Source organism: Streptomyces sp. NPDC088785 (assembly GCF_044750685.1).
GTDB lineage: Bacteria > Actinomycetota > Actinomycetes > Streptomycetales > Streptomycetaceae > Streptomyces.
Genome location: NZ_JBIVKH010000012.1, coordinates 111,859 through 166,764 on the forward strand (window position 1 = coordinate 111,859; position 54,906 = coordinate 166,764).

General features: G+C 75.0%; 55 protein-coding genes and 2 pseudogenes (2 of these 57 cut by a window edge). 31 read left to right on the forward strand and 26 right to left on the reverse strand.

Annotated features, from left to right (window positions below):
- Window positions 1-593 carry the 5' portion of a DJ-1/PfpI family protein gene (locus tag ACIP5K_RS27405; protein WP_401413678.1) on the reverse strand. 79 nt of this gene lie to the left of the window's left edge, so only the first 593 of its 672 coding nucleotides appear in the window; it begins with the start codon at window positions 591-593; the stop codon falls past the left edge of the window.
- Between the two features lie 210 nt (window positions 594-803).
- Here ACIP5K_RS27405 and ACIP5K_RS27410 point away from each other — a divergent pair, with 210 nt between their 5' ends.
- Window positions 804-1,742: a GlxA family transcriptional regulator gene (locus ACIP5K_RS27410; RefSeq protein ID WP_401413680.1), complete on the forward strand. Its 939-nt coding sequence runs from the start codon at window positions 804-806 to the stop codon at window positions 1,740-1,742.
- Here the strand turns inward: ACIP5K_RS27410 and ACIP5K_RS27415 are convergent.
- On the reverse strand, window positions 1,735-2,373 hold the full coding sequence (locus ACIP5K_RS27415; RefSeq protein ID WP_401413682.1) for a DUF6629 family protein: 639 nt from the start codon (window positions 2,371-2,373) through the stop codon (window positions 1,735-1,737). The genes ACIP5K_RS27410 and ACIP5K_RS27415 overlap by 8 nt on opposite strands.
- Before the next feature lie 89 nt (window positions 2,374-2,462).
- On the opposite strand from ACIP5K_RS27415, the gene ACIP5K_RS27420 reads away from it, so the two are divergent.
- Both ACIP5K_RS27420 and ACIP5K_RS27425 read left to right on the forward strand, forming a co-directional pair.
- On the forward strand, window positions 2,463-3,005 hold the full coding sequence (locus ACIP5K_RS27420; protein WP_401413684.1) for a MarR family winged helix-turn-helix transcriptional regulator: 543 nt from the start codon (window positions 2,463-2,465) through the stop codon (window positions 3,003-3,005).
- The gene (locus ACIP5K_RS27425) at window positions 3,002-5,632 is read left to right on the forward strand and encodes an FUSC family protein (RefSeq protein ID WP_401413686.1); all 2,631 of its coding nucleotides are present in this window, start codon (window positions 3,002-3,004) and stop codon (window positions 5,630-5,632) included. Before ACIP5K_RS27420 ends, ACIP5K_RS27425 begins: the two co-directional genes overlap by 4 nt.
- A 27-nt stretch (window positions 5,633-5,659) precedes the next feature.
- Here the strand turns inward: ACIP5K_RS27425 and ACIP5K_RS27430 are convergent, their stop codons facing one another.
- Window positions 5,660-6,064, reverse strand: coding sequence for a hypothetical protein (locus tag ACIP5K_RS27430; protein WP_401413688.1), 405 nt, complete (start codon window positions 6,062-6,064; stop codon window positions 5,660-5,662).
- A gap of 307 nt (window positions 6,065-6,371) precedes the next feature.
- Here ACIP5K_RS27430 and ACIP5K_RS27435 point away from each other — a divergent pair, with 307 nt between their 5' ends.
- Window positions 6,372-6,881, forward strand: coding sequence for a DUF5709 domain-containing protein (locus ACIP5K_RS27435; protein WP_401413689.1), 510 nt, complete (start codon window positions 6,372-6,374; stop codon window positions 6,879-6,881).
- A 13-nt stretch (window positions 6,882-6,894) separates the two neighbouring features.
- Here the strand turns inward: ACIP5K_RS27435 and ACIP5K_RS27440 are convergent, their stop codons facing one another.
- Entirely contained in the window at window positions 6,895-7,065 is a 171-nt protein-coding gene (locus ACIP5K_RS27440; RefSeq protein WP_401413691.1) for a hypothetical protein, read from the reverse strand.
- Between the two features lie 97 nt (window positions 7,066-7,162).
- Between ACIP5K_RS27440 and ACIP5K_RS27445 the strand changes: the two genes are divergently transcribed.
- The 3 genes and pseudogenes from ACIP5K_RS27445 (at window position 7,163) to ACIP5K_RS27455 (ending at window position 10,211) form a co-directional block, all read left to right on the forward strand.
- The gene (locus ACIP5K_RS27445) at window positions 7,163-7,453 is read left to right on the forward strand and encodes a YkvA family protein (protein ID WP_401413693.1); all 291 of its coding nucleotides are present in this window, start codon (window positions 7,163-7,165) and stop codon (window positions 7,451-7,453) included.
- 151 nt (window positions 7,454-7,604) lie between these two features.
- Window positions 7,605-8,665, forward strand: a pseudogene (locus ACIP5K_RS27450) (PP2C family protein-serine/threonine phosphatase).
- A gap of 43 nt (window positions 8,666-8,708) precedes the next feature.
- Window positions 8,709-10,211 carry an FGGY-family carbohydrate kinase gene (locus ACIP5K_RS27455; protein WP_401413694.1) on the forward strand — a complete coding sequence of 501 codons (1,503 nt, stop codon included), beginning with the start codon at window positions 8,709-8,711 and terminating at the stop codon, window positions 10,209-10,211.
- Between the two features lie 3 nt (window positions 10,212-10,214).
- Here the strand turns inward: ACIP5K_RS27455 and wrbA are convergent, their stop codons facing one another.
- Complete coding sequence (gene wrbA / locus ACIP5K_RS27460; RefSeq protein ID WP_401413695.1) at window positions 10,215-10,817, reverse strand: NAD(P)H:quinone oxidoreductase; 603 nt, start codon at window positions 10,815-10,817, stop codon at window positions 10,215-10,217.
- A gap of 117 nt (window positions 10,818-10,934) precedes the next feature.
- A pseudogene (locus ACIP5K_RS27465) lies at window positions 10,935-11,466 on the reverse strand (DUF664 domain-containing protein).
- Window positions 11,467-11,518: 52 nt separating this feature from the next.
- On the opposite strand from ACIP5K_RS27465, the gene glsA reads away from it, so the two are divergent.
- Window positions 11,519-13,321, forward strand: a complete 1,803-nt coding sequence (gene glsA, locus ACIP5K_RS27470) for a glutaminase A (protein ID WP_401413697.1) — start codon at window positions 11,519-11,521, stop codon at window positions 13,319-13,321.
- Between the two features lie 9 nt (window positions 13,322-13,330).
- On the opposite strand, the gene ACIP5K_RS27475 is transcribed toward glsA, so the two are convergent.
- Entirely contained in the window at window positions 13,331-14,050 is a 720-nt protein-coding gene (locus ACIP5K_RS27475; protein ID WP_401413698.1) for a GntR family transcriptional regulator, read from the reverse strand.
- A 168-nt stretch (window positions 14,051-14,218) separates the two neighbouring features.
- On the opposite strand from ACIP5K_RS27475, the gene ACIP5K_RS27480 reads away from it, so the two are divergent.
- The 6 genes from ACIP5K_RS27480 to ACIP5K_RS27505 all read left to right on the forward strand — a co-directional run bounded on the left by ACIP5K_RS27480 (window position 14,219) and on the right by ACIP5K_RS27505 (window position 22,296).
- On the forward strand, window positions 14,219-15,250 hold the full coding sequence (locus tag ACIP5K_RS27480; protein WP_401413699.1) for a BMP family ABC transporter substrate-binding protein: 1,032 nt from the start codon (window positions 14,219-14,221) through the stop codon (window positions 15,248-15,250).
- Entirely contained in the window at window positions 15,247-16,848 is a 1,602-nt protein-coding gene (locus ACIP5K_RS27485; protein WP_401413701.1) for an ABC transporter ATP-binding protein, read from the forward strand. The genes ACIP5K_RS27480 and ACIP5K_RS27485 overlap by 4 nt, the downstream gene beginning before the upstream one ends.
- A gap of 109 nt (window positions 16,849-16,957) precedes the next feature.
- Window positions 16,958-18,061: an ABC transporter permease gene (locus tag ACIP5K_RS27490; protein ID WP_401413703.1), complete on the forward strand. Its 1,104-nt coding sequence runs from the start codon at window positions 16,958-16,960 to the stop codon at window positions 18,059-18,061.
- Window positions 18,058-18,984, forward strand: a complete 927-nt coding sequence (locus ACIP5K_RS27495) for an ABC transporter permease (RefSeq protein WP_401413705.1) — start codon at window positions 18,058-18,060, stop codon at window positions 18,982-18,984. The genes ACIP5K_RS27490 and ACIP5K_RS27495 overlap by 4 nt, the downstream gene beginning before the upstream one ends.
- Window positions 18,985-19,046: 62 nt before the next feature.
- Window positions 19,047-20,042, forward strand: coding sequence for an ornithine cyclodeaminase family protein (locus ACIP5K_RS27500; RefSeq protein ID WP_401413707.1), 996 nt, complete (start codon window positions 19,047-19,049; stop codon window positions 20,040-20,042).
- 208 nt (window positions 20,043-20,250) lie between these two features.
- Window positions 20,251-22,296 carry a SpoIIE family protein phosphatase gene (locus ACIP5K_RS27505; RefSeq protein WP_401413709.1) on the forward strand — a complete coding sequence of 682 codons (2,046 nt, stop codon included), beginning with the start codon at window positions 20,251-20,253 and terminating at the stop codon, window positions 22,294-22,296.
- A gap of 29 nt (window positions 22,297-22,325) precedes the next feature.
- On the opposite strand, the gene ACIP5K_RS27510 is transcribed toward ACIP5K_RS27505, so the two are convergent.
- The 3 genes from ACIP5K_RS27510 to ACIP5K_RS27520 all read right to left on the reverse strand — a co-directional run bounded on the left by ACIP5K_RS27510 (window position 22,326) and on the right by ACIP5K_RS27520 (window position 26,305).
- On the reverse strand, window positions 22,326-22,931 hold the full coding sequence (locus tag ACIP5K_RS27510) for a hypothetical protein (protein WP_401413710.1): 606 nt from the start codon (window positions 22,929-22,931) through the stop codon (window positions 22,326-22,328).
- A gap of 161 nt (window positions 22,932-23,092) precedes the next feature.
- A complete protein-coding gene (locus ACIP5K_RS27515) occupies window positions 23,093-24,475 on the reverse strand; it encodes a diaminopimelate decarboxylase (protein ID WP_401413712.1) in 1,383 nt (460 codons plus the stop codon).
- Window positions 24,476-24,652: 177 nt separating this feature from the next.
- Window positions 24,653-26,305: a helix-turn-helix domain-containing protein gene (locus ACIP5K_RS27520; RefSeq protein ID WP_401413714.1), complete on the reverse strand. Its 1,653-nt coding sequence runs from the start codon at window positions 26,303-26,305 to the stop codon at window positions 24,653-24,655.
- A 183-nt stretch (window positions 26,306-26,488) separates the two neighbouring features.
- Between ACIP5K_RS27520 and ACIP5K_RS27525 the strand changes: the two genes are divergently transcribed.
- Window positions 26,489-28,810, forward strand: coding sequence for an MFS transporter (locus ACIP5K_RS27525; protein WP_401413716.1), 2,322 nt, complete (start codon window positions 26,489-26,491; stop codon window positions 28,808-28,810).
- A 31-nt stretch (window positions 28,811-28,841) separates the two neighbouring features.
- Window positions 28,842-30,941, forward strand: coding sequence for an NAD-dependent DNA ligase LigA (gene ligA / locus ACIP5K_RS27530; RefSeq protein ID WP_401413718.1), 2,100 nt, complete (start codon window positions 28,842-28,844; stop codon window positions 30,939-30,941).
- Window positions 30,942-30,967: 26 nt separating this feature from the next.
- Here ligA and ACIP5K_RS27535 read toward each other — a convergent pair whose 3' ends face one another.
- Window positions 30,968-31,762: an SDR family NAD(P)-dependent oxidoreductase gene (locus ACIP5K_RS27535; protein ID WP_401413721.1), complete on the reverse strand. Its 795-nt coding sequence runs from the start codon at window positions 31,760-31,762 to the stop codon at window positions 30,968-30,970.
- Window positions 31,763-31,948: 186 nt separating this feature from the next.
- Between ACIP5K_RS27535 and ACIP5K_RS27540 the strand changes: the two genes are divergently transcribed.
- Entirely contained in the window at window positions 31,949-32,575 is a 627-nt protein-coding gene (locus tag ACIP5K_RS27540) for a GNAT family N-acetyltransferase (RefSeq protein ID WP_401413723.1), read from the forward strand.
- Window positions 32,576-32,591: 16 nt separating this feature from the next.
- Here the strand turns inward: ACIP5K_RS27540 and ACIP5K_RS27545 are convergent, their stop codons facing one another.
- Window positions 32,592-32,840 carry a type B 50S ribosomal protein L31 gene (locus ACIP5K_RS27545; protein WP_401413725.1) on the reverse strand — a complete coding sequence of 83 codons (249 nt, stop codon included), beginning with the start codon at window positions 32,838-32,840 and terminating at the stop codon, window positions 32,592-32,594.
- 138 nt (window positions 32,841-32,978) lie between these two features.
- On the opposite strand from ACIP5K_RS27545, the gene ACIP5K_RS27550 reads away from it, so the two are divergent.
- A complete protein-coding gene (locus ACIP5K_RS27550) occupies window positions 32,979-33,386 on the forward strand; it encodes a hypothetical protein (protein ID WP_401413727.1) in 408 nt (135 codons plus the stop codon).
- Between the two features lie 452 nt (window positions 33,387-33,838).
- Here ACIP5K_RS27550 and ACIP5K_RS27555 read toward each other — a convergent pair whose 3' ends face one another.
- Entirely contained in the window at window positions 33,839-34,075 is a 237-nt protein-coding gene (locus ACIP5K_RS27555; RefSeq protein WP_401413729.1) for a DUF5133 domain-containing protein, read from the reverse strand.
- 116 nt (window positions 34,076-34,191) lie between these two features.
- Window positions 34,192-34,749, reverse strand: coding sequence for a Dps family protein (locus tag ACIP5K_RS27560; RefSeq protein WP_401413730.1), 558 nt, complete (start codon window positions 34,747-34,749; stop codon window positions 34,192-34,194).
- A gap of 244 nt (window positions 34,750-34,993) precedes the next feature.
- On the opposite strand from ACIP5K_RS27560, the gene ACIP5K_RS27565 reads away from it, so the two are divergent.
- The 6 genes from ACIP5K_RS27565 to ACIP5K_RS27590 all read left to right on the forward strand — a co-directional run bounded on the left by ACIP5K_RS27565 (window position 34,994) and on the right by ACIP5K_RS27590 (window position 40,144).
- Window positions 34,994-35,641, forward strand: a complete 648-nt coding sequence (locus ACIP5K_RS27565) for an HD domain-containing protein (RefSeq protein ID WP_401413732.1) — start codon at window positions 34,994-34,996, stop codon at window positions 35,639-35,641.
- Window positions 35,629-36,615 carry a GlxA family transcriptional regulator gene (locus tag ACIP5K_RS27570; protein ID WP_401413734.1) on the forward strand — a complete coding sequence of 329 codons (987 nt, stop codon included), beginning with the start codon at window positions 35,629-35,631 and terminating at the stop codon, window positions 36,613-36,615. The genes ACIP5K_RS27565 and ACIP5K_RS27570 overlap by 13 nt, the downstream gene beginning before the upstream one ends.
- A gap of 116 nt (window positions 36,616-36,731) precedes the next feature.
- On the forward strand, window positions 36,732-36,896 hold the full coding sequence (locus tag ACIP5K_RS27575; protein ID WP_401413736.1) for a hypothetical protein: 165 nt from the start codon (window positions 36,732-36,734) through the stop codon (window positions 36,894-36,896).
- 266 nt (window positions 36,897-37,162) lie between these two features.
- Window positions 37,163-38,635 carry a hypothetical protein gene (locus ACIP5K_RS27580; protein ID WP_401413738.1) on the forward strand — a complete coding sequence of 491 codons (1,473 nt, stop codon included), beginning with the start codon at window positions 37,163-37,165 and terminating at the stop codon, window positions 38,633-38,635.
- Between the two features lie 58 nt (window positions 38,636-38,693).
- Window positions 38,694-39,722: a PHP domain-containing protein gene (locus tag ACIP5K_RS27585; RefSeq protein WP_401413887.1), complete on the forward strand. Its 1,029-nt coding sequence runs from the start codon at window positions 38,694-38,696 to the stop codon at window positions 39,720-39,722.
- Window positions 39,723-39,826: 104 nt separating this feature from the next.
- Window positions 39,827-40,144: a hypothetical protein gene (locus ACIP5K_RS27590; RefSeq protein ID WP_401413739.1), complete on the forward strand. Its 318-nt coding sequence runs from the start codon at window positions 39,827-39,829 to the stop codon at window positions 40,142-40,144.
- Window positions 40,145-40,213: 69 nt separating this feature from the next.
- On the opposite strand, the gene ACIP5K_RS27595 is transcribed toward ACIP5K_RS27590, so the two are convergent.
- Entirely contained in the window at window positions 40,214-41,395 is a 1,182-nt protein-coding gene (locus ACIP5K_RS27595) for a cysteine desulfurase-like protein (RefSeq protein ID WP_401413890.1), read from the reverse strand.
- A gap of 348 nt (window positions 41,396-41,743) precedes the next feature.
- On the opposite strand from ACIP5K_RS27595, the gene ACIP5K_RS27600 reads away from it, so the two are divergent.
- On the forward strand, window positions 41,744-42,670 hold the full coding sequence (locus ACIP5K_RS27600) for an NAD-dependent protein deacetylase (RefSeq protein WP_401413741.1): 927 nt from the start codon (window positions 41,744-41,746) through the stop codon (window positions 42,668-42,670).
- A gap of 32 nt (window positions 42,671-42,702) precedes the next feature.
- On the opposite strand, the gene ACIP5K_RS27605 is transcribed toward ACIP5K_RS27600, so the two are convergent.
- From ACIP5K_RS27605 to ACIP5K_RS27625, 5 genes are all read right to left on the reverse strand, one after another.
- Window positions 42,703-43,077, reverse strand: coding sequence for a VOC family protein (locus ACIP5K_RS27605; protein ID WP_401413742.1), 375 nt, complete (start codon window positions 43,075-43,077; stop codon window positions 42,703-42,705).
- A 12-nt stretch (window positions 43,078-43,089) separates the two neighbouring features.
- Window positions 43,090-43,479, reverse strand: coding sequence for an ArsR/SmtB family transcription factor (locus tag ACIP5K_RS27610; protein WP_401413745.1), 390 nt, complete (start codon window positions 43,477-43,479; stop codon window positions 43,090-43,092).
- Window positions 43,480-43,675: 196 nt separating this feature from the next.
- Complete coding sequence (locus ACIP5K_RS27615; protein WP_401413747.1) at window positions 43,676-44,050, reverse strand: hypothetical protein; 375 nt, start codon at window positions 44,048-44,050, stop codon at window positions 43,676-43,678.
- Window positions 44,051-44,182: 132 nt separating this feature from the next.
- Window positions 44,183-44,566, reverse strand: coding sequence for a PPOX class F420-dependent oxidoreductase (locus ACIP5K_RS27620; protein WP_401413748.1), 384 nt, complete (start codon window positions 44,564-44,566; stop codon window positions 44,183-44,185).
- A gap of 37 nt (window positions 44,567-44,603) precedes the next feature.
- Window positions 44,604-45,281, reverse strand: a complete 678-nt coding sequence (locus tag ACIP5K_RS27625) for a hypothetical protein (RefSeq protein ID WP_401413749.1) — start codon at window positions 45,279-45,281, stop codon at window positions 44,604-44,606.
- Window positions 45,282-45,577: 296 nt separating this feature from the next.
- Between ACIP5K_RS27625 and ACIP5K_RS27630 the strand changes: the two genes are divergently transcribed.
- Window positions 45,578-46,420 (forward strand): prephenate dehydratase, encoded by an 843-nt coding sequence (locus ACIP5K_RS27630; RefSeq protein ID WP_401413751.1) that lies wholly within the window; start codon window positions 45,578-45,580, stop codon window positions 46,418-46,420.
- 20 nt (window positions 46,421-46,440) lie between these two features.
- On the opposite strand, the gene ACIP5K_RS27635 is transcribed toward ACIP5K_RS27630, so the two are convergent.
- Window positions 46,441-46,839, reverse strand: a complete 399-nt coding sequence (locus tag ACIP5K_RS27635) for a VOC family protein (RefSeq protein ID WP_401413753.1) — start codon at window positions 46,837-46,839, stop codon at window positions 46,441-46,443.
- Between the two features lie 92 nt (window positions 46,840-46,931).
- Between ACIP5K_RS27635 and ACIP5K_RS27640 the strand changes: the two genes are divergently transcribed.
- Window positions 46,932-47,918, forward strand: coding sequence for a helix-turn-helix transcriptional regulator (locus ACIP5K_RS27640; RefSeq protein WP_401413755.1), 987 nt, complete (start codon window positions 46,932-46,934; stop codon window positions 47,916-47,918).
- 81 nt (window positions 47,919-47,999) lie between these two features.
- Here ACIP5K_RS27640 and ACIP5K_RS27645 read toward each other — a convergent pair whose 3' ends face one another.
- Window positions 48,000-49,781, reverse strand: coding sequence for a glycoside hydrolase family 3 protein (locus ACIP5K_RS27645; RefSeq protein WP_401413757.1), 1,782 nt, complete (start codon window positions 49,779-49,781; stop codon window positions 48,000-48,002).
- Window positions 49,782-50,072: 291 nt separating this feature from the next.
- Between ACIP5K_RS27645 and ACIP5K_RS27650 the strand changes: the two genes are divergently transcribed.
- The 3 genes from ACIP5K_RS27650 to ACIP5K_RS27660 all read left to right on the forward strand — a co-directional run bounded on the left by ACIP5K_RS27650 (window position 50,073) and on the right by ACIP5K_RS27660 (window position 52,579).
- Window positions 50,073-50,618, forward strand: a complete 546-nt coding sequence (locus ACIP5K_RS27650; protein ID WP_401413758.1) for an ArsR/SmtB family transcription factor — start codon at window positions 50,073-50,075, stop codon at window positions 50,616-50,618.
- Between the two features lie 17 nt (window positions 50,619-50,635).
- Window positions 50,636-51,952 carry an MFS transporter gene (locus tag ACIP5K_RS27655; protein ID WP_401413759.1) on the forward strand — a complete coding sequence of 439 codons (1,317 nt, stop codon included), beginning with the start codon at window positions 50,636-50,638 and terminating at the stop codon, window positions 51,950-51,952.
- A gap of 72 nt (window positions 51,953-52,024) precedes the next feature.
- Entirely contained in the window at window positions 52,025-52,579 is a 555-nt protein-coding gene (locus ACIP5K_RS27660) for a CGNR zinc finger domain-containing protein (protein WP_401413761.1), read from the forward strand.
- A 5-nt stretch (window positions 52,580-52,584) separates the two neighbouring features.
- Here the strand turns inward: ACIP5K_RS27660 and ACIP5K_RS27665 are convergent, their stop codons facing one another.
- The gene (locus ACIP5K_RS27665) at window positions 52,585-53,097 is read right to left on the reverse strand and encodes a hypothetical protein (RefSeq protein ID WP_401413763.1); all 513 of its coding nucleotides are present in this window, start codon (window positions 53,095-53,097) and stop codon (window positions 52,585-52,587) included.
- A gap of 267 nt (window positions 53,098-53,364) precedes the next feature.
- On the opposite strand from ACIP5K_RS27665, the gene ACIP5K_RS27670 reads away from it, so the two are divergent.
- Window positions 53,365-54,129 (forward strand): GNAT family N-acetyltransferase, encoded by a 765-nt coding sequence (locus ACIP5K_RS27670; protein WP_401413891.1) that lies wholly within the window; start codon window positions 53,365-53,367, stop codon window positions 54,127-54,129.
- A gap of 174 nt (window positions 54,130-54,303) precedes the next feature.
- Here the strand turns inward: ACIP5K_RS27670 and ACIP5K_RS27675 are convergent, their stop codons facing one another.
- The 3 genes in view from ACIP5K_RS27675 to ACIP5K_RS27685 are tightly spaced (at most 49 nt apart) and all read right to left on the reverse strand, a layout consistent with a single transcriptional unit that may run on beyond the window.
- Window positions 54,304-54,477 (reverse strand): hypothetical protein, encoded by a 174-nt coding sequence (locus ACIP5K_RS27675; protein ID WP_401413765.1) that lies wholly within the window; start codon window positions 54,475-54,477, stop codon window positions 54,304-54,306.
- A gap of 21 nt (window positions 54,478-54,498) precedes the next feature.
- Window positions 54,499-54,840 carry a GNAT family N-acetyltransferase gene (locus ACIP5K_RS27680; RefSeq protein ID WP_401413767.1) on the reverse strand — a complete coding sequence of 114 codons (342 nt, stop codon included), beginning with the start codon at window positions 54,838-54,840 and terminating at the stop codon, window positions 54,499-54,501.
- A 49-nt stretch (window positions 54,841-54,889) separates the two neighbouring features.
- On the reverse strand, window positions 54,890-54,906 hold the 3' end of the coding sequence (locus ACIP5K_RS27685; protein ID WP_401413769.1) for a YihY/virulence factor BrkB family protein. It continues 892 nt past the right edge of the window; the window shows 17 of its 909 coding nt (coding positions 893-909); its start codon lies off the right edge, out of view — the gene reads right to left on this strand; the stop codon is at window positions 54,890-54,892.

Here is a 54,906-nt window from a genome sequence, read left to right on the forward strand (position 1 = left end):
TGGGCGATCCGCGGGCCCAGCTCGCGCTCCAGCAGGTACAGGCCGAGGTCGAGGCCCGAGGTGACGGCGGCGCCGGAGACGAGGTCCCCGTCGTCGACGACCCGGGCGCGCACGGCGTGTGCCCCGGTGGCGTCCAGCAGGTCCAGGCCCAGGTGGTGGGTGGTGACGTGGCGCCCTTCGAGGAGTCCCGCCATGGCGGGGACGAGCGCGCCGCCGCACACCGTGGCGAGCGTCGTGTCCGGGTTGTCCAGGACGGCTTTCAGGAGCGCGGGCAGCCCGGTGGTGAGCGTGCGGCCGAGGAGCACCGGGATCGTCGGCACGGCCGCCTCCGGGTCCGGCTCCGCGTCCGGCGCGCCGACTCGGCCCGCGGCGCCCGGCACCAGGACGACGCCGGGGCGTGCGGGATCGAGGGCGGCGGTGGCCCGCAGCGCGAGCCCGCCGGTCCCGCCGACCACCTCCCGGGGCCCTTCGGCCGCGACCAGCTCGACGCTCACCGCGCCGTGCGACGCGGCGCCCCCGGCGTGCAGCACCTCGAAGGGGCCGATGACGTCGAGCGGGTCGAAGCCGTCGAACAGGACGATCTGTACGTGCATGGGGGCGGGCCCTTCGTGGTGCTTCCTGGGGGACGGCGCCCGGTCCGCACCGGGCGCCGTCCCCGACGCTAACCAGCGGGTGATCGTCACCCCAGTGGCATTACCGACACCTTCCACCGGAATACCGCCAGCACCTGTGCACGGCCCCTGCCAGGCGAGTAGCGCGGGAATCGGCATGGCGTCTTCTCGGCGGCGGGGTATGTTCCCGCCATGCACACCGTCGCCCTGCTCGCCCTTGACCAGGTGATCCCCTTCGACCTGGCCACCCCCATCGAGGTGTTCGCCCGCACCCGGCTGCCCGACGGCAGGCCCGGCTACCAGGTGCGGGTCTGCGCCGAGGCGCCCGAGGTCGACGCCGGCGCCTTCCGCATCCGGGCGCCGTGGGGACTCGACGGACTGACCGGCGCCGACACGGTCATCGTGCCCGGGACCGCAACGCCGCTGGCGCCGCTCCCGCCCGCCGTGCGCGACGCGCTGCGGGCGGCCGCGGCGGACGGCACCCGGATCGCCTCGATCTGCGCGGGCACCTTCCCGCTCGCGGCGACCGGCCTGCTCGACGGGCTGCGCGCCACCACCCACTGGATCGCCGCCGACGCGCTCGCCGCCGCGCACCCCCTGATCGACGTCGACCCGGACGTGCTCTACGTCGACAACGGGCAGTTCCTCACCTCAGCGGGCGCCGCCGCCGGACTCGATCTGTGCCTGCACATGATCCGGCGCGACTACGGCTCGGCGGTCGCGGCCGACGCCGCCCGGCTGTCCGTCATGCCGCTGGAGCGCGAGGGCGGGCAGGCCCAGTTCATCGTGCACGCGCAGCCGCCCGCCCCGCAGGGCTCCTCCTTCGAGCCGCTGCTCACCTGGCTCCAGGACAACCTGAGCCGCGATCTGGCCCTCGCCGACATCGCCGACCGCGCCGGGATCAGCACCCGCACCCTGATGCGCCGGTTCCGCGAACAGACCGGCACCACACCGCTGCAATGGCTGCACCGGGCGCGCATCCGCCGCGCCCAGCACCTCCTGGAGACCACCGGGCACCCGGTCGAGCGGATCGCGGCGCAGGTCGGCTTCGGTTCCCCGACGGCCTTCCGCGACCGGTTCAAGCGCACCACCGGTGTCAGCCCGCAGGCGTACCGGCGCAGCTTCAGCTGAGCGCGGGCCGCCGGGTCCGGCCGGCGCCGCGCAGCCACCCGTAGAGGACCACCGAGCAGACGGCGGCGCAGGCGCACCACGTCGAGATGAACTCCCAGCGCCACAGCGCCGCACAGAGGGCGGCGCCCGCCCCGGCCAGCACGCCGAGCAGGACCAGACCCGGCTCACCGGACAGCAGCAGCGCCCCGATCGTCGCGAGCAGGTACCCGGCGAGCAGCCACGGGGCGTGCGGCAGTCCGATCGCGTACCCCATGGTGTGGCCGCGCACCTCGGCGGTGACCGTGCTCGTCGCCAGGAGGTGGGCGAGGACCGCCGACGTGACGACGCCCGACGCGAGCGGCAGCGCGAGCCGGCGGCGCGCGCCGCGCGGGGCGGCGCAGCACACGCCCACCGGCACCCACAGCGGCAGCAACGGGAGCGCGATCACCGCCCACGCCAGGGTGGCGGGGCCGGTGCCGCCCCCGGCGTGCCAGACCAGCGCCTCGATGAGCTGGTGCGCCCCGAGGAGCAGCGGGAGGGCGGCCAGCGGCAGGGCGCGGCGCCGGGTGCGCGCCGCGCGGGCCACACAGGCCACCCCCACCGCGGCGATCGCACCGCCCGCCACCAGATCCGCCGTCGCACTCCAGCACATGCCCGTCACGCTACGTCCCCCCGGCCCCACGCGACATCGGGATGCACCCGGCACCGAGTAAATGTAGAAGGCATGTATATTCTTTCTATATGCATCTATCTGAGGGGCCGGCCGGTACTGCCGGCGGCCCGGACGCCGATCCGGCCGACGTCGTCGGCGCGCGGCGCATCGAAGGCGCCGCCCGAGGGCTCCTGCGGGGGATCGCCCAGCTCTCCCAGATCCTCTTCAGGGCAGGGGAGTTCGGCCTCACCCGCAGCCAGATCGCCGTGCTCGACGCGCTGGAGGAGGCGCCGAGCCGGGTGACCGCGCTCGCCGCGCGCACCGGCATGGCCCAGCCCCGCGTCACCGTCCTGCTGCAACAGTTGCAGGAGGCCGGACTCGTCGAGCGGCGCCGCTGCGAGGACGACCGGCGGGCCGTGGAGACCTCGCTCAGCGCCGCCGGACGCGCCCTGCTGGAGCGGGGGCGGCAGCGGATGGCCGCCGCCCTGCTCACCGCACTCGACGGCGGGGCCGGGGACATCGAGCGGTCCGCGCGCGCGGTCGCCGCCGCCCGCACCGCGATCACCCCCCTGCTGGACGCCCTGATCGCCCAGAACGCACCCGTGAAGACCGTTGAGACGGAGGCCAGTTGACCACCCCGGGCACCCTGCCTGACCAGTCCGCCACCACCGAGCCCGGCACGGTCGCGGACCTCGCCCCGCACCGGGTCGCCGGCCCGCGCCGCTGGTGGGACTGGGTCCTCGCCGCCGACCCCGGACTCGGCCAGCTCCAGTCCGGCTGGCGATCGCTGGTCGCCATGGTCACCTCCCTCGCCGTCGGCTACTGGACGGCCGGAGCGCTCGACATCCCGGCCATGATCGGCATGATGGTCGCCGGCATGATGGGCCTGATGAGCGCCTTCGCGGTCGCCGAGAACACCTGGGACCGCCTGGCCCGCGTCATTCTGTGGATGCCGTTCCCCTACAGCGCGGTGCTCTGGGTGTGCGCGAGCCTCGACGGGCGGCGCACCGCGCAGATGTCCCTCATGGTCGCCGCGCTCGCCCTCACCTTCTTCCTCGCCAGGTTCGGCCCGTTCGCGCTGATCACCGGCATGATGCTGTTTAACGGCCTGATGGTCGGCATGCTCGCCGGGATCCCCGCCTCCCTCGTCGGCAAGGCCTTCGCCGTCGCCCTGGTCGCCGCGGCCGCCGTGCTCGCGACCCGGCTGCTGCTCTGCTTCCCGATGCCGCGCGAGGACCTGCTGCGCACCCAGCGCGCCTTCGTCGTCGAGGCCCGCCGGGTCGCCGACGCCGCCGTCGACGCCCTCGACCCCGACGCCGACCAGCAGCGGGCCGTACGCCGGATGACCCGCGCCCTGCGCCGCCTCAACATCACCACCGTCACCATCGACGGCCGGCTCGCCCAGCCCGAGGTCGCCGCCGACCCGGCCGCCGCGGAACTCCTGCACCGCCACCTCTTCGACGCCGAACTCGCACTGCGCGGCATCGGCCAGGCCGCCGCCGACCTCACCCGGCTGCCCGTGCCCGCACCCCTGCGCGAGGCCCTCGCCGTCGGTCTCGTCCTGGCCCGCGACACCCCGCTCGGCCGCGCCGAGGGACTGCGCCCCGCCGCCGCCCACATCCAGGAACGGGCCGGGGCGATCCTGCGCGACGCCACCGCGACCCCCGACGCCGTCGAGGCCGCCGTCCTCGCCCGCCGGACCGGCGACCTCCTCGACACCCTCGCGGACGCCCTCGGCGACTGGCTCGCCCTCGGCCGGCGCACCTGCGCCGACCCCGCCGACGTGCCCTTCCAGCCGACCGTCGCCCTGGAGAACGACCGCCTCCCCGGCTCCGCCGGACCGGCCCGGCGCGTCCTCGCCGCCGGTTCCGGGACCGGCTGGCGGCGCGCCGTCCCGTACATCCGCGTCCCCGCGCACGCCGCGATCGCCGCCGCCATCGTCTGCCCCATCGCCGACGCCATCGACCCGCGCCGCTTCTACTGGGGCCTGGTCGGCGTGATGATCACGCTGTTCGGCACCAACACCACGCACGAACGGCTGCGCAAGTTCGCCCACCGCATGATCGGCACGGTCGTCGGCGCCGTCCTCGGCATCGTCCTGCTCCACCTCGTCGGCCGCGACCACGTCTACGCCACGCTCGCCGTCATCGTCGCCGGGCTCTCGCTCGGCGCCTGGGGCATCCAGCGCGCGTACGCCTGCTGGGTCGTCGGCCTCGTCGTCGCCCTCACCCAGCTCTACGGCCTGACCACTCCCGACAGCGGCATGGAGCACCTGCTGGGGGAGCGGATCCTGGACAACGGCATCGGCATCCTCGTCGCCACCGCCTGCGCCGCACTGATCTTCCCGCTCTCGCGCCGCACCGTCGTCAAGGAGGCCGAACGCGGCTACGTCGACGCCCTCGCCCAGGTCGTCCAGCAGGTCGAGCGGCGCTGGGACACCCCCGACGCGCCGGTGCGGCTGCGCGGCGCGGCCCGCGCCGTGGACGCCGCCCTGCTCCAGGTGCAGGGCCTCGTCCGGCCCCTGGTGCGGATGCCGCTCGGCGTGCGCGGCCCGGCCGCCGACCACCGGGCGGCCCTGCTCGCCACCGCGACCGGGCACGCCCGCTCCCTCGCCGCGGCCGCCGACATCGACGTCGACCTGCCCCCGCGGCTGGCCGAACGCGCCCGCCTCGTGACCCAGACCCTCACCGCGTCCCTCAAGGAACTCGACCGGTTCTACGCGACCGGCGAGCCCGAGGGCGCCTGGCGCCGGGTCGGCCCCCTGGTCCGCGAACTGGAGACGGAACTCGCGCCCGCCGCGCCCGGCCCCCGCGCCGACCGACTGCGGACGGCCCTGCGTGAGATCGCCGCCCTGGACGAGGCGCTCGCCGCCTACGCCGAGCAGGCCGGCCTGCCCGTCGCGGCGCCCGGCCGCACGGCCGCCGCCAGTACGCCGATGCAGCGCACCACCCGCGCGCTGATGGCGGCCTGGGGCGAACCGCAGACGCGCCCCCGGACCACCGGCCCCGCCCGGCTCACCGGGACCGTGCGCTGCGACCGCCACCCCGAGGGCTGCCCCGCCTGGATCACCGTGATCAGCGCCCGCGGCAAGCGCCTCGCCAAGGCGCAGGTGCACCACGGCGCCTACACGGTGGAGACGCTCCCGCCCGGCACCCACACCCTGGTCGTCTCCGGCGAGCGGCACGCGCCCCGCGCCGAACTCGTCACCGTCGAGGCCGGCGCCGGGACCGTCCGGCACGACGTCGCACGGACGCCCTGACGGGTCCGGCCGGGGCCCCGGCCGGTGTCAGCGCGCCGCGCGCAGCCGCGGGGCCACCGAGAACGAGCCGCTGGCGGCGCGGGCGCCACCCGCCCGCGCCGCCAGCTCGATCGTGTAGCCGTCGCCGTTCACGACGATCGGCAGCACCGTGGTGGTCTCCCCCTCCGGCGCGTCGCTCAGCTTCGCCGCGAGCCGTATCACCCGGCCGTCGCCCCCGTGCACGAGCCACATGTCCAGCTCCTGGCCGGTGGAGTTGCGCCAGGTCACGAAGACACTGGCGCCCGCGCGGTGCACGGAGCCCGTGGCCGGGGCGGTGACGGTGAGCGCGCCGTCGCCGGCCGCCGTGCCCGCGGGGGCGACGACCAGCGCGGGAAGCGCGGCCAGGGAGGCGGCCAGGGAGAGGGACACGGACAGGAATCCGGTGCGGCGCATGCGACGACCTCGTTCCGCGAGAGGACTGACGGACGGAGCTCCCGGACCGGGCGGCCCGGAAGACGGACACCCGAGGTGTTCCCGCCCGGCAAGATCACCTAAGGGCCCGCACGGCATCCCCACCCCATGGGGTACGTGCCTGTCCCCGAACCGGCGGCTTCGACAGGACAGCCGGGCCCCGGGCACGCATCCTCGCGCCCGCGCGCCCGCAAGCCCGTTCGCGTACGGCCGGGGGGCGTGATCGGGCGCAGACTGGATAAGCGACAGGCACGGAAAGCAACGGGGACCCGGAAGGAGGACACACCGGATGACCGAGTCCAGCGATGTGACGGCCATGGGTGACGAGGTGTATCAGCCGGGTGATCCGGACGCCCATGAGGACGAGGGCATCCTCGAGGTGGAGGACACCCTCTACGACCGCGGGGTCGACCCGTACGACGAGGGCTGGTCGCCTCCCGAGCGGCCGCTGGGCGTCGAGCACAGCGGCACCACGGCGGCCGAGCGGCTGCGCGGCGAGACCCTCGACGAACGGCTGGCCGAGGAGCGCCCGGACCCCGCCGTCGAGGAGTACGAGGCACTGGAGTCCGGCGCGGAGCCCGGCGACGGCATCGGCGACCTGCCCGGCGGCACCGGGGAGCCCGTGGACGCGGAGGTCGGGGCCGCGCGGGCGGGACGCCTCGTCGCCCTCGACGAGGGTGCCCACGAGGACGCCGAGAAGGACATGGTCGCCCTGGACGTGGGCTTCGGCGGCGGCGCCGCGTCGGCCGAGGAGGCCGCCGTGCACCTGGTGGAGGAGGACGGGCGGACGGTGGACTGACCGGCCGCGGCGCTCACCGGCCGGTGTAGGCCGCGGCCAGCATCAGCCCGACCGACAGCACGGCGGTGCACAGCGCGGTGACCGGCGGCGTCAGCGCCGGCCGGTCCGTCGCGAGCCGGCGCGCGGTGAGACCCGTGCAGACCACGCTGACCGCCCCCAGGATCATCGCCACATAGATGAGCACGAACCGTCCTCCTTGTGCGGGCCGGGATCCGGGCTCCATGATCGCGTGACGGACGGCCCGGCGCACCCGGGCCGCGGGCGGGGCACGGAGGAGACGTATGGACACGAACACCTGGCTCGTGCTGGCGGCGGTCGCCGCCCTCGCGATGCTGGTGGCCGCCGCTGTGCTGCTCGTGCGGGTGTTCAAGGCCCGGCGGCTGCTCGCCGACGCGGGCGTCCCGCTGCGCGACAAGGCGCTGTTCTGGACCGCGGTGATCTACACGATCTCGCCGGTCGACCTGCTGCCCGACCCCATCTACCTGGACGACATCGGGTTCCTGCTGGTCGCCCTCAAGGCCCTGCACTCCGCGGCGCGGCGCGCGGGCCTGGAGCGGACGGAGCACGAGTAGCCGGCCCGACTCCCTCCGAGCGACGGTTCGCTGACGGAGTGTCACCGCACGTCGCGGATGTGCGGTTATCCCACCCATCACCAAGAAACCCCGCATACGCTCAAGCCGCGACATGTCCGAACGCCGATGGGCCGTCCTGACGGGGAGAGCGATGACGAAGGCGGAGTTCCCGGCCGGCCGGGCCCTCGCCGCCCTGCCGTACGCGGTGCTGGGCGTGGTGGTCCTCGCCGAACTGCTGACGCCCACCGGATTCGGGCTGCTGTCCCTGATGGCGCTCGGCCCCGCCTTCGCCGGGCTGAGCGGCGGCAAGCGGCGCACCGCGCGGATCGGCGCGTTCGCCGTCCTGCTGTGCGTCCTGCTCGCCGCATCCGACGGGACCCTCGGCAGGCGCCGCGTCTACATCGCGTCGATCAGCGTCGCCGGGGTGACCGCCGCCGCACTCGGCGCGGTCGTCATGCGCGAGCGCCGCGACGCCGAACTCGCCAGCGTCCGCTCCATCGCCGAGGTCGCGCAGGCCGTACTGCTGCGACCCGTCCCGCGCGTCGCAGGCGCCCTGCGCGTCGCCGTCTCCTACACCTCGGCCGTCGCCCAGGCGCGCATAGGCGGTGACCTGTACGAGGTCGTGGTCGTCCCCGGCGGCACCCGCGTCATCATCGGCGACGTCCAGGGCAAGGGCCTGGAGGCCGTGGAGACCGCACCCTGGTGCTCGGCGCGTTCCGCGAGGCCGCGCACGACGGGGCCGGACTGGCCGGTCTCGGCCGACGGCTGGAGCGCGCCCTGGAACGCGAACTGCTCGGCGAGCGGTTCGTCAGCGCCCTCCTCGTCGAGATCGCCGCGGGCGACCGCGAGGCGACGTTCCTCAACTTCGGCCACCCGGCGCCGCTGCTCGCCCGCGCCGACGGCACGACCGCGTTCCCCGAACCGCCCCGCTTCGCGCCGCCGCTCGGCCTCGGCGTGCAGGGCGGCGACGAACCCGTCCCGTACACCGTCCCGTTCGCCCCCGGCGACCAGCTGCTGCTCTACACCGACGGCGTGAGCGAGGCCCGCGACCGCGACGGCGCGTTCTACCCGCTGGAGGACCGGGTGACCTTCCTCAAGGACACCGACCCGCAGGCCGCCCTTGAGCGGTTGCGCACCGACCTCGTCGAGCACGCGGCGGGCCCGCTGCACGACGACGCGGCGATGCTCCTGCTGCGCCACCGCGACGCCTGAACCGCCCGCCGCGCGGGGCCCCACCCCGTACTACGGTGCCCGTATGCCTCGATCAGCGGTCATCGGCGTCGACATCGGCACCTCCAGCAGCAAGGGCGTCCTCGTCGCCCTCGACGGCACCGTCCTGCACACCGCCGTCCGCACCCACACCGTCGACCGGCCCGCGCCCGGCCGGGTGGAGATGGACGCCGACGTGTGGTGGGACGAGTTCGCCGCCCTGACCCGGGAGCTGACCTCGGACCCGGACACGGCCGTCATCGCGGTGGGCGTCAGCGGAATGGGCCCGTGCGTCCTGCTCGCCGACGCCGACGACCGGCCGGTGCGCCCCGCGATCCTGTACGGCGTGGACACCCGCGCCGGGCGCCAGATCGACCGCATCGAGCGGGAGCTGGGCGCGGCCGAGATCGTCCGCCGCTGCGGCTCGCGCCTCACCTCGCAGGCCGCGGGCCCCAAGATCGTCTGGATCGCCGAAGAGGAACCGGACCGCTACGCCCGCGCCCGCCGCCTCTACATGCCCGCCTCCTGGCTGGTCCGCCGGCTCACCGGCGCGTACGTCCTCGACCACCACTCCGCCAGCCAGTGCACCCCGCTGTACGACATCGGGGCCCACCAGTGGCACCGGCCCTGGACCGACACCCTCGCCCCCGGCCTCGCCCTCCCGGCCCTCGCCTGGTCCGGGGAGCGGGCGGGCGCCGTGACCGCCGCAGCCGCCCGGCGCACCGGACTGCCCGCCGGGATCCCCGTCGGTGTCGGCACCATCGACGCCTGGGCCGAGGCGCTGAGCGTCGGCGCGCACCGCACCGGCGACCTGATGCTCATGTACGGCACGACGATGTTCCTGGTGCACACCCTGCCGCACCCGCTGCGCGACCCGTCGCTGTGGACCACCGTCGGCGCGCTGCCCGGCACCCACAACCTGGCCGGCGGCATGGCCACCTCGGGCGCCGTCACCGACTGGCTGCGCGACCTGTTCGACACGGCCGACCACACCCGGCTGCTGGCCCTCGCCGAGGCGGCGGGGCCCGGCGCGCACGGCCTGCTGATGCTCCCCTACTTCGCCGGTGAGCGCAGTCCCGTCATGGACCCGGCGGCGCGCGGCGTCATCGCGGGCCTGACGCTGTCGCACACCCGGGGCGACCTGTACCGGGCGGCCCTGGAGGCGACGGCGTACGGCGTCCGCCACCACATCGAGGCCATCGAGGCGGCGGGCGGTGACATCCGCCGGGTCGTCGCCGTCGGCGGCGGCACCCGGGGCGGGCTGTGGACCCGGATCGTCTCGGACGTCACCGGCCGCGCCCAGGAGGTGCGGGCCACCACCGTGGGTGCGAGCTACGGAAGCGCCCTGCTCGCCGCGCGATTGGTGACCGACGCCGACATCGACGCCTGGAACCCGCTCGCCCGCACCGTCACCCCGGACCCGGCGACGGCGGACCGCTACGAGACGCTCTACGGCCTCTACCGGGACCTGTATCCGGCGTCCGCGCCCGTCGTGCACGCGCTCGCCGGTCTCCAGGGCGCCGGACGGAGCGGACCACCGGCCGGGTGACGGTCAGGACTCCAGCCGCAGCGAGATGTCCGCGAGGTGGCGGCCCTGATAGCGGGCGGCCTCCAGGACGGCCGCGTCCGGACCCTCGCCGCCGCCGCTCGGCCAGCTCACGCCGTAGGGGTTGCCGCCCGCCGCGAAGATCAGCGGGTCGGTGTAGCCGGGCGGCACGATGACACAGCCCCAGTGGTAGAAGACGTTGTTCAGGGCGAGGATCGTCGACTCCTGGCCGCCGTGCCGGTTCATCGCCGACGTGAAGCTCGTCGCGGGCTTGTTGTGGAAGACCCCCGCGTTCCACAGCCCGCCCGTCGTGTCGATGAACTGCTTCAGCTGCGCGGCCGGGGTGCCGAACCGGGTGGGCGTGCCGAAGGCGTACGCCGTCGCCCACTCCAGGTCCTCCAGCGTCGCCTCGGGCACCGCGTCCCTGGTCGCGTCGACATGCGCCCGCCAGGCCGGATTGGCGTCGATCGCGGCGTCCGGCGCCAGCTCGGGCACCCGCCGAAGCCGCACCTCCGCGTTCCGGCTCCGGGCGCCTTCGGCGACGGCCTCGGCCAGCGCGTGGACGTTTCCGGTGGCGCTGTAGTAGACGACGGCGACACGTGCTTGCATCGATCTCTCCCAGGGAAGTCGGCATCAGGTGTTACCGACATCCTGGCCCGGCCCGCCACCCGCCGAACGGGCCCCAGGGCCGTACGGGTGAGGACCTTCGGCCCGCCGCCCGCGGCCTCAGGTCCCGCTGGGCCGCCGCGGCCCGCCGGACCCGGCCTGCCGGGCGATCCGTTCGAGTCGGTCGTGGAGCCGGGACCACCACGCCGGGTCGTGCGGGGGCAGGGAGTCGTCGTCCCGCCGGTACCCGACCGCTCCGTCCGGCCCCTCCCGGAGGATGTCGGCGTGCCCCGCGTGCCGCTGGGTGTCGGACAGGGCGCGCACCGGCGCGTGGTGCAGGGTGATCGCGGCGCGCTCCGCCGGCCACCACGGCACCGTGCCGGACGTGTCGAGGGGGAGGGCGCGGACCGTCGCGTCGGCCAGGGCCCACGCCCTGCGGTGGCGCTCCACGATCAGCTCCCGGGACTCCTCGGCGCCGGCGTACGTGTCCGCGTTCGGGTCCGCGCCATCCCGGAGGTCGGGCAGCGGCTCCTCTGGGGGTGAGGGGGCGGCGCACGTCGTACTCGCTCAGCCCGTCCAGCTTCCCCACCAAGGCCTCGCGCGCGTCCTGGAGATGGCGCAGCAGGTCGTCCTTGTGATCGCTCTCGGCCACGGCGGCAGTCTGCCGGGGCGCGCGCCCGCGGGCGATGGGATTGGATGGGCGGGTGCGACACGACGAGCAGGGACTTGCGGGCGACCCGCTGAGCGGGCTCCTCGACCAGGTGCGCCGCAGCCTGCGCGACCTGGTCGGCGGCGCGCCCGCCTCGTACATCCCCGAGCTGAGCCGGGTCGACCCGGACCTGTTCGGGCTCAGCCTGTGCGCCCTCGACGGGCAGGTGTACGGCAGCGGGGACACGGACGCGCCGTTCACCGTGCAGTCCGTGTCGAAGCCGTTCGTGTTCGCCCTCGCGCTCGCCGACCGCGGTCTGGACGAGGTCCTCACCCGGGTGGGCGCCGAACCGAGCGGCGAGGCGTTCAACTCGATCCGGCTCGAACCCGGCACCGGCCGCCCGCCCAACCCGATGGTCAACGCCGGGGCCATCGTGACCACGTCGCTCGTCGCCGGGGACACCCCGGGCGCCCGCTTCGACCGCATCCTCGACGGGCTCAGCGCCTTCGCCGCCCGGCCGCTCGCCGTCGACGGGGCCGTCTACGCCTCCGAGCGCGCCACCGGTGACCGCAACCGCGCCCTCGCCTACCTCATGCACAACGCGGGCTCCCTCACCGGCGACGTCGAGGAGCAGCTCGACGTCTACTTCCGGCAGTGCTCCGTCCTCGTCACCAGCGACGATCTCGCCGTCATGCACGCCACCCTCGCCGCGGGCGGCATCAACCCCGTCTCCGGCGAACGCGTCGTCGCCCCGCGCCACGCGCAGCACGTCCTCGCCGTCATGGCGACCTGCGGCATGTACGACGCGTCGGGCCAGTGGATGCTCCAGGTCGGCATGCCCGCCAAGAGCGGCGTCTCCGGCGCCATCGGCGTCGCGCTGCCCGGCCAGTTCGGCATCGGCGTCTTCAGCCCGCCGCTGGAGGAGAAGGGCAACAGCGTGCGCGGCATCGCCGCCTGCCACCTGCTGTCCGACCAGTTCGGCCTGCACCTGATGCGGGCCAGCGTGCCCGAGCGGCGGCCGATGCCGCCCCGCTCCCTGCACCCCGCGCCGCTGCGCTCCCTGCGGCACCGCCCCCGCGCCCAGCGCGCCGCACTCGAAGCCCACCCCGACCGGATCCGGGTCCACGTCATGCAGGGCGACCTCGACTTCGCCACCGCCGAGCAGACCCTGCGCGCCGCCCGCGAACTCCCCGCCGCCGTCGGCTGGTTCGCCCTCGACCTCACGCGCGTGGGCCGCATCGAACCCGTCGCCGCCGACCTGCTGCGCGCCCTCGGCGAGAACCTGCGCGGCCGTGACGTGCGCATGGTGCTCGCCGACCCCGACCAACGGCAGGCCATGGTCCACACCGCCGACGAGTTCCCCGACCTCGGCCGCGCCCTGGAGACGTGCGAGGACGCCTTCCTCGCGGGCCTCGGCCTCGACCCCGCCGCACCGGTGCCGCTCGCCGACTGCGACCTGTTCGGCCGCGTCGACCCGGACCTGAGATTTGCGCTCGCCGACGCCTTCGACACGCTGCGCCTCGGCGCCGGGGAGAGCGTCGAACCCCCGGGGCGGCAGCTGCGCGAGCGCATCGTCCTCTGGTACGTCGAATCGGGCCGCCTCGCCGTCTGCGCCGACACCACCAAGGCCGTCCCCGCGCTGCGCACCTGGTCCGCCGGCCCCGGCGCGGCCCTCACCCCCGCCGACTTCCCGGCGCGCATCGCGCGCCGGGTGCTGGCCGAGCGCGACACCGTCTGCCGCACCCTCACCGCCTCCGGCCTGGCCCGGCTGCGCTCCCTCGTGCCCGAGGCCGTGGCCCACCTGGAACGGGCCCCGCTGGAGGGCGCCGACACCGTCGACCGCCCGGACGCCGGATAGCCCGTACGGCTACGGGCCGCGCCGGCGCCTGCGGGCGGCCACCTCCTGCGGGTCGATCTCCGGGTGCGACCACGCGGCGGCCAGCGCCAGCGACTCGGCGCGCCCGTCCGCGACATGGCCCAGCGCCAGCGCGGCCGCCCGGTCCGCGGCCCCGGCCGCGATCGCCTCGTACAGCTCTTCGTGCTCCGCGCACTGCCGGGCCGCGTCGCGTTGCGCCGTGAGCCGGAACAGCCACAGCGTCCGGGCCTCCAGCGGCCGCATCATGCTCGTCAGGAGCGGGTTGTCGGACAGTTCCACGATGTCGGTGTGGAAGCCCGCGTTCGCCGCCGCGATCGCCGCCCGGTCCCGCCGCCCGGTGGCCGTGCGCGCCGCGTCGAGCCGGCTCGCCAGCCGCGCGAGCCCCTCGGCGCCGGCCCGCTCGGCGGCCAGCCGCGCCGCCAGCGACTCCAGCGACTCCCGTACGTCGAACAGGTCGCGGACGTCGGAGGGCGTGAACGGCGACACCAGGGCCCCGCGCCGCGGCACCAGCACCACGAGCCCCTCCGCCTCCAGCCGGCGCAGCGCCTCGCGCAGGGGGATCCGGGAGACCTCCAGCTCCGCCGCGAGATCCCGCTCCACCAGCCGTTCCCCGGGCTGGAGTTGGGCCTCCACGATGCGCCGCCGCAGCGTGTCGTACGCACGGTCGCGCAGCGAACCGCGCTCCGCGCCCGCCGCCTGTACCGCTGTCACCAGGGTGTCCTCCGCTCCGTTCCGGATCTCACAGTAAGCGGACCGCGGGGGAGTGCGCGCAGTGCTAACCGGCCGCTAACACGCGGGCAACACACCGCTCCCAGACTGAGGGCGCGTAACGGTATACCACTAACGGGCCCGCGGGCCCCGCCCCCTGGAGGCACCTCAGTGGCACACACCCCTCTCCGTCGCCCGGCAGCGCTCGCGACCGGCACCTGTCTCGCCCTGACCGCCGGGCTGCTGCTCAGCGGGTGCGGCGGCGCCTCCTCCGCGCAGGACGCCGCGCCGTCCGCCGGCGGTGACCTCGCGGTCGGCGTCCTGTTCCCCGGCTCGCTCTCCGACGACGGATTCATGGAGTCCGCCCACCGCGGATACCTGCGCGCCGCGAAGCGGCACGCGGGCGAGGTCGCGTTCAGCAAGGTCGAGCAGGTGCAGGCCGCCGACTACGAACAGGCGCTCGTCCGCTTCGCCACCCACGCCGACCTGGTGATCTCGCTCGGCGGCCAGACCGACGCGGCCGTGCGCAAGGTCGCCGCCCGCTTCCCGAAGGTCAGGTTCGCGGAGATCGGCGGCCCGGCCGACGCCGAGCCCACCGCCAACCTCGCCCTGTACGACCCGCAGCAGGCGCAGGCCGCTTTCCTGGCCGGCGCCGCGGCCGCCCTGCTGTCGAAGAAGGACACCGTCGGCTTCGTCGGCGGCGCCGAACTGCCCGCCATCGTCAACGCCGCCAAGGAGTTCGAGCGCGGCGCCGAGGCCGCCGACCCCGGGGTGGAGGTCCTCGCGCCCCAGTACGTCGGCGACTTCAACGACGCCGCCCGGTCCAAGCAGTCCGCGCTCGCCGACTACGGCGCGGGCGCCGACGTCCTCGGCCAGGTCCTCAACCTCGGCCACAAGGGCATCGCCCAGGCCGCGGCGGGGCGCGGGGGCCGTCTCGTCGGCGGCCCGCTGGCCCACGACTGCGCACGCGACAGCGTCTACGCCGGTTACGTGGAGACGGACATCGGCGCCGAGCTGGAGTACGCCACCGACCAGCTGGTGAAGGGCTCCTGGAAGGCCGAGTCGGTGCACTTCGGACTCGGCTTCGCCACCCCGCACAACGACCTCGTGCTGTGCGGCACCGGCGCACCGGTGGCCGCCGCGAAGAAGAAGCTCGACGCCCTCAGGGCGAAGCTCGCGTCCGGGGAGATCACCACCCGATGACGCACCCGGCACCCGCACTGGAGATCACCGCCCTGACCAAGTCCTACGGCGGCGTACGGGCGCTGGACGGCATCGACCTCGTCGTGCGCCCCGGCACCGTGCACTGCGTGCTCGGCGAGAACGGCGCGGGCAAGTCCACCCTGTGCCACGCCGTCGGCGGCTCCCTCGTCCCGGACACGGGCACCCTCAGCCTCTACGGAACGCCGTACGCGCCGCGCCGCCCCGCCGACGCGCTCACCGCCGGAGTCGCCCTGGTCCACCAGCACTTCAGCCTCGTCCCGACGCTGACCGTCGAGCAGAACCTGCGGCTGCTGCGGCTGCCCGCCCTCGACCGGGCGCTCGCCCGGGTCCGCGACACCTACGGCCTGGAGGTGCGGCCCGACGCCCGCGTGGCGGACCTGCCGGTGGCCGCCCGCCAACAGGTCGAGATCGTCAAGGCGTTGCTGCGCGCACCGCGGCTCCTGGTCCTCGACGAGCCGACCGGCGTCCTCGGCCCGGCCGAGACCGACGCGCTGCTCGCCACCTGCCGGAGCATCGCCGACGCGGGCGGCGCCGTCGTCCTCGTCACCCACAAGCTCGGCGAGGTGCGGCGCGCCGGGGACGAGGCCACCGTCCTGCGCGGCGGGCGCGTCGCGGGCGGCGGCCCGCTCGCCGACCTCGGCACCCCGCAGCTGGTCCCCCTGATGATCGGCCGCGCCGCCGGCTCCCTCGACCCCGCCCTCGCCGGCCCGGTCGGCCTCGCCGCACCGGTGGCCGCCGCGGAACGCGGGGCACCGCGCCCGGCGGGCCCCGCCCTCACGCTGACCGGCGTCACCGTGCGCCGCCCCGACGGCACCCCCGCCCTCGACGGCGTCGACCTCGACGTCGGCCGCGGTGAGATCGTCGGCGTCGCGGGGGTCGAGGGCAACGGCCAGAGCGAACTCACGGCGCTGCTCGGCGGCTCCCTCGCCCCGGACGGCGGCCGCGTCGCGGTCGGCGGGCGGGACGTGACCGACGCCGGGCCCGCCGGCCGCACCCGCGCCGGGCTCGGCGTCGTCCCCGAGGACCGCCACCACGAGGGCTGCGTACCGCAGTTGTCGATCGCGGAGAACCTGCACCTCGGGCGGCTCGGCCGGTTCCGCCGGTGGGGCGTCGTCCTCGACCGGGCCGCGCTGGCCCGCGCCGCCGCCGACACGATCGCCGCCCACGGCATCCGCGCCCCGGGGCCGGGCGCGCCGATGTCCGCCCTGTCCGGCGGCAACCAGCAGAAGGTCGTCCTGGCCCGCGAACTCGCCCTTGACCCGCTGATCGCCCTCGCCGCCGCCCAGCCCACCCGCGGCCTCGACATCGGCGCCGTCGCCGCCGTCCACACCCGGATCCGGGAGGCGGCGGCCCGCGGCGCGGGCGTCCTCCTCGTCTCCGCCGAACTCGACGAACTCCTCACCCTCGGCGACCGGATCCTCGTCGCCTACCGGGGCCGGCTGCTCGGCCCCGTCGACCCGCGCGACCCCGCGGCCCGGGACCGGATCGGGGAGCTGATGGTGGGCGCCGCCGCACCCGGGCCGACACCGGCACGGGAGCGGACGGCGCCGCAGGAGCAGACACCGGCCGAACCCTGATCGGCGTACCCGGCGCGCGCGTGCCCCCGACGCGCGTACCCGGGCACCCACCGTCTTCGTCCCCGACCGTCCCGACCGTCCCGACCGTCCCGACCGCCCGAGGAAACCCGTGACCGTCACCACCACCGCGTCCCCACCGGGCCGCCGCACGGCACCGCGCCCCGCCGAGCTGGCCCGGCATCCCGTCTCCGTCGCCGTCCTCGCCGCGCTGCTCGCCCTCGGCGCCGGCCTGCTCCTCGTCGTCGCCGCGGGCGCCGACCCCGCCACCGCCTGGGCCGCCCTCGACGACGGCATGTTCGGCTCCGCGTACGCCGTCGGCAGCTCCTTGAACTCCGCCGCCGTCCTGGCCCTGATCGCCACCGGGTTCACGGTCGCCCACCGCGCCGGACTCGTGAACGTCGGCGGCGAGGGGCAGCTGTGCGCGGGCGGCACCGCCGCGGCCGCCACCGGGCTCGCCCTGCCCGCCGTCGTCCCCGGCGCCGTCGGCACCCCCCTCGTGCTGCTCGCCGGGTTCCTCGGCGGCGCCGCCTGGGCGGGCGTCGCGGGCTGGCTGAAGGTGCGGCGCGGCACCAGCGAGGTGATCACCACCCTGCTGCTCAACTTCATCGGGCTCGGGCTGGTCTCCGTGTCCGTCCACGAGACGGCCCTGCTGCGCCAGCCCGTCACGTCGTCGGAGACGCTGCCGCAGTCCGCACCGCTGCCCGCCGGGGCCCAGCTGCCGCTGATCGGCGGCGCCGAGTCGCCCGCGACGGCCGTCGTGATCATCGCCGCTGTCCTCGCCCTCGGCACCGGAGCCGCCCTGCGGCACACCGCGACCGGAGTGCGGCTGCGCGCGGTCGGGCACTCGCCCGCCGCCTCCGCCCGGCTCGGGGTGCCCGTCGGCCGCCTGGAGAGCGGCTCCCTCGCCCTCGCGGGCGGCCTCGCCGGGCTCGCCGGCGGCGCCCTGATCGCCACGGCCCCGTACGTCCTCGCCGAGAACTTCTCCTCCGGCTACGGCTTCTCCGGCCTGGTCGTCGGACTGCTCGCCCGCGGCTCGCTGACCGCCGTCGCCGCCGCCAGCCTGCTCTTCGGCTTCCTCACCAGCGGCGGCATCAACCTCCAGCTCGCCGCGCAGGTCCCGGCCCAGACCGTGCAGATCGTGCAGAGCCTGCTCGTGCTGTTCATCGCCGCCGCCATGCTGATCACCCGTCGCGGTCCGAGGAGCGGCTCATGAGCGCCGTCGTCGACGAACTCGCCTCCGGCGGCGTCCGCATGGCGCTGCCGCTGCTGCTCGCCTCCTCCGGTGAACTGCTCAGCGAACGCGCGGGCGTCCTGAACCTCTCCGTCGAGGGCATGATGCTCACCGGCGCGTTCGCGGGCGCCGCCGGCGCCCACGCCTCCGGCAGCGCGGGCGTCGGTGTGCTCACCGCTCTCGCCGCCGGTCTCCTCTTCGGCGCCCTCCAGGCGCTGCTGAGCGTCACCCTGCGCGCCGACCAGATCGTCACCGGCATCACCGCCAACGCCCTCGCGCTCGGCGCGACCACGTACGGCTCCCGGCTCCTGTTCGGCGACGGCGGCGGCCGGAGCGCCCTGCCCGGTTTCGACCCGCTGCCCGTGCCCGGCCTGCACGCGATCCCCGTGCTCGGCCCCGCCCTCTTCGAACAGACCCTCCTCGGCTACGGCGCGTTCGCGGTCACCGCGCTCCTCGCCGTGACCCTGAGCCGCCGCACCACCTGGGGACTCGCCGTCGACGCCGTCGGCGAGGACGCGCTCACCGCCGACCGCTGCGGGCTCCCCGTCCGGCCGATCCGGTACGCCGCCGTGCTGCTCACCGGCGCCACCTCCGCCCTCGCGGGCGCCCACCTGGCCCTGTCCGAGGTGCACGCCTTCAGCGACAACCTCACCGGCGGCGTCGGCTACCTCGCCGTCGTCGCCGTCATCGCCGGCCGCTGGCGGGCCTGGCCGACGCTGCTCGCCTGCCTCGTGTTCGGCCTCGCCCAGTCGCTCCAGTTCGCGGCCCCCGCCCTCGGCCTGCACCTGTCGGCGCCGCTGCTCGTCACCCTCCCGTACGTGTTCGCGCTGCTCGCGGTGAGCGGGCTTGCGGGCCGCAGCCGCGCCCCCTCGGCGCTCACCGTGCCCTTCCTGCGCGGCAGTTGACACCTCCCGCGCCTCCCGCGTCCCGCACCCGCCGTACGTCCTTCGTCAGGAGCACCCGCACCATGACCCTGATCCTCACCAGGTCCACCATCCGCGCGCTGCTGGCCGACCAGGTCGAGGAGGTCGAGGCGGCCGTGGCCCGCGCCCACCGCGACCTCGCCCGCGGCGCGGCCGTGCTGCCCGCCCCGCCCGCCCTGCGGCTCCCGGACACGCGGGACACCTTCCTCGCCATGGCCGCCGCCTCCGCCGCCGACGGCCTCGCCGTCGTCAAACTCCTCGCCGACCTCCCCGGTAACCGCGCGCGCGGGCTCCCCGTCCAGCGCTCCGCCGTCCTCGCCGCCGACACGGCGACCGGCGCCTGCCACGCCCTGCTCGACGGCGCCGAGCTCACCCGCGTGCGCACCGCCGCCGCGACCGCCGTCGCCACCCGCGCGCTGGCCCGCCGGGACGCCGCCACCCTCGGCCTGATCGGCACCGGACCGCTCGCCCGCGCCCACGTCAGGGCCCTGCTCCCGGGCCGCCCCTACGAGCAGGTCGTGCTGTGGGGCCGCACCCCGGCCGCCGCCCACGACCTGGCCTCCTGGATCACCGCCGAACTCGGCCTCCCCGCAAAGGTCCTGGACGGGCCACGGGCCGTCACCGAGATCAGCGACGTGCTGTGCACGCTCACGCCGTCCCGCGAACCGCTCGTCGAGGGAGCCTGGCTGACACCGGGTCAGCACCTGAACGCGGTCGGCGCCCCGCCCCGCCCCGATCACCGCGAACTCGACACGCGGGCGGTGCGGCGCTGCCGCATCGTCGTCGACGCCTTCGACACCGCCCGCACCAAGTCCGGCGAGGTCCTGATCCCGCTCGCCGAGGGCGCGTTGCGCGAGGACGACTTCAGGACCGAACTCGGCGACGTCCTCACGGGCACCGCCCCCGGCCGCACCGCCGACACCGACCTGACCCTCTTCAACTCCGTGGGGGTGGGGCTCCAGGACCTCGCCGTGACCCGGCTCCTGACCGACCTCGCCGAGCGCAAGGGACTCGGCACCCGCATCGACCTCGGCTCCTGACGGCCACCGGGACCCGTCCCCGCACGTCGATGAACGGTCCCGGCCCCGGAAGGCGTCCGTCATGGCCATGCGGCCCCGGCGCGGTCGGCCGCTATCCGGACCGTGGTCCCTCCGCGCCGCTCCGGTGACCCGCGCGGGCGCCTTTCGGCCGCCGCGCGGCCCTGTCGACATGCCGATACGGTGGCGAAGCGGTACACCGGAGAGTCCTATGGGCCCTGCACACGAGCCGGACATCGGCCTCGAAGAGCGACTGCGGCTGACCGGCATGGGCAGCTTCGACTGGGATCTGGAGGGCGGCGCTCTCCGCCTGGACGACAACTGCCTGGCCGTGCTCGACCTGCCCCGGGAGGAGTTCCGGGACACGGTGGAGTCCGTGCTGGCCCGGATCCCGCCGGAGGAGTCCGTACGCGTCAGCGCGGTCGTCAACGAAGCGCTCGCCACCGGCCGCGACGCCTACGGCGTGTTCTTCCAGATCACCACGCGGGACGGCACCGCACGCCTCACCCACGCCTCGGGGCGCATCCTGCGCGACGAGCGGGGGAGCGCCGTGCGGATCGTCGGCGTGGTGCGTGCGGCCCCCCACGAACCCGCCGAGCTGGCCGGTCTCGACGGGGTCGAGGGCAAGCGCCGCCGGGTCGCCCTCATGGTCCAGGGCACCACCGAGGCGCTGTCCAGGGCCGTGACCGTCGACGACGTCGTGGCCGTCCTGTCGGGCGCGGGCGGCCTGGACCGGTTCGCCGCCGACGGACTCGTCCTCGGCCTCGTCGAGGGCTCCGACCTGAAGCTGATCGCCCTCGTGGGCCAGTCGATGCAGGCCCTCGACGAACTCAAGCTGCACCAGATCGACGACTCCCTGCCGCTCGCCGAAGTGGTCATGAACCGCACGCCCCGGTTCGTCGGCGACCTGACGGACCTCGCCCCCCGGTTCACCCGTCTGGCCCCCTACATCGACCGGCTCAGACTGGAGGCCGCGGCCTTCCTCCCGCTGGTCGCCCAGGACCGCGCCATCGGCGGGCTCGCCCTGTTCTACCGGGGCCGCCGGGAGTTCTCCGACGCCGACCGCAATCTGTGCATCGGCCTGTCCGGCATCGTCGCCCAGTCCCTGCAACGCGCCATCCTCTTCGACGAGGAGCGCGACCTGGCCCGCAGCCTCCAGGGCACGATGCTGCCCAAGTCCGTCCCCGAGGTCCCCGACACCGAACTCGCCGTCCGCTACCACGCCGCGTGGGGCGGGCGTCAGGTCGGCGGCGACTTCTACGACGTCATCGTGCTGCCGCGCGGCCGGTTCGGCATCGTCGTCGGCGACGTCGAGGGACACGACACCCACGCGGCCGCCATCATGGGCCAGCTCCGGATCGCGCTGCGGGCGTTCGCCGGCGAGGGACACCCGCCCGCCACGGTGCTCTCCCGGGCCTCCCGGTTCCTGGCCGAACTGGACACGGACCGCTTCGCGACCTGCACGTACGCCCAGTTCGACCCGGCCACCGGCATCGTCCGCGCCGTCCGGGCCGGCCATCTGCCGCCGCTCGTGCGGCACACCGACGGCCGGGTCGGCATCCCCCGGCTGCGCGGCGGACTGCCGCTCGGCCTGGCCACCGAGTTCGAGGACGACGACTTCCACGAGACCCGGCTCGACCTCGTCCCCGGCGAGACCCTCGTGCTGTGCACGGACGGACTCGTGGAGGAGCCGGGCGTCGACCTCGACGACGGGCTGCGCGCGCTCGCCGACGCCCTGAGCGCCGGGCCGCCCACGGCCGAGGAGGTCGCCGACCACCTCTCCCGGTCCCTGTGGGAGAAGTGGGGCAGCGGGGACGACGTGGCCCTGCTCGTGCTGCGCCGGGTGCCCGACTCGGGCACCTCACAGGCCCCCCGTATGCACCGCTACGTGCACCAGGCCGATCCCGAGGGCCTGGCCGACGCGCGGGCCGCCCTGCGCGAACACCTCACGACCTGGGGCCTTGGCGCCCTGGCCGACGACGTCGAGACCGCGGCGGGCGAACTGCTCGTCAATGCGCTCCTGCACACCGAGGGCGGCGCCGTGCTGACCCTCGAAGTGCTCACCGGACCGCCGCGTGCGGTCCGGCTGTGGGTCAAGGACCGCTCCACCGCCCGCCCCCACCGGCGCACCCCGGGGGAGACGGCCACCTCCGGACGCGGCATGGTCATGGTGGAGGCGATGGCGGCGCGCTGGGGCGTCGAGCCGCGCGGCGAGGGCAAAGCGGTGTGGTGCGACTTCACCGTGCCCGACTCCTGAGCCCGCCCGGAGGCGTCGGCGCCCGCGCGTCAGCGCAGCTTGTTCACCGCCGTCACGGTCGTCTTCTTGAAGGCGGCCACCGGCGCCTGCGCGAAGCCGCCCAGCCGGCCCCACCGCACGACCGTCACGGTCGCGCCGTCGCGGCCCACCGCGAACAGGTTGATGTCGGACGCGCCCCACGACGCCTCCGTGTGCACGCCGTAGACGTAGGCGCCCTCCTCCACCGACAGCTTCCCGTAGTACTTCTGCCGGGCGGTGACCTCGGGGTCCTGCGCCGTCACGTCCGCGGCGCAGCTGTCGAGGTGACGGCGCAGCAGCGCCGCGAACTCCTTCGCGGCGGCGGCGTCCCGCTCGACGACCGTCACCTGGAGCGCACCGGTGTCCAGGTCCGTGCGGTAGACGCGGTGCACGGACGTGGACGGCAGGGCGTCGCCCACGCACAGCGGCAGCGGGTCGGGCTGCCCGGCCGTGACCGGCCCCGCGGTCCAGGCCGAGGACGGGTGCGGCGGCAGCTCGGACGGCGCCAGGAAGCGGGGCGTGCCCGCCGCCGACGCCGGTGCGGCCAGGGCGGCGACCGCGGCGACGGCCGCCGCCGCGCCGGCCGCGAACAGGACCCGGTTCTCTCGTACGTTCATGTGTGTCGTCCCCCGTGCTGGTCGAGCGGTCGGGCGGACCGTACGGCATGCACGGCCCGCGGAGCGGCGGACGCCCCGGAACCGTCACCCGCCCGGTCCCGGCGTTCTCCGCCACACCCGATACGACACGCGTCCCGCCCGGAGCGTTGCCCGCCCCTTTGTCACAGGTTCGTCCCGGCGGCTGTGGCGTCCGGGCCGAGCAGAGCCGTCAGCCGGCCGGCGTGCCGGGCACCGCTCTCGGCCGCGATCTCGTCGAGGGTCTGGGCGTCGCGCACGGCGGCGAAGCGGACACCGCCGTCGGCGTCGGTGGCGTAGCCGTGCACACCGGGCCGGGGCAGGCTGTTGTAGGCCCACGGCGTGGAGAAGTAGTAGGCGCCGGTGTCGCGCAGCACGACGAAGTCGCCCTCCGCCAGCGGCGGGAGCGGCCGGTTCTCGGCGACGACGTCCCCCGCGAAGCAGCACGGGCCGGCCACGTCCTGGGGCACGGGCGCGCCGTCCTTGGGGCGGCCCTGCGCGTCGAAGGCGCCGATCCGCAGCGGCCACGCACCCGGCATCAGCACGGTACGGGTCGCCGTCTGCGCGCCCGCGTGCGTGACCGCGATCCGCCGGCCCCCCGCCTCCTTGGCGTACTCCACGCGTGCCGCGATGAAGCCGTTCTTGGCGAGCAGCGACCGGCCGAACTCGGTGACCAGCCCGTACCGGCCGTCGAACAGGCCCGGCTCCGCGCCGCGCAGGGCGCGCGTGTACTCCTCGTAGGTGGGACTCACCGCGTCGTCGGCGAAGTTCACGGGCAGGCCGCCGCCGATGTCGAGGCTGGTGATCCGCCGCGCGCCGACCGCCGTGTTGATCTCCTCGGCGAGCCGGTACGTCTGCGCGACGCCCTCGGCGATCAGCTCCAACGGGCACCCCTGCGAGCCGACATGGGCGTGCAGCCGGGTCAGCCAGGGGCGCTCGGCGAACGCCCGCACCACGCGCTCGCGCGCGCCCGCGTCCCGCAGCGCGACGCCGAACTTCGAGGTCGCGGTGGCGGTGCTCATCGCGCCGATCGAGCCGGAGCCCACCTGCGGGTTGACCCGCAGCCCGATCACGGAGGCGCTGTGCGCGGGGCGCAGCGCGTCGACGCGCTCCAGCTCGTCGAGGTTGTCGGCGTTCAGCGCCACGCCCAGGGCGAGCGCCTCGGCGATCTCCTCGCGGGTCTTGGCGGGGGAGTCGAGGACGATCCGGCCGGGCGCGCAGCCCGCGTCGAGGGCGAGGCGCAGCTCGCCGGGGCTCGCCACCTCGCACCCCATGCCCAGCTCGGTCAGCAGCCGCAGCACGGGGACCAGCGAGGACGCCTTGACGGCGAAGGTGTGCAGCACGTCGGGGACCTCGGCGAACGCGCCGTGCAGCGCGGCGACGGACGCCCGGATCCCCTCGGTGTCGAGGAAGCCGGCCACGGGCTGCCCGGAGCCGACCAGGCCGCGGTCGACGGCCTGCCGCAGCACCGCCGCGACGCGCTCCTCGGCGGTGCGGGGGACAGGGGGAGTGGCGGAGTCCAGAGTCACGGGCACACCTTCGTCGTTCGGCACGGGCGAGTGAGATGGGGAGACAGACGTACGGGGAGACAGAGGTACGGGGAGACGCTCCGAGCCTCGCCGCCGGGGCGCGGGTCCGTCTTCGTGCGCCGGTCCAAAACAGGCGGCTTCTTTTGTGCGCCGCTCCGAGCACCGCCACGTACCGGCTCACCTCCCCGCGCGCTCCGGCCCGTCGTCCGGGGCGGCGAGCCGCACCGCGAGCGTGACGATCAGCCGGGTGTCCGGATCGTCGAGATCGAGGCCGAACCGCTCCCGCACCCGCTTGAGCCGGTACCGCAGCGTGTTGGGGTGCAGCATCAGGCGCCGCGCCGCGCGGGGGACGTCGCCCGCCGCGTCCAGGTAGGCCGTCAGCGAGCGGACCAGGTCGCCGCCGGCGGCGAGGTCGGCGGCGACCAGGTCGTGCACGGGACCGCCGTGCCGCTCCCACAGCGGCCGGACCGCGTCCAGGACCCGGAGCACCGCGACACCCTGCCGGACGTCCGCGGGGCCCGCGTGCCGCGGCGGCTCGCCGTCGGCGCGATCGGCGCGCGCCGCGCGCTCCCGCAGGGCCCGCACGACCAGCCGGGCCTCCTCGGCCGACACGGCGGCGTCCAGCGGCGAGGCCACGACCGGGCCCGCGCCGACCCGCACGACCGGGGCGTCCGGCATCGCGGCGGCCAGCGCGGCGAGGTCCCGGGCGAGCGCCGCCGGATCCCGGTCCCGGCCGTCGGGGACCGGGACCAGCACCGTGAGCCGGTGGTGCTCGCGCAGGTACCGGGTGCCGTTCCGGTGGGCCCTGGCCCGCAGCGCGAGGGCCTGGAGGACGCGCTCGGGGAAGGGCCCCGCGGATCCCTCCTGCTCGGCGACGACCACCGCGCAGGGCGTCCGCTCGCCGAACCCGAGCGACCACAGGTGGGAGCGCCGGTCGCCCTCGCCGGACAGCAGCCCGCGCACGGCGTGCTGCTCGCGGCGCGGCTCGGAGCCGGCCCGCAGCCGGTGCCGGAGCAGGTACGGCACGGCGACCTCGGCGGCGCGGCGCAGCGCCTCGGGCGCCTCGGGCGGGAAACCGCCGTCGCCGTCCGCCGCCGCCCAGATCGAGCCGAGCATCTCCCCGCCGTCGCGGACCGCGACGAGGAGCCGCTCCGGGTCCTCGCCGTGCGCGGCGCGGTGGATGACGTCGCGCGAACTCCACAGGGCGTGCAGCAGCCCGGCCCGCCGCAGCTCCGCCACCCGCCAGTCGGGGACCTTCCCGCCGAGGATCGTCGAGCGGCGCACGGAGTCGGCGCCGGGGCCGGTCGCGGAGTGCGCGAGGACCCGGAACCGGGTGTCCTCGACGGTGATCGAGGCACCGCAGTGCCGGGCGGTCTCGGCGGCCAGCACGGCGAGCCCGCCGCCCGCGATGTCCCCCACCGGCGGGTCCGCGCTGCCGAGGGCCGCGAACGCGCAGGCGGAGCGGACCAGCTCGACGGCGTCCGCCCAGTCGGCCCACCCGGCCCGGACCAGGAGGGCGAGGCCGGTCTCCCGCGCGGCCGCGACGATCTCGGCCGGGGGCGGTGCGCCGCCCGTGTCCCGCAGGACGAGAGCGGTCGCGCCCCGTCCGGCCAGCTCGCGCACCCGGCGCGCCGCGGCGGCCGGGTCCCGTGTGAGCCCCGCCGCGAGCACCACGCACCCCTCGTGCGGCGTGTCCTCGTCCTCGTCGCCGATCAGCACCCCGCGCACCGGCGCGTCGGGCTCGGACGGGGCGAGGACGAGACGCAGCAGGCCGTCCTCGTCATGGGCGAGGACCTGCCGCAACGTGGCGTCCTGGGGCGGGGTGAACACGGGGGCAGGATACGAAGCCGCCCCGGGCCCTTCGCCCGTACCGCCCATGACTTTAGCCCTCAAAACTTATTCGGGTGAATATGTCGCCATAAAGATGGGCATCCCCGATCCGTACGGCAAGAGGGACGCACGACCAGGGGACGAGCGACCGGGGAGGGCGCGAGGAGAGGAAGAGGCGATTTGGTGGCGGGCGACACGGCGCTCCCCGGAACGGTCCCGCGCGGACCCGGCAGACCGGCGCGGGACGGCCCGCCGGGCCGGGCACCGAAGCGGGTGTACGCCCTGCTCGCCGCACTGGCGGCCCTGTACGTGATCGGACCCGTCCTGCGCGCCGCCGCGAGCCCCGCGATCGTCCAGGACCTCGGCGTGAGCCGGGAGGCGATGGCCACCGGCGAGGTGCTCGGCGCCGTCGGCGGCACCGTGGCCCTCTTCGTCACGGGCCGCGCGGGCGACCGGCTGGGCCGCCGCAGGGTGCTGGTCTGGGCGACCGCCGCGTTCGGCACCGGCTGCCTGTTCGTCGCGTTCGTCGCCCAGCCCTCCGCCTACATCGCCGGCCGCGTCCTGGTGACCATGGCCGCCTCCGCGATCTTCGTGACCTGCCTGGCCTTCGTGCCGTCCCTGTCGCTGCCCGGCCGGCTGCGCCCGATCATGGGCACCTGGCTCGCGGTCATGACCCTGGTGTTCCTGGGCGCCAGCAACGTGGCCGCCCCCCTCGTCTCCACCCTGGGCTGGCGGACCGTCTCCCTCGCCTTCGCCCTGATCGCCGTCGCGGGCGTCGTCGCCGTGCTGCGGATCGTGCCCGAGACCGTCGTCTCCGGCACCTCGACCCGCCTCGACGTCCTGTTCTCCGGCTGCCTCGGCGCGGCGGTGCTGCTGATCACCGGCCTCTACCTCGCGCCCGTGCGCGGCTGGTCCGACCCCTGGGTCCTGGCGCTCCTCGTCGCGGCGCCCGCCGCGGTCGCCGTCGGCCTGCTCTGCTCCCACAGCCGCCGCTGCCTGACCGCCACCCCGCTGCGCCAGCCCGGCACGGCGCTCGCCGCCGGGGTCGTCGTCGGCTTCACCCAGGTCGTCGTCGCCATCGCCCTGCCCGCACTGGTGAGGGCGGACGGCGGCACCCTCGCCCAGGGCGTCCTCGCCGTGTCCGCGTTCGGCCTCGGCGGCGCCGCCGCCTGCCTGCTCGCCCGGCGCACCGCCTTCACCCCGCTGACCGGCTGCTCCCTCGGGCTGCCCCTCGCGGCGGTCGGCCTGGCCCTGCTGCACACCGTCCCGAGGGGCGCGGGCCCGGCGACCGTCACCTGCTCCGCCCTGGCCGCCCTGGTCGGCTTCGGCATCATGACCGCCCAGACCCCGCAGATGGCGGGCTTCCTCGCCGCCCTGCCGCACTCCCGCCTCGGCGCCTTCTCCGCCCTCCACCCGACCGCGGTGGTCCTCGGCATGGCCGCGGCCCAGGCCATGCCCGCGACCTCCGTACTGCGCACCGCGCCGACCCCCTCCGACACGAGCGAACTGCTGTGGGTCGCCGTCGTCGTCGTGGCGGCCGCCGCCCTCGTCGTCGGCCGGCCCGCCGTCGCCCTCGCCGTCGCGGGAGTGGCCGGTCTGGAGCACCTGCTCATCCGCGGCTTCGCGGGAGAAGAGGTGGCGCAGCGGCCCGGGACCGTCGTCACCGCCCTCGCCATCGGCGTCCTCGCCGGCGCCCTGACGCTCCTGCGCCGCCAGCAGACCGAACGGCACGCCCGCACCGAACAGGCGGCGGGCGCGCTCCAGCACGCCGTGCTGCACCCGATACCGTCCCGGCTCGGCGGCCTGCGCCTGGCCGGTCTGTACCGCCCGGCGACCGCCGGCACCGGGATCGGCGGCGACTTCCTCGAAGCCGTCGACACCCCCTTCGGCACCCGCATCCTGGTCGGTGACGTCCGCGGCAAGGGCATGCAGGCCGTCCAGACCGTCACCGACGTCCTCGGCGCCTTCCGGTGCCAGGCGCACGAGGTCACGGACCTCGGGGAACTCGCCGCCCGCCTCGACCGGCAACTGGTGCGCGCCGCGGGCGCCCGCGGCGACGAGGAGCTGTTCGCCACCGCCGTCCTGATCCAGCACGGCGCCACCGGCGACGAGATGGAGGTGGTCAACTGCGGCCACCTCGCGCCCCTCGCCGTGTCCGGGCGGACCGTGCGCGAGATCGCCGTCCCCGCCCTGCTGCCCCTCGGCTTCGGCGGCCTCGGCGACGACCATCCGCGGCCCGCCACGGTCGGCCTCGCCCCCGACGAGACGCTCGTGCTGCACACCGACGGACTCAGCGAGGCCCGCAACTCCTCCGGCGACTTCTACCCCCTCGCCGAGCGTCTGGAGGCGGCGCGGGGCACCGAGCCGGGTGCCCTCGTGACCCACCTCGACGAGGACGTCCACGACTGGACCCACCACCTCGCCGACGACATCGCCGTCGTCGCCCTCGTCCGCGAGACGGCGCTCGCCCCGGCCGCGCGACAGGCGGACCTGTCCCTCGCCTGACGACCCGTCATTGTCAGTGGCACCAGGCAGGATGAACCACATGACGACGACTTCCGCCGGTCCCTCCGGCCTGCCCGCGCTGCCCGATCCCGCCGCCTACGGCCGGGCCGTGGAGGACGCGCGCCGGGCCGCCGCCGCGTACTACGAGGGCGGCACCTCCGCCCTGGACGACGACGCCTACGACCGGCTGGTGCGGGCGATCACCGTCTACGAGACGGAGCATCCCGACGACGTGCTGCCCGACTCGCCCTCGGGCAAGGTCGCGGGCGGCGCGGTCGGGGGCGACGTCCCGCACACGGTACCCATGCTGAGCCTGGACAACGTGTTCTCGGGCGAGGAGTTCACCACCTGGGCGGCCTCCCTGGAGCGCCGGATCGGCCGCGAGGTGACGAGCTGGAACGTTTCGCCGAAGCTGGACGGCCTCGCCGTCGCCGCTCGCTACGAGCAGGGCCGGCTCGCCCGCCTCGTCACCCGCGGCGACGGCACGGCGGGCGAGGACGTCTCCCACGCCATCGGCACCGTCGAGGGCCTGCCGGACCGGCTCACCGAGCCCGTCACGCTGGAGGTGCGCGGCGAGATCCTCATGACCGCAGCCCAGTTCGAGTACGCCAACGACGTGCGCACCCGGCACGGCGGCGACCCGTTCGCGAACCCGCGCAACGCCGCGGCCGGCACCCTGCGCGCCAAGGACCGGGCCTACACGGTCCCGATGACCTTCTTCGGCTACGGACTGCTGCCGCTGCCCGGCACCGACGCCGCCCTCGCCATCGCACTCCAGGAGGCCGCGCACGGCGCCCTCATGGACCGGGCCGCCGCCTGGGGCGTCCACACCCCGGCGGACACCCGGGTGCCCGCCGTCGTCGTCACCGACGTGGCCGAGGTCGTGGAGCGGGTCGCGGCGATCGCGGAGCTCCGCGCCGACCTGCCGTTCGGGATCGACGGCATCGTCGTCAAGGCCGACCTCGCCGCCGACCAGCGCGCGGCGGGCTCCGGCACCCGGGCGCCGCGCTGGGCCGTCGCGTTCAAACTGCCGGCCGTCGAGAAGATCACCCGGCTGCTCGACGTCGAGTGGAACGTGGGCCGCACCGGCATCATCGCCCCGCGCGCCGTCCTGGAGCCGGTGGAGATCGACGGCTCCACCGTCACGTACGCCACCCTGCACAACCCGGCCGACATCACCCGTCGCGGGCTGCTCATCGGCGACCGGGTGATGGTCTACAAGGCGGGCGACATCATCCCCCGCGTCGAGGCGCCCGTGGCCCACCTGCGCACCGGGGAGGAGCGGGAGATCGTCTTCCCCTCCGCGTGCCCGCAGTGCGGTTCGGGCATCGACACCGGCGAGCAGCGCTGGCGGTGCGAGCGCGGCCGCGACTGCCACCTCGTCGCCTCGATCGCGTACGCGGCCGGGCGCGACCAGCTCGACATCGAGGGCCTCGGGCACACCCGGGTCGTCCAGCTCGTCGAGGCGGGCCTGGTCACCGGCCTGCCCGACCTGTTCGACCGGCTGACCCGCGCACAGCTGCTCGGCCTGGAGCGGATGGGGGAGACCAGCACCGACAACCTGATGGCGGCCCTGGAGGCGGCCCGCGCGCAGCCGCTGTCGCGGGTCCTGTGCGCCCTGGGCGTGCGCGGGACGGGCCGCTCCATGTCCCGCCGCATCGCCCGGTACTTCGCCACGATGGACGGGATCCGGGCGGCGGACGCGGAGGCGATGCAGCGGGTCGACGGCATCGGCGCCGAGAAGGCCCGGGTCATCGTCGCCGAACTCGCGGGGCTGGCCGATCAGATCGACCGGCTCGCCGCGGCCGGGCTGAGCATGACCGAGCCCGGCGCCACCCCGCCCCCCGCCGGCGACCCGGACGCAAGGGCCGCCGCCGTGGGACCGCTGGCGGGCCTGAAGGTCGTCGTCACGGGCGCGATGACCGGGCCCCTGGAGCAGCTCTCCCGCAATCAGATGAACGAGCTGATCGAGCGGGCCGGCGGCAAGGCGTCGGGCAGCGTCTCCAAGAACACCAGCCTCCTCGTGGCGGGCGAGGGCGCGGGGGCCAAGCGGGCCAAGGCCGAGAGCCTCGGCGTGCGGCTCGCCACCCCGGACGAGTTCGCGGCGATGGTCGCCGACCTCCTCGACTGACCCACGCCACGCCCCCTCCGGGGGGCCTACGGGAGGATCGAGTCCACGTAACCGCCGTCCACGCGCAGGGCGCCGCCCGTGGTGGCGCTCGCCTGGTCGGAGGCGAGGTAGACGACCATGTTCGCGATCTCCTCGGGCTCGATCAGGCGTTGCAGCAGCGACTGCGGGCGGTACTCGCGCATGAACGCGCGCTGGGCCTCGTCCCAGGGCAGGTCGCGGTCGACGAGTCCGTAGACGAAGTCCTCGACGCCGCCGGTGTGGGTGGGCCCCGCGATGACCGAGTTGACGGTCACCCCGGTCCCGGCCGCCTGCTTCGCGAAGCCCCGGCCGACCGCGAGCAGCGCCGTCTTGGACATGCCGTAATGGATCATCTCCGCGGGGATCACCACCGCCGAGTCGCTGGCGATGTTCTGCACGCGGCCCCAGCCGCGCTCGGTCATCCCCGGCAGATACCGGCGGATCATCCGGACCGCCGCCAGCACGTTCACCTCGAAGTAGCGGCGCCACTCCTCGTCGCTGATCTCCAGCGGGTCGGCCGAGTCGAAGATGCCGAGGTTGTTGACGAGGATGTCGACCCGCGGCAGGGCCTCGGCGGCCTGCCGGACGCCCTCGTCGGAGGCGACGTCGGCCACCACCGGCACCAGTTCGGCGCCGGGGGCGTCGGCGCCGATCCGGCCGATGGCCTCCTCGACCCGTTCCCGCGTACGGCCGTTGACGCCGACCCGGGCCCCGGCCCGGGCGAGTCCGGTGGCGATCGCGGCGCCGATGCCTTGGGTGGAGCCGGTGACCAGCGCGGTCCGTCCGGTCAGATCGATCTGCATGCGGGTGACTCCTCATCATCACGGGGGCGGTGCGGGTGACCCCTACCCGGTCGGGGGCCGGGCACCGCCGGGGGTGGTCCGTCGGAGTGGCGGGCGGCTCCCCCGGCGGGTCCGCGCCGCCGGGGGAGCCGGGACACCGGGAAACAGGGGTGCGGGAGCGCTCCCACCCGTGGCAGGGTGCGCGCCATGAGGAACACGCCGTTCGTCCGCCGCTACCGGCCGTCCGACCGGGAGGCCCTGGCCCGCATCTGTGTCATGACGGCCCATGAGGGAGGGGATTCGTCGGCCCTCCACCCCGACCGCGAACTGATGCCGACCCTCTTCGCCTACCCGTACGTGCATCTGGAGCCCGACTTCGCCTTCGTCCTGGACGACGGTGAGGGGGCCGCCGTCGGCTATGTGCTGGGGGTGCCGGACACCGCCGATTTCGCCGCCCGCTTCCGTGCCCAGTGGCTGCCCCGGGTGACCGGCCGCTTCCCGCCGGTGGACGGCGTGGCCCGCACCCCCAGCGAGGAGATGATCGGGCTGCTGCACACTCCGGAACGCATGGTCAGGGACGAACTCGCCGCGTTCCCCGCCCACCTGCACATCGACCTGCTGCCGCCCTGGCAGGGCAGGGGGCACGGCCGCGCGCTGATGCGGGCCCTGCTGGGCGCGCTGCACGCGCGGGGGGTTCCGGCCGTCCACCTGTGCATGGTGCGGGCGAACACGGCGGCCCGCGCGTTCTACGACCGGCTGGGCTTCCGGCAGTTGGCGGTGTCGGATCCGGGCCCGGTCTGGTACCTGGGCCGCTCCACGGCGCCGGGCGGATGAGTCCGGGGGTGGCCGGTCAGTCCTCGCCCTTGCCGTAGCGCCGCTCGAAGGCCGCGACGCGCCCCTCGGTGTCCACGGTGCGGGCCTTCCCCGTGTAGAACGGGTGGCTCTCCGCGGAGATCTCCACGTCGACCACGGGGTAGGTCTCCCCGTCGTCCCACTCGATCGTCGCGTCCGTCCGCGCCGTGGACCGGGTCAAGAACGCGTAGCCGGCGGCCTTGTCCCGGAAGACCACGGGACGGTAGTCGGGGTTGTCCTGAGCCATGCCTGCTCCTTCGCTTCGGCCTGAGCCCCATCGTCGTCCACCGGCCGGGGCCGCGCCATGCGAGCCCGATGCGGGGCCCGCGCGATTGTCGGGGCGATCCCGCTGTTTGTCCCGGCCGGATCCGGCTATTCGCACACCATGGCGAACACACAGGACAACGAAGAGACCACCGCACGGACCACGAAGACCGCCCAGCCGGCCGCGGCCAAGGCGGCGAAGAAGACCGCGGAGAAGACCGCGACCAAGGCGGAGGCGGCCGGTTCGGGTGCGGGCCGCGCGGCGCGCACGGCGGGCAGCGAGGGCGCCCGCGCCGTGACCACGGCGACCGCCGCCCTGGACAGCGCCCGCTCGACCGTCACGTCGGCGGCGGGCCAGGCGGTCTCGGCCGCCACCACCGCGTGGACCGTGATCAAGAACCGCAAGATCATCGCCGCCGGTGTCACGGCCGGAGCCACGGCCCTGGTCGCGGGTTCCTACGCGGTCGGACGCCGTGCCGAGCGTGGCAGCCAGGGGCCGTTCACGCGCCTGACCGGCGGACGCGTCTGACCGGCAGCGGGCCGCTCGACCTCCCTCCACCCGGACGGAGTCGGGCGGCCACGCCGCCACGCTGTACCCGAGCCGGCCGATGGGCCGGTTTTTTTGCGTGCGCGTGCGGAGTCCCTACGGGGCGCCGATCACGGTGGCCAGGGATGACGAAGGGGCCCGGCACGACGAGGGGGTCGGGTACGACGAGGGGGTCGGGTACGACGAGGGGGTCGGGTACGACGAGGGGGTCGGGTACGACGAGGGGGGCGGGTACGACGAGGGGGGCGGGTACGACGAAGTGGCCGGGCATGACGAAGTGGCCGGGCATGACGAAGTGGCCGGGCATGACGAAGGGGGCGCGTCCTCGTCCCAGGACGCGCCCCCGGTTCATCGGATCCCGCGGCACGGGGAGCGGGATCGCTCTCCGGATGCCCTCGCCGGCCCGGCTCAAACAGGTGGGGTGGTGCGGTCGGTCACGCGGCCTGCGGCTCGTCGGAGGCGGAGGCGCGGGCCGCGGCCTGCTCCAGGACCCGGTCGGCGGCGGCGAGTGCGTCGCGGATGGTGCGGGTCCCGGTGCAGACGCACAGCGTGTAGGTCACGTCGTCGAGCTGCCAGCGCAGCTCCTGCGAGGGGTGCTCGCAGTGCCGCATCTGCAGATCGGCGTAGCGGCTCAGCAGCGTGCGGACGAACGCGGCGTCGGGCATCAGCATGGAAGGACCTGCTCTCGCTCGGGGGGCGTACCTTCCTGTGCCCCGTTTGTCACGGTCCACGCGTTCCGGCTGCCCGACGTGACCTGTCTCACTGGCGAACGTGCCCTGCTGGAGCGCTAGTTGACGGCCTTGCGGGCGGCTTCCGCTTCCGTGTCGGCCGAACCGGTGCGCAGCGAACCGCCCGCCGTCTCCAGGTGGGCCCGCACGAACCACTGGAACTGCTCCAGCTCGCGCAGCTGCCCGATCAGCAGGTCCTCCGTGACCTTGTCGATCCCGCCGGCGATGTCGACCGCCTTGCGGAAGTCTTCGAGGACACCGGTGTAGACGACGTCGAGCGCCCCGAGGTGGGCGATGGCGTCGGCGCGGCCCACGCTGTAGTCCTGCCACGTACGGGCGGCCACCAGCGCGCCGGGCGTGCCCTGGCTGACACCGCCGAGGGCGGCGGCGCGCTCCGCGATGTCGTCGGCCATGGCGCGGACCTGGTCGACCTGGGGGTCGATCATCTCGTGTACGGCGATGAAGTGCGGACCGACGACGTTCCAGTGGACGTGCTTCAGAGTCAGATGCAGGTCGTTGAGCGCGTGCAGGCGCATCTGGAGAATCTCGATCAGCTCTCCGGCCTGGTCCACCGTGAGGCCGGGGACCGTGTACTTCGGATTGCTCTGCTGAGTCATGGGGTGTGTCTCCCTTCGTACCGGACGGGCTGTCCTGCCTCATTACCCCGCATGCGGGATTCACACCTCTTTGCCCCCTGCGGGAAGGATCACCGCAGACGACGAGCTGCCCGCGCGGCGCTGTCCGTATCTGTGGGACACCCGGCCCTCCAGCCATGGCGGACCCGGCCCGCACGGGCGGATCCTGGAGGGGTCGGCCCGGGGAGCGGGCGGCGGACCACGGAGAAAGGCCCAGGTGAGCAGGGTGAACAGCACGCGGAACACGGTCGCGGGAATCCCGGTGCCCGACACGAAGCTGGCCCGCGAGGCGGAGGAGCTGGTCCGGGACACGACCAGCGAACTGATCTACCACCACTCCCGGCGCGTGTTCTTCTTCGGAGCCCTCCAGGGCCGCCACCGCGACCTTTCCTACGATCCCGAACTCCTGTACGTGGGGTCCCTCTTCCACGACCTCGGCCTGGGCGCGCGGTTCCACGACAGCGGCCGCCGTTTCGAGGTGGACAGCGCCGACGAGGCCCGGCGCTTCCTGGAGGCGCGGCAGGTGCCGTCCGACAGCGTGCGCCGGGTGTGGACGGCGATCGCCCTGCACACGACGCCCGGGGTGCCCGCCTTCATGGAGCCGGAGATCGCCCTGGTGACTGCCGGGGTCGAGTACGACGTCCTGGGCATCGGCTACGACGACCTCGCGCCCGCCGACCGCGCCGAGGTGGTGTCCCTGCATCCGCGCCCGGACTTCAAGCGGCGCATCCTCGCGGCCTTCACCGACGGCGTCGCGCCGAAGCCGGAGACCACCTTCGGCAACGTGAAGGCCGACGTCCTCGCCCACTACGTGCCCGGCTTCGAACGCGGCGACTTCGTGCGGACGATCCTCGACTCGCCGTGGGACCAGTGACCGGCGCCGCCCGCCACGGCGTGGCCGTCGTCGCCTTCGACCAGGTGCAGCTGCTCGACGTGACGGGGCCCGCCGAGGTGTTCACCACCGCCAACGCCCACGGCGCCGGCTACGACGTCCGCGTCGTGTCGCCGGACGGCGCCGACGTCATCACCTCCTCGGGCGTCCGGATCGGCGTCGACGGCGCCGAGGACACCCTGCCGGCCCGGCTCGGCACCGTCCTCGTGCCCGGCCGCGGCGACTGGCGGCGCGCGGTCGACGACCGGCCGCTGATCGCCTTCACCTCCCGGCTGGCCGCCCGGGCCGGACGGGTCGCGTCGGTGTGCGCGGGGGCCTTCCTGCTGGCGGAGGCCGGAGTGCTCGACGGGCGGCGCGCGGCCACCCACTGGCGGCTCGCCGCCGAACTGGCCGCCGCCTATCCGGCGGTGACCGTCGCCGACGATCCCGTGTTCGTCCGCGACGGGCCGGTGATCACCTCCGCCGGCGTGACGGCCGGCATCGATCTGGCGCTCGCACTCGTCGAGGAGGACCACGGCGCCGCCCTGGCCAGGAACGTCGCCCGCGAACTCGTGGTGTTCATGGCGAGACCGGGCGGACAGTCCCAGTTCAGCGCCCGCCTCGGCCCGGTCGCCGCCCGGCATCCCGCGGTGCGCGCCGCGATGGACGCCGTGGGCGCCGACCCGGGCGCCGCGCCCGGCCTCGACACCCTGGCCCGCACCGCCGGGGTGAGCCCCCGGCACCTGACGCGGCTGTTCCGCGCCGAGACGGGCATGACGCCGGGACAGTACGTCGAATCGGTGCGCCTCGAAGCGGCCCGCGCCCTGCTGGAAGGGGGCGGCGACCCGGTGGAGAGCGTCGCGCGGGCGGCCGGGTTCGGCTCTTCGGAGTCCATGCGGCGGGCGTTCCAGCAGGCGCTGGGCGTGGCGCCGACGGAGTACCGGGCCCGGTTCCGGACGACCGGCGCGGCGGGTTGACGCGGTGGCGTCTGCCGCAGCGACGGGCTTCGATCGTGTGACCCGCAGTGCCGGTTCCCCGATGCCGCGCCCGATCCGTGCCTAGCCTGGGGGTCCGTCGACGAGGAGGTGCTCTGATGTCCGAGGATGAGCCGCAGCGCTCGGGACTGCTGGGCGTGGAGATGCGGCGCGTGCCGCTGGACGACGGCAGCGTGGTGACGATCGTGTGCGACGCGGGACTCTCCGCCCAGGAGGCACGGGCCCGCGCCCAGAGCGTCGCGCAGGACAACCGGAGCCGCTAGGGCCCGGGCGGGGCGTCGGGAACCGGCCGGGCGGGCGCCGGGGGACCACCGGCGCCGCCCGCCCCGTCCGGCGCGGCACGGCCGCCCGACGGCCCCCTCCGGGCGTCTGCCCGCGGGGCGGCATGCGTGGCGTAGAAACGCCGTACATCCACTCCGTCCGGTGCGTGCCCCGCGCCACGACGGGAAGACGGAGGGCCTCGCGGGGCGGGCACAGCGGCCCGTCCCCCGGACCCTGCCGCGACGGGCGGCGCCCTCAGGAGTGAGACATGCCGCAACCGGCCGCGTTCCACGATTTCGGAGCCCTGCGATTCGACGACGGGGCCGTGATCGAGCCCGGCTCCGTGGACCGGGTGCGGGCGGCCGTCCAGGACAGCGGCGTGCGCGATCTGTACGTGGTCGTCCACGGGGCCCACAACGACGAGTCGGTCGGCGCGTCCGTCGACGGCGCCTACCGTGACCTGCTGGCCGAGGCCTGGCGCGACGCGCCCGGGCAGGCCGGCATGCTCGCCGTGCACTGGCCGTCGCTCTGCTTCCGCGACGAGGGCCTGCCCGGCGTCGAGCAGCCGGACGACAGCGCGGAGATCGACCAGGGGACGATCGACGACCTGCTGCGCCAGCTGCCCGAACACGAGAACGAACTGACCGGGATCGTCACCCTGCTGCGGGACCGGCCCGAGAGCGAGACCGCCTTCGACGACTTCGGGACCCACCTGCGCCGCCTGGCCGAGCTTCCGTTGCAGGACCCCGTGGCCGGTTTCGCCTCCGACACCGAGGGCGAGATACTGCCGCAGTCCGACCCCCTCATGCTCTTCGAGGACACCCGGACGATGAGCGCCGAGTTCTCCGGAGCCCTCGACGACCTCCGCCGGGCCGGCGACACGCGCTCCGCCCGCCCGTCCAGGAGCGAGGACGGCATCGAGGGGCCCGACGTCTCCGAGGAGGGGACCATCGCGGAGATCCGGGTCGCCGGACCGCGCCCCGCCCGCCCGCTCAGCGAGCGGGTGGGCCGCTCCGGAACCGTCGCCTCCGGCGGGGCGCTGGGGGAGCGGGCCGACGCGGACCGGGCCGAGCTGTGGAACGGCGCCCGCGAACTCTTCCGCCAGGTCGTCCGGCACGTGCTGCGCCGCCGCGCGGGATTCATCGGCGAGGTCGGCCTCGGGCCCAGCCTGCCCGGGCTCGCCGCGGACAGCGAGGTGCGGCTGCACCTCGTCGGGCACGGCCTCGGCGCGCGCCTGGCCGGATTCGCGCTGCGCGGCCTGGAGAGCGGCGGCGCGGAGCCGGTGCTGCTGTCCTCGCTCACCCTGCTCCAGGGCGAGATGTCCCACTTCGCCTTCGCCGACAGCCTGCCGCAGCAGGTCTCCGGGCACGGCGCCCTGTGGAACCTGGAACGCCTCGTCCAGGGCCCGCTGTTCTGCACGTTCTCCCACCTCGACTTCCACCTCGGCGTGCTGTACCCGCTGTCCGCCCAGATGATCGGCGACTCCGCCGAGCTGGTCTCGCTCGCCCGCAAGTGGGGCGCGCTCGGCTTCGACGGAGTGCAGGGCGTCGAGGGGCCCGCACCGGTGTGCCTGGAGGACCTCGGCAAGGACGACCTGTCGCACTCGGCCTACCTGAACATCGACGTCTCGGAGCTGATCCACTCCGCAGACCGGCCGCTGAGCGGCCACCACGACGTCATCCGCCCCGAGATCGGAGAGCTGCTGCGCCGGGCCGCCGAGGTGCCCGACGACGTGCGCTGAGCGACGCTGGACAGGTGACGACCAGCCGACGACCGCACCGGCAGGGCCCGCGGTGACGATGCGACCCGAGCGGGCCCTGGAGCGGATCGCGTTCCTCCTGGAGCGCGACCGCGCTCCCACCTACCGTGTCCGCGCCTTCCGCACCGCGGCCCGGGTGATCGATACGCAGGGGCCCGACGAGACGGCCCGCCGCGCCGCCGCGGGCACCCTGGAAGCGCTCAAGGGCATCGGGCCCACCACGGCCGAGGTGATCCGCGAGGCGCTCGCCGGCGACGTACCGCGGTACCTCGCCCGGCTGGAGGAGCACGCGCAGGCCCCGCTCGTCCCCGACGGCGCCGGGGCCACCCTGCGGGCGCTCCTGCGCGGCGACTGCCATCTGCACTCCGACTGGTCCGACGGCGGCAGCCCCGTCGAGGAGATGGGCCGCGCCGCCCGGGACCTCGGCCACGAGTGGGCCGTGCTCACCGACCACTCGCCCCGCCTGACCGTGGCCCACGGCCTGTCCCCGCAGCGGCTGCGCGAGCAGCTCGACGTGGTCGCCGACCTCAACACCCGCTGGGCGCCGTTCCGCCTGCTGACCGGCATCGAGTGCGACATCCTCGACGACGGCTCCCTCGACCAGGAGCCCGAGCTGCTCGACCGGCTCGACGTGGTCGTCGTCTCCGTCCACTCCCACCTGCGCATGGACGCCGCCGCCATGACCCGCCGCCTCATCACCGCCGTGCGCGATCCGCACGCCGACATCCTCGGACACTGCACCGGCCGGCTCGTCACCGGACGCGGCAGACCCGAATCGCGCTTCGACGCCGACGCGGTGTTCGCGGCCTGCGCGGAGTCCGGCACCGCGGTGGAGATCAACAGCCGGCCCGAACGGCTCGACCCGCCGCGCCGGCTGCTGCGCCGCGCCGTCGACGCGGGCACCCTGTTCGCGATCGACACCGACGCGCACGCCCCGGGGCAGCTCGACTGGCAGGTGATCGGCTGCGCCCGGGCCGAGGAGTGCGGCGTCCCCGCCGACCGCGTGGTGACCACCTGGTCCGTGGAACGTCTGCTCGACTGGGCCCACGGCGGCGGACGGCGTGGCTGAGCCCGGCCGCGACACCGTACCCGGGTGGCCCGAGTGAGCGGGGCGACCCGGGGAAGCCGAACCGACACGGCAGCCGATCCACGGCACAGACAGGAGCACCGCCCATGACGACCTTCGTCATCACGATTCCCGGTACGTTCGTGCGCCCCGCGGACGCCCAGGTGAAAGCACAGGTCGAGCGGCAGCTGCGGGAGGCCGACCCGCACCGCACCGAGCTGGGCCGCGAGGAGGACCTGGACCTGCTCACCGTCAACGACGACAACACGTTCAGCGTGCGTCTCGAAGTGACCGCCGACGCCAGCGCGCAGGCCCGCGCCCGGGCCGGCGACCTGGCCGCGCAGGCGCTGCGCGCGGCGGGCTTCGACGAGGACGCCGCCCCGCTGGGGCCGCCGATCGTCACCGGGATCGACAACCCGGCCTGAGCGGGCGCGGATCCGGCCCGGGCACGTCCCCGGGCGGATCCGGACACCCGGGGTCCGGCGGCACGGGCGTCAGGCGGTGAGTTCCGCGAGCGCCGACAGGAGCCGGTCGACGTCCGTCTCGTCGGTGTACGGCGCGGGCCCCACCCGCACCCCGCCCCGGTCGCCGAGCCCGAGGCGCCGCGCGGCCTCCACGGCGTAGAACGAGCCGGCCGGGGCGGCCACCCCGCGCGCGGCGAGATGCCGCGAGACATCGGCGGGCTCACGGCCCTCGACGGTGAACAGCAGCGTCGCCGTGCGGTGCGCGGCGCGCGCGTACACCGTGATGCCCGGCAGCGCCGCGAGCCCGTCCTCCAGACGGGTGCGCAGCCGGTGCTCATGGGCCTCCAGCGCCGCGAAGGAGGCGACGACGCGCTCCCTGCGGCTGCCTCGCACCGACGGGGCGAGCCCGGCCAGCAGATCCACCGCGGCCCGGGTTCCCGCCAGCAACTCGTAGGGCAGAGTGCCCAGTTCGAAACGTTCCGGCACGGCGTCGCTCGACGGCAGCAGCTTGTCCGGGCGCAGCGACTCCAGCAGCTCGGCCCGGCCCGTGAGGACCCCCAGGTGCGGGCCGAGGAACTTGTAGGGCGAGCAGACCAGGGTGTCCGCGCCGAGCGCCGCCACGTCGACGGCGGCATGGGCCGCGTAGTGCACCGCGTCCACGTGCAGCAGCGCGCCGACGCCGTGCACGAGCGCGGCGACGGCGGGCAGGTCGGGGCGGGTGCCGATCAGGTTCGACGCCGCGGTCACCGCGACCAGCCGGGTCCGCGGCGACAGCTCGGCCTCGATGTGCTCGGGCCGCAGCTCGCCCGACTCCGGGTCGAAGTCGGCCCAGCGGACCTTCGCGCCGACGGCCTCGGCCGCCTGCACCCACGGGCGGATGTTCGAGTCGTGGTCCAGCCGGGTCACCACGACCTCGTCACCGGGCTCCCAGGTCCTGGCCAGCATCCGGGACAGGTCGTAGACGAGCTGGGTGGCGCTGCGGCCGAACACGACCGTCTCCGGCGCGGTGGCCAGCAGGTCGCCGACTGCCGCCCGTGCCTCGACGACGATCCGGTCGGCATTGCGCTCGGCCTCCGTGGCGGTGCCCCGGTTCGCCAGCGGCGCGGTCAGTGCCGCCGCGACGGCCTCCGCCACGGGCTGCGGGGTCTGCGTCCCGCCGGGTGCGTCGAAGCGGGCCGGACCCGATGCCAGAGCGGGTATGCGCGCTCGCAGCGCGGCGACGTCGAAGGGCGCGGCGGACGCGGCGGCGGTGTCGGGGGAGGCGGAGGAGGCGGGGGATGCGGGGGAAGCGGCGGGCACGGACGGCTCCAGGGGACGCGGGCGGACGAGGACAGGGCGGCGGGCGGCCGGCGCGTTCCTCGCCGCGCACGTCGCCCGGCTGGGTCGTACCCCCGGACGCACCCGTGACTCCAGCCACGGCGCGGCGGCGCCGGCCGGCTCCACGCCCGGCACCGAACGTACCCCCCGCCGCCGACCGCTCCCGAGGGGGCCCCGGCCCCTCTCCACCGCCCGCCGGCACCTGGGCGGCCTCTTCCGGCCGGGCTGCGTACGCTGGCAGGCATGCGGATCAGACCTACGCTGAAGTGGGAGCCCACCGGCGATCTGCCCGCGCCCACCACCGACCTGTCGGCCGTCGTCGGCGCCGTGCGGGCCGGTGGCGTCGTGGTGCTGAGCGGTGCGGGCCTCTCCACCGAGTCGGGCATCCCGGACTACCGCGGCGAGCACGGCTCACTGCGCCGGCACACCCCGATGACGTACCAGGACTTCCTCGGCGGGGAGGAGGCCCGGCAGCGCTACTGGGCCCGCAGCCAGCTCGGCTGGCGCGCCATGACCCGGGCCGACCCGAACGCGGGGCACCGGGCGGTCACCGCGCTGACCCGCGCCGGCCTGGTCACCGGCGTCATCACCCAGAACGTCGACGGACTCCAGCAGGCGTCCGGCGCCGAGCACGTCGTCGAACTGCACGGCAGCCTGAGCCGCGTGGTGTGCCTGCGCTGCGGGCGCACCAGCGACCGCGCCGAGCTCGACCGGCGGCTGCGGGCGGCCAATCCGGGGTTCGAGGCGGTCGCCGAGCGGCACCGGGCCGCCCGGGTCAATCCGGACGGAGACGTGGAACTGCCGGAGGCCGCGGTGCGCGAGTTCCGGATCGTGCCGTGCGCGGCCTGCGGCACCGGGGTCCTCAAGCCGGACGTCGTCTTCTTCGGGGAGAACGTCCCGCCCGAGCGCGTGGCGCGCTGCCGGGACCTGGTCGACGGCGCCGCCACGCTGCTGGTGCTGGGCTCGTCCCTGACGGTCATGTCGGGTCTGCGGTTCGTCCGCCGCGCGGCCGACGCGGGCATCCCGGTCCTGATCGTCAACCAGGGCCCGACCCGGGGCGACCGCTGGGCCACGGGCCGGGTCGACCTGCCGCTCGGCGAGGCCCTCACGACCGTCGTGGCCGAGACCGTGGCGCCCGGCCCGGCCGGCCGGGCCCGCGGGTCCGGCTGAGCGGTCCCGGAGCGGTCCCGGAGCGACGCCGCTCAGGCGCCGGGCAGGAAGAGGCAGAACAGGTGTCCGTGCGGGTCGCGCATCACCCGTACGTCCGGCTGGGGCTGATGCTCCTCGACGGTCGCCCCCAGCGCGCGGGCCCGCTCGGTCTCCGCCGCGAGGTCGTCGACCTCGATGTCGAGATGGGCCTGCATCTGCTGGGTGCCGGGGCGCGGCGGCCACACCGGTGGGGTGTGCCCGGTCTCCAGCTGGAAACTGAGTCCGGGGCGTTCGCGTTCCGGTGCGCGCAGCCTGACCCACTCCGGTCGGCGGTCCACCTCGGCCCAGCCCAGCAGGGCACGGTAGAAGTCGGCCAGCGCGGGCGGATCGGGTGTGCCGAGGACAAAGGCACCGAGCGTCGTCGTCATGCCCCCATGCTGTCAGTGGCGGACGTGCGCGGCGGGCTGCTCGGGCTGCTCGGAGTGTTCCGGACGCCCGTGCTGCTCGGAGTCCTGCAGTTCGGCCAGCAACGCGCTCTGGCCGGTGAGGAGTTCGGTGAGGATGCGGCGGGCCGCGCGCAGGAGTTCGGCGACGTCGCCACCGGCGAGGGCGTAGTTGACGGTCGCTCCCTCGCGGGTGGAGACGACGATGCCGGAACGGCGCAGGACGGCGAGTTGCTGCGAGAGGTTCGAGGGTTCGACGTCGATGTCGAGCAGCAGGTCGCGCACCGACACCGGCCCGTTCTGGAGCAGTTCCAGCACACGGATGCGAACCGGGTGCCCGAGCATGCGGAAGAACTCTGCTTTGACCTGATAGAGGGGCGCCTGCACGGGGATCGCTCACTTCCCTGGCTCGGGTGTCGGGGTGCGGGTGGGGAGGACGGGGGCGGCGGCGATGCCCGCCGCCGCGCCCGCCGTGCCGTCCCATCCTTCCCGCCCGGGGCCGCCGGATCCGAGAGTTCGACGGATGCAGAGATGGAGACGTGAAGAATTCTTCAACTGGCGAGCACAGAGAAGGAGTCGGTGCTCAGACCTCCAACTGCTCCTCGACGCGACGGAGGTGATGCCGTGCCATGGCCAGGTTCGACCGGCTCTTGTCGATGACGAGATAGATGAACAGCCCGTTCCCCGTCCGGCCGGAGACGGGGCGAATGAGGTGGTACTGGGTGCCGAGGGTGATGAGGATGTCCTCGATCTCGGCCTTCAGGCCGAGCGCCTCCATGGTGCGCATCTTGGCGCGGATGACATCGGTGTTGCCCGCCGCCGCGACGGTCAGGTCCAGGTCCTTGCCGCCGCCCAGGGTGCCCAGCGCCATACCGCTCGTGTAGTCGACGACGGCGGCCCCCAGCGCACCCTCGACCTCCGTCAGCAGGGTCTTGAGGGACACTTCCACATTGGTCACGGGTTCTCCTCCACGGGATGCGGAGACCGGTTCTCCAGCCCCCGCCCGAACCCTAGAAGGTCGACGGCAACCCGGTATGGCATATGCCTGAAACAGTGCCGGACCGCTCGGGCGGAAACCCGGGCGGAAAGCTCAAAGAGTGATCTCGATACCGATGTTGGGCTTCTTGCGCACGCGGAGGATCTTGAGGAATCCGTTGCCGATCCGCGAGGTGACGTACTTCTTCCCGAGGAGTCGCTGCGCGTCGGCGGTGCCGGCCTCGTCCAGGAGCCGCGCGGTGCCGGGCACGGCGACGGCGTCGGGTGCGGTGCGCCCGCGCACGGTGCAGACGGCCACCGTGACGGCGCTGTTGTTGCGGATCCGCTTGACCTTCCACGAGTCGGCGGGCGTCACCACGAGCACCGTCCCGTCGGCCCGTGGCACCTGCCACACGGGGGTCGCCACCGGAGTGCCGTCCTTGCGGAAGGTGGTCAGGCTGATGTAGGTGGCGCGGCGGATCGCGTCGGTGTCGGACATGCCGGGGAGTCTAACGAGGCGCGCGGCGTGTGCCCGCTCAGTCCGCGGGCCGCACGACGGTGTACGTCACGGACCGCTGCTCCTTGTGGCGCCGGATGCGGCTCTTGGCGACGAGTGCTTCGAGGGTGTTGCGCACCACCTGCGGGGTCGGCGTGCGGTCGGGATACCGGGACAGCAGTTCCTCGCGCAGCTCGGCGGCCGACCGCGGCGCGTCGTGCGCGGCGAGCAGGTCGACGAGCAGATCCCGCAGCAGCGGCCGACGGGGCGCGCCCTTCGCGGCGCTCCGTTTCACGACACCTTTCTTCGTGCCGCTCTTCTCCGCGTCACCCTTCTCCGCGTCACTCTTCTTCGGGTCACCCTTCGCCCGCGTGTTCCCCACCGCCTGCGCGGAGGGTTTCCCGGGTGCCTTCCCGCCGGGTGTCCGCTGGGCGGGTGTCCTGCCGGCGGGTGTTTTCCGGGCGGGTGGAGCCGTGCGGCCCGCAGCCTTCGCACTGTCGCCGGCCTCCTCCCGCGCCCGCTCCGCCGTTCGTGCGGCGGCGTCGAACTCCTCGTAGCGCTCGGCCAGGTCAAGGATGTCCGCCAGCAGGGCCTCCTGCTGCTTGAGGGCCGCGAGCTGGTCCGCGATCTCCTGCTGACGACGGCGGTTGTCCGCCAGGTCCGACGCGGCCTGTTCGGTGTAGCGGGACCGGAGCGTGTCGGCTGATCGGCTGCTCACAACCGGTCACCCCCTCCATGTGGATGCCAGGTGGATGTCGCTGCGCATGCTACCCATGCGGCGAGGCGCCGTGCGGGCGCCCGGAGGCGGAGGCCCGCGCACACGTATCCGGCACGTATCCGGCGACCGGGCGGGTCCGCCGTCCCGCCCCGAGCACACACCGCCCCGCGCGCCACGGGCCCCCGCCCACCCCGGATGCGGCTCCGGGTGCCCGGACCACCGATACTGGTCGGGGCGCGTGTGCGAGCGAGGGGCCGCCGTCCGGGCGACAGAACCACGTGGAAGGGCTTGAACCGGTGACCACCGTCACGTACCAGGGCGAACTCGGATCCAACTCGGCGACCGTGGCGAGCGCCCTGTTCCCGGGCGACACCCAACTGCCCTGCACGAGCTTCGAGCAGGCCCTGGACGCCGTGACGCTCGGCGCCGCCGATGTGGCGGTCATCCCGGTCGACAACTCCGCGGCGGGGCGCGTCGCCGACGTGCACCACCTGCTCCCCGAGTCGGGGTTGTTCATCAACGCCGAGTACTTCCACGCGATCCGCTTCGACCTGATGGGCGTCCCGGGCGCGACGCCGGACCGGGTGGAGTGCGTCCGCAGCCATGTGCACGCCCTCGGCCAGTGCCGCAAGGTGCTGCGGGAGGGCGGCTGGCGCACCCTGGTCTGCGACGACACCGCCGGCGCCGCGCGCGAGGTGGCCGAGCTGGGCGACCCCCGGCACGCGGCGCTCGCCCCGCCCGCCGCGGCGGCGCTGCACGGCCTGGAGGTGCTGCGCGCGGGAGTCGAGGACGACCCGGACAACACGACGCGGTTCGTCGTCCTGTCCCGCGACGCCGCTCCGGCCCCGGCCGTCGGCGAGCCGACCATGACGAGCCTGTTCTTCTGCGTGCGCAACATCCCGAGCGCGCTGTACAAGGCGCTCGGCGGGTTCGCCAGCAGCGGCGTGAACCTCACCAAGATCGAGAGCTACCAGATGGGGGCCGGCCGCAGCGCGAGCCGCTTCTACGTCGAGGTCGAGGGCCACCCGGACGACGAGCGGGTCGCCCTGGCCCTGCACGAGCTGCGCTTCTTCTCCAGCGAGGTGCGCGTCCTGGGCGTCTATGCCGCGCACCCGCACCGCCACCGCGGCGACGTCTGACCGTTACGCCCTGACGCCCGTCAGCGCGCGAACTTCGCGACGGCCGCCGCCGTCACGGGCGTGAAGAAGTTGACGAGGTTGCCGTCGGGGTCGCGGAACAGCAGGGACCGGTTGCCCCACGGCATCGTCGTGGGGCCGGCGACGACCTCGCCGAGGAACCCGCGCAGGTTCTCGTGCACCCGGTCCACGTCGTCGACACGGAACTCCGTGATCACACTGTGGTTCTCCGCCGGACGCGCCGAGCCCGCGGCGAACAGCGCGACCGTGCGGGTGCCGGCGATCGCGAGCGTGCCGCCCGTGGTGCGCAGTTCGGCGAAGTCCTCGGTGGCCCACTCCGCCCGCACCCCCGTGGCCCGCTCGTAGAAGCCGACGAGGCGTGCCACATCGCCGGTGATGATCCGGATCGAGACGAGGTCCATGGGTATCTCCTTGGCCGTACGAGAACGTGTGCGACCGAGGCTAGGAGCAATAGAGGACAGATTCGGTCCGGTATGGCGGCTAGAGTGCGCGCATGTCCCGCCCCGCTGGCCGCGTCCTCACCCTCCTGGAACTGCTGCAATCGGGCGGCACCCGGACCGTCGCCGAACTCGCCGACCGGCTCGGCGTCGACGGACGCACCGTCCGGCGGTACGTGGAGCAGCTGATCGACCTCGACGTGCCGGTGGAATCGGTGCGGGGGCGCTACGGCGGTTACCGCATCGGCCCCGGACACCGGCTGCCGCCGCTCATGCTCGGCGACGACGAGGCGCTGTCGGTGCTGCTCGGTCTGATCGCCGGCCGGCGCGCCGGGCTGACGACGGACGCCACGGCGAACGAGACGGCGGCGGCGAAGATCCGGCGCGTGCTGCCCCGGCCCCTCTCCGCCCGCCTCGACACCCTGCTGGACGCCCTGTCCTTCACCGGCGCGCCCGCCGACACGGACGTGCCCGACGCCGCGATCCTGCTCACCCTCGCCGACGCGGTACGCCACCGCCGCCCGGTGGCGCTCCACCACACCGGCAGGGACGGAAGGCGCGGCGAGCGCACCGTGCACCCGTACGGGGTCGTCGCGCACGCGGGCCGCTGGTACGTCACCGGCGTGGACGCCCGCCTCGGCGAGGACCGGACGTTCCGGCTCGACCGGATCACCGGCGCGCGGGCCCTGCCCGGCGCGTTCGAGGTGCCCGCGGACCTCGACGCCGGGCGGCGGGTGATCGAGGGGTTCGCCACGGCCGCGTACCGCCACGAAGTGACCCTGCGGATCCACGCGACGGCCGAACGGATCCGGGCCCGCCTCCCCGCGAGCGTGGCGACGCTGACGGACGACGGGCCGGCGGCGGACGCGGACCCCGCCGCAGAGCGCTGGTACCGGGTCGAACTGCGCGCGGAGCGGCTCGACTGGCTTCCCCCGGTGCTCGCCGGACTCGACCGGCCGTTCGTCATCGAGCGCCCCGCCGAACTGCGCGCTCTCGTGGCGGCACTCGCCGACCGCCTCACCGCCTCCGCCCGCCGCACCTGACCGCCGCCGGGAGGCCGACCGAACGGGCCGAGCACCCGTCAGCCAGAACGTCAGCACGTCAGCGGCCAGAACGTCAGCGGCCTACAGAGACACCCCGCCGGGGACCCGGGGGCGCCGCTGGAAGCGCAGGCCGTGACCGAGCGGGAACAGCGTCCGCGACGGATCACCGGCCACCGGGACCGACACCGGCAGCCGTCCGCCCGGACCGTGCTCGCCGACCACGACGCCCACCGCACGATCGAGGGCGGTCGCGCCGTTGCCGTACGTCGCCAGGTACACCGGCACCTCGGGGAACCGGTTGATGTCGTAGGGGGTGCGGACGCCGATGACCACCAGCGGGGTCCGGGTCGCCGACAGCGCGCGGACCAGGGCCACCTGCGCGGCGCCCGGATCCCGGGCGTCGCCGCCGACGGTCGGGGCGCTGGTGGCCACGACCACCAGATCGACCGCCCGCGCGTGCCCGACGGCCTCGTCGGTCACCGCCCGGCCGGGCGTCGCGCCGGCGTCCAGGGCCGTGACCGTGTGGCCGCGCGAGCGGAACGAGGCGGCCAGCCGGGACACGGCGGCGGAGTCGGCACCCGTGACGAGGACCGTGCGCCCGCCCGCGCCGATCGGGAGCGCTCCGCCGTCGTTCTTGACCAGCGTGGTGCTGCGGGAGGTGAGCGCGCCCACGTCCCTGCGGAACCCGGCGCGGCCCAGGACCCGTTCGGCGCGGGCCGGGTCGGCCGTCGCGGAGAACAGACCGCGGCTGATCTTGTGGCTCAGGACGCGGATCAGCGACGCGTCGAGCCGCGCCGCGGAGATCCGCCCGGCCCTGACGGCGTCGAGCACCGCCGCGTGCGCCCGCGGCAGGTCGGGGGAGAGCACCAGCAGGTCGACCCCCGCCGCCAGCGCGGTCACCGCGGCCCTGTCCGGCGGGAACTGTCCGCTGGCGCCCCGCATGTCCAGGGCGTCGGTGACGATCAGGCCCCCGAACCCCAGCTCCTCGCGGAGCAGCCCGGTGACGACGGCGTGCGACATGGTGGCGGGCACCCCGCTCGGATCGAGCGAGGGGACGCTGATGTGCGCCGTCATGATCAGATCGACGCCCGCGGCGACGGCCGCGCGGAACGGCGGCAGGTCGATCGCGTCGAGCTGCGCCCGGCTGTGCGTGATGCGCGGCAGCCCCACATGGCTGTCGGTGTCCGTGTCGCCGTGGCCGGGGAAGTGCTTCGCGGTGGCGGCGACACCACCGCGGTGCAGGCCCTCGATCGCGGCGCGCACGAACACCGAGACGGCCTCGGCGGAGGCGCCGAAGGACCGCACCCCGATCACCGGGTTCGCCGGATCGACGTTCACGTCCGCCACCGGGGCGTGGTCGGCGGTGATCCCGCACGCGTCGAGCTCGGCGCCCGTGATCTCGTACGCGCGGCGGGCGTCCGCCGTCGACCAGGTCGCGCCCAGCGCCATGTTGCCCGGCTGCTCGGTCGCCGGCGGGGTGGGCAGCCGGGAGACCGCCCCGCCCTCCTGGTCCACCGAGATGATCAGCGGCAGCCCCGAGGCGTCCCGCGACGCGCGTTGCAGTCCGGCGGAGAGGCGAGCGATCTGGCCCGGCGTGCCCAGGTTGTCGTCGCCGCGCGAGGAGAAGTAGATGACACCGCCGGGCGCGTACTTGCGGACGACCTCGGCGGGGGTGTCCACGCCGTAGCGGCGGCGGTTGAGCGCCGCGGCCGCCCCGCTCACGCCGAAGGCGTCCCGGCCCGCCACCTCGATCACGAAGAGCTGGCCCACCTTCTCCTCCAGCGTCATCCGGCCGGCCAGCGCCCGTGCCGCCTCGCGCACGGAGCGGGACGCGGCGGCCGGAGCGCCCGTCGCGCCCACCATCAGGGCCGAACCGGCGAGACCGGCCAGGGCCCGCCTGCGGGAGGTGGTCCAGGGGAGTGCGGCATGTGTGGCGATGGGAGTGCTCCTTCGGCCGTTTTGCCCGCACCCTACTGACCCGCTCCACCGCCGGACCGGTCCGCCGCGCGGTCATACGTGTGAAGACCCGACGGGTGCGGACGGGGTGTGTCCCGTGACCGGTGCCCCGACGCCGGGACGGGCCGGGGCCGGGGCCGCGGGAAACAGCGGCGCACCCTCTTGCCAAATGGTCAAGAGTCGTTGACCATTGCTCCCATGCCTGCTGATGACCTTCCCGAGACGTTCCACGTCACCACGGACGAACAACTGCGCGCCGTCTCCAATCTGACGCGTCACCGGATCATGGCCGTCCTCCGCTTCGAGCCCGCGACGATCACGCAGATCGCCGCGCGCGTCGGCCTGGCGAAGGGAAGTTCGAGCTACCACGTGCGGCTCCTCGAACGCGCCGGCCTGGTCGAGGTCGTACGGACGCGGAAGGTCCGCGGCGTCACCGAGCGGTACTACGCGATGACCGCACGGACGATCGAGCTGCCGGACCCGGGCGAGGGCGCCCCGGACCTGCTGATGCGGCACGCGGTCGCGGACCTGGAGGCGTCGCCCGCCGACGGCGCCCGGCAGGTCGGGATGGCGCATCTGCGGCTCACCGACGAGCAGTTCGCCGAGTTGGGCGCGCGGCTGGAGGCCCTGGCGGACGAGTACCGGAAGCTGTCCGACCCGGCACTGCCCGACACGTCTCTCGTCTTCGCCCTGTTCCACCCGGCGACGAGCGGGCCGACCGTTGCCGGGGAGGCTGCCGAGTGAGACCGGACAGGGGGAGGTTGCCGGCCGGCTTCGGACGGCTGTGGACCGCGCAGACGGTGTCCTCGCTCGGCGACGGAGTGACCCTCGCCGCGCTGCCGCTGCTCGCACTGACACTCACCCGGGACCCGATGGCACTCGCCGTCGTCACGGCTGCGGGGACCCTGCCGTGGCTGCTCTTCGGCGTCATCGGCGGTGCGCTGGTGGACCGTTGGGACCGCCGCCGCGTGATGGGGGCCGCGGACGCGGCCCGCGCGGCGCTGCTCGCGCTCCCCGCGGCGGCGGCCGCGCTCGACGTGCTGAGCGTGCCGCTGCTCGCGGCCGTCGCCTTCCTGCTCGGCCTCGGCGGACTCTTCTTCGACACGGCCGCCACCGCCTACCTGCCGGATCTGCTCCGCCGCGACTCCGCCCTCCTGGAGACCGCCAACTCCCGTCTGCGCGGCGCCCAGACCGCCATGTCCGGCTTCGCGGGGCCACCCGCGGGCAGTGCGCTGCTCGCGCTCGGCCGGGCGGTGCCGCTGCTCGCCGACGCGGTGTCCTTCCTGCTCTCCGCGCTGCTCGTCCGCACGCTGCCCGCCGTGCCCCGGCCCGCGCCGCAGGTCCACGAGCCGCTGCTGCGGCAGGCCCGGGCCGGAGCCTCGTACGTCTTCCGGGACCGGGTGCTGCTCGGCCTCGCGCTCCGCCCGGCCGTCGGGAACGTCGCCTTCCTCGCCGTGGAGACCGTCCTCGCCCTCTTCGCGCACGAACGCCTCGGCGTCGGCGCCTACGGCTTCGGCCTGCTCCTCACGGCCGAGGCCACCGGCGGCCTGCTCGGCTCCGCCCTCGCCTCCCCGCTCGGCCGGAGCCTCGGCACCGGCACCGCGCTGACCTGCACGGCAGCGGTCGAGGGGCTCGCCATCCTGGGCCTCGCCGCCACCCCGAACCCGTACCTGGCCGCACTGGCCCTCGCCGTCTGCGGGGCCGGCATGGGCGCCACGATGGTGCTCGCGCCCTCGCTCCGGCAGGCGATCGTCCCGCCGCACCTCATGGGCCGGGTCGCCTCCACCTCCCGCATGCTGGCCATGTGCGCGGCCCCCGTCGGCGCCTTCGTCGGCGGCTGGCTCGCCACCGCCTACGACCTGCGTACTCCGCTGTACGCCGCCGCCGGCCTCCTCCTGGCGATGACCGCCGTCACCGCATCGATGACCAGCGACCGCCGGGTCGGGGCGGCACTGAGCGCGGCGGCCCGTGCCTCGGATCCGGAGCAGGCGGAGCTGCCGGAACAGCCGGATCCGCAAGGGCGTTCGGGAGTCGAGGACCGTCCCCCGGAGAGCGCCGCCGACGTGCTCCGGCCCTGACGTCGGGCGGGCGCGGGGCCGCCCCCGCGGGGAAGGCTTGTGCTCCGCGGGGTCACCGCTCAGGATGGTGACGTGCTCCATGCCTTCCCTTGCGGGACGCTCCCGCTCGACTTCGTCGGCACACTGCGCGCGCGGCGCGACGACCCGCCGAGGGAGCGGCTCACCGGGCCCGCGCGGCTCGACGCCTGGTTCGTGGAGTCCGGCCTGCTCGATCTGGCTCCGGGCGCGGGCGAGGTGGATCTCGGCCTGGCGCTCGATCTGCGGGAGGCGATCTATTCCCTGGTCGCCGCCCGGCTGCACGACGGACCGCCGCCCCCGGACGCGGTCGCCGAGCTGAACCTGCACGCGTCGGGCAGGCCGGTGACGCTGCGGCTCGGCCCCGACGGCGCGACCCGCACGGGCTCGGTCGCCCAGGGGCTCGCGACGCTCGCCAGGCAGAGCGTGGAGATCGTCGGCGGCGCGGACGGAGCGCTGCTCCGCGAGTGCGCCCGGCCCGGGTGCACACAGGTCTATCTCGACCGTTCGCGCGGCCACCGGCGGGACTGGTGCGCCATGCGAACCTGCGGCAACCGCGTCAAGGCGGCCGCCTATCGGGCCCGCAGGAACAGCGGCGCGGGCATCTCGTGACGGGCTCAAAGGGCACTGTTCGACTCGGGGAACGTGTACATCACCGACCGCTGCTGCTTGTGGCGCTGGATCCGGCCCTTGGCCACCAGCGACTCCAGGGTGTTCCGCACCACTTGGGGCGTGGGGGAGCGGTCGGGGTGCTTCGCCAGCAGTTCGTTCCGCAACTCCGCGGCCAGGCGGGGCTCTTCACAGGTGGCGAGCAGCTCCGTCAGCAGGTCCCTGAGCAACGGCTGGGCCGGCTTCTTCTCCTCGGCGGAGGTCCGGCGATGCGCGGGAGCGGACTGCCACTCGGGCGGGGCGGGGGGTGCCGTCGGGTCGATCTGCGCGAGCCGGGGCCTCGCCTCCTCTCCCTCGTACCGCTCGGCGAGACGCATGATGTCGACCAGGAGGGCCTCCTCCTGCCGCAACATCTTGATCTTCTCGGCCAGTTCCCGCTGCCTGCGACGGTTGTCTTTCAGATCCGACGCGGCCTGCGTGACGTACCGCGATCGGAGCGTGTCGGCTGAAGTGCTGGTCACAACCGTTCACTTCCTCAGTAGATGGGGGACGCTGCGCATGGTACTCACGCGCCTGCGCCCGTGCCGAGGAGTGCGGCACGCCCCGCTCCGCGGGTGGACACCGGCCGGTGCGGCGGCGTCACCGCCCTGCCGGGTGACCTCACGCGTGGCAGGCAACTCCGCAGCGGAACACCCGCCTGCGGGCGCCGCGGCGGCGTGCTGGAACGGATCTCTATGAACGCCCCGGAGGAACATCCGGCGACCGGCCAGGACCGGCTCTCGCTCGCGATGGAGCGCAACCTCGCCGAGCACGCCTGCCACCTGCACCGGAAGCTGACCGGCGCGTCCGTCACCGAGACCGGCGACCTGCTGATCGCCGACAGCGGTCTCGCCGACGACACCTTCAACGTCGTCGCGGCGGCCCGTTTAACCCCGGACACCGCCGCGGCGCGGGTCGCGGACACGGTCCGGACCCTGACCGGCACCGGCCGCCCCTTCTCCTGGTGGGTGGGCCCCGCCTCCACGCCGGGCGATCTCGCCGAGCACCTGGCGGCCGAGGGCCTGGAGGCGTCGGAGAGCGAGACGGGCATGCGGAAGGAACTGCGGGGTCCCCTCCCCGAGATCCGCGCGGAGGGCCTGGACATCCGCCCGGCGACCACCCCGGAGCAGCTCGCCGACTACGCCCGGGTCCTCGCCGCGAACTGGGAGCCGCCGGCCGCCACGGTGCGCCGGTTCTTCGCCGCCGCCACCGGCCCGGCGCTCGCGGCCGACTGCCGCGCCCGCTACCTGGTCGGCTACGTCGACGGCCGACCCGTGAGCACGGCGGAGGTCTACCTGCACGCGGGTGTCGCCGGGATCTACAACATCGCCACCCGCGCCGCCGACCGCCGCCGTGGTCATGGCGGCGCCATCACCTCGGCCGCCCTACACCTCGCGCGCGCCGCGGGCTACGGGACGGCGGTGCTCCAGGCGTCCGCCGAGGGAGAACCCGTCTACCGCCGCCTCGGATTCACGGTCTGCGGCCACTTCACCGAGTACGCCATCGGGCCATGACCCGGAACGGCGCGGGCGGCACCGGCGCCGTGGCCGCCGTGCCGCACAGGAGGCGAGGCCCGCCGTCCCCGAGCGGAGCACATCGCCGCCCGCGGCGAGAGAGGGCCTCCGACACCGCGGCCCCGCATTCCAGGGCGGGACGTTCCCGCGCGTGCCGTGCGTCGCGCGCGCGGTTCACCGCACGTCCGGCTCCCGCACGGGGATCTCCCGGGCGTGGAGATGCCCCTCCGCCTCGTACGCCGTACGGGGCGGCAGAACGCTCTCCAGGGCGAAGCCCGTCTTCTCCGCGATCCGGCAGGAAGCGGGGTTCGCGGCGTTGTGGAGCAGTTCCAGACGGCTGAGTCCCACCCCCGCGGAGGCGTCGAAGGCTCAGGCGGTCAGCAGGTCCACGGCGCGGGACGCGACACCGCGGCCCCGTGCCGGAGCGCCCGTCCAGTAGCCGACCTCCCCCGCCGCCCTGCCCGCGGGCCGCTTGAGGACGACGTGCCCCGCGACCCGCCCGGTGACCAGGACGGCGAAACCGAGGCGCTCCCCGGACTCCCAGCCCGCCTCCTGCACCGCGATCCAGCGCACCGCGTCCTGCGGCCCGGCCACGCGGTGCGACGTCCAGCGGCGCACTTCCGCGTCATCGGCCAGTGCCGCCAGCACACCGGCGTCGCCGCGCTCCCACGGCCGCAACATCAGATCGGTCGAGCCCAGCACCACAGACATCCGTCCCCACCCGTACCTTTCACGCCCCCGGCCCGCCGTCCCCGGCACCCTAGTCGGCGGCCTGCC

Coding starts and splice junctions, on each gene's coding strand:
- ACIP5K_RS27410 (WP_401413680.1), top strand. CDS start 804: ATGCACACCGTCGCCCTGCTCGCCCTTGACCAGGTGATCCCCTTCGAC.
- ACIP5K_RS27415 (WP_401413682.1), bottom strand. CDS start 2,373: ATGTGCTGGAGTGCGACGGCGGATCTGGTGGCGGGCGGTGCGATCGCC.
- ACIP5K_RS27420 (WP_401413684.1), top strand. CDS start 2,463: ATGCATCTATCTGAGGGGCCGGCCGGTACTGCCGGCGGCCCGGACGCC.
- ACIP5K_RS27430 (WP_401413688.1), bottom strand. CDS start 6,064: ATGCGCCGCACCGGATTCCTGTCCGTGTCCCTCTCCCTGGCCGCCTCC.
- ACIP5K_RS27435 (WP_401413689.1), top strand. CDS start 6,372: ATGACCGAGTCCAGCGATGTGACGGCCATGGGTGACGAGGTGTATCAG.
- ACIP5K_RS27445 (WP_401413693.1), top strand. CDS start 7,163: ATGGACACGAACACCTGGCTCGTGCTGGCGGCGGTCGCCGCCCTCGCG.
- ACIP5K_RS27455 (WP_401413694.1), top strand. CDS start 8,709: ATGCCTCGATCAGCGGTCATCGGCGTCGACATCGGCACCTCCAGCAGC.
- wrbA (WP_401413695.1), bottom strand. CDS start 10,817: ATGCAAGCACGTGTCGCCGTCGTCTACTACAGCGCCACCGGAAACGTC.
- ACIP5K_RS27485 (WP_401413701.1), top strand. CDS start 15,247: ATGACGCACCCGGCACCCGCACTGGAGATCACCGCCCTGACCAAGTCC.
- ACIP5K_RS27495 (WP_401413705.1), top strand. CDS start 18,058: ATGAGCGCCGTCGTCGACGAACTCGCCTCCGGCGGCGTCCGCATGGCG.
- ACIP5K_RS27500 (WP_401413707.1), top strand. CDS start 19,047: ATGACCCTGATCCTCACCAGGTCCACCATCCGCGCGCTGCTGGCCGAC.
- ACIP5K_RS27505 (WP_401413709.1), top strand. CDS start 20,251: ATGGGCCCTGCACACGAGCCGGACATCGGCCTCGAAGAGCGACTGCGG.
- ACIP5K_RS27510 (WP_401413710.1), bottom strand. CDS start 22,931: ATGAACGTACGAGAGAACCGGGTCCTGTTCGCGGCCGGCGCGGCGGCG.
- ligA (WP_401413718.1), top strand. CDS start 28,842: ATGAACCACATGACGACGACTTCCGCCGGTCCCTCCGGCCTGCCCGCG.
- ACIP5K_RS27535 (WP_401413721.1), bottom strand. CDS start 31,762: ATGCAGATCGATCTGACCGGACGGACCGCGCTGGTCACCGGCTCCACC.
- ACIP5K_RS27540 (WP_401413723.1), top strand. CDS start 31,949: ATGAGGAACACGCCGTTCGTCCGCCGCTACCGGCCGTCCGACCGGGAG.
- ACIP5K_RS27545 (WP_401413725.1), bottom strand. CDS start 32,840: ATGGCTCAGGACAACCCCGACTACCGTCCCGTGGTCTTCCGGGACAAG.
- ACIP5K_RS27550 (WP_401413727.1), top strand. CDS start 32,979: ATGGCGAACACACAGGACAACGAAGAGACCACCGCACGGACCACGAAG.
- ACIP5K_RS27555 (WP_401413729.1), bottom strand. CDS start 34,075: ATGCTGATGCCCGACGCCGCGTTCGTCCGCACGCTGCTGAGCCGCTAC.
- ACIP5K_RS27560 (WP_401413730.1), bottom strand. CDS start 34,749: ATGACTCAGCAGAGCAATCCGAAGTACACGGTCCCCGGCCTCACGGTG.
- ACIP5K_RS27575 (WP_401413736.1), top strand. CDS start 36,732: ATGTCCGAGGATGAGCCGCAGCGCTCGGGACTGCTGGGCGTGGAGATG.
- ACIP5K_RS27580 (WP_401413738.1), top strand. CDS start 37,163: ATGCCGCAACCGGCCGCGTTCCACGATTTCGGAGCCCTGCGATTCGAC.
- ACIP5K_RS27585 (WP_401413887.1), top strand. CDS start 38,694: ATGCGACCCGAGCGGGCCCTGGAGCGGATCGCGTTCCTCCTGGAGCGC.
- ACIP5K_RS27590 (WP_401413739.1), top strand. CDS start 39,827: ATGACGACCTTCGTCATCACGATTCCCGGTACGTTCGTGCGCCCCGCG.
- ACIP5K_RS27600 (WP_401413741.1), top strand. CDS start 41,744: ATGCGGATCAGACCTACGCTGAAGTGGGAGCCCACCGGCGATCTGCCC.
- ACIP5K_RS27605 (WP_401413742.1), bottom strand. CDS start 43,077: ATGACGACGACGCTCGGTGCCTTTGTCCTCGGCACACCCGATCCGCCC.
- ACIP5K_RS27620 (WP_401413748.1), bottom strand. CDS start 44,566: ATGTCCGACACCGACGCGATCCGCCGCGCCACCTACATCAGCCTGACC.
- ACIP5K_RS27635 (WP_401413753.1), bottom strand. CDS start 46,839: ATGGACCTCGTCTCGATCCGGATCATCACCGGCGATGTGGCACGCCTC.
- ACIP5K_RS27640 (WP_401413755.1), top strand. CDS start 46,932: ATGTCCCGCCCCGCTGGCCGCGTCCTCACCCTCCTGGAACTGCTGCAA.
- ACIP5K_RS27645 (WP_401413757.1), bottom strand. CDS start 49,781: ATGGTGGGCGCGACGGGCGCTCCGGCCGCCGCGTCCCGCTCCGTGCGC.
- ACIP5K_RS27650 (WP_401413758.1), top strand. CDS start 50,073: ATGCCTGCTGATGACCTTCCCGAGACGTTCCACGTCACCACGGACGAA.
- ACIP5K_RS27670 (WP_401413891.1), top strand. CDS start 53,365: ATGGAGCGCAACCTCGCCGAGCACGCCTGCCACCTGCACCGGAAGCTG.
- ACIP5K_RS27680 (WP_401413767.1), bottom strand. CDS start 54,840: ATGTCTGTGGTGCTGGGCTCGACCGATCTGATGTTGCGGCCGTGGGAG.